39 protein-coding genes (2 of these 39 running past the window's edge) are annotated in these 57,671 nt (G+C 72.0%); 13 read left to right on the top strand and 26 right to left on the bottom strand.

Annotated features, from left to right (window positions below):
• Both ADL03_RS41105 and ADL03_RS41100 read left to right on the top strand, forming a co-directional pair.
• A protein-coding gene (locus tag ADL03_RS41105; RefSeq protein ID WP_197289104.1) for a hypothetical protein crosses the window boundary here: on the top strand, positions 1-170 show its final stretch. The gene continues 880 nt to the left of window position 1, outside the view; 170 of the gene's 1,050 nt are visible here — the last part of the coding sequence; the start codon falls outside the window, past its left edge; the stop codon is at positions 168-170.
• Positions 171-560: 390 nt separating this feature from the next.
• On the top strand, positions 561-1,259 hold the full coding sequence (locus ADL03_RS41100) for a glycoside hydrolase family 11 protein (protein ID WP_053739065.1): 699 nt from the start codon (positions 561-563) through the stop codon (positions 1,257-1,259).
• Between the two features lie 101 nt (positions 1,260-1,360).
• On the opposite strand, the gene ADL03_RS41095 is transcribed toward ADL03_RS41100, so the two are convergent.
• Together ADL03_RS41095 and ADL03_RS41090 are read right to left on the bottom strand one after the other, a co-directional pair.
• Positions 1,361-2,875 (bottom strand): FAD-dependent monooxygenase, encoded by a 1,515-nt coding sequence (locus tag ADL03_RS41095; protein WP_053739064.1) that lies wholly within the window; start codon positions 2,873-2,875, stop codon positions 1,361-1,363.
• Positions 2,876-2,888: 13 nt separating this feature from the next.
• Entirely contained in the window at positions 2,889-4,034 is a 1,146-nt protein-coding gene (locus ADL03_RS41090) for an SGNH/GDSL hydrolase family protein (protein ID WP_053739063.1), read from the bottom strand.
• A gap of 281 nt (positions 4,035-4,315) precedes the next feature.
• Between ADL03_RS41090 and ADL03_RS41085 the strand changes: the two genes are divergently transcribed.
• Positions 4,316-4,606, top strand: a complete 291-nt coding sequence (locus ADL03_RS41085) for a DUF4342 domain-containing protein (RefSeq protein WP_053739062.1) — start codon at positions 4,316-4,318, stop codon at positions 4,604-4,606.
• Here ADL03_RS41085 and ADL03_RS41080 read toward each other — a convergent pair whose 3' ends face one another.
• Positions 4,607-6,814, bottom strand: coding sequence for a hypothetical protein (locus ADL03_RS41080; RefSeq protein ID WP_157529710.1), 2,208 nt, complete (start codon positions 6,812-6,814; stop codon positions 4,607-4,609).
• A 544-nt stretch (positions 6,815-7,358) separates the two neighbouring features.
• Here ADL03_RS41080 and lexA point away from each other — a divergent pair.
• Positions 7,359-8,033: a transcriptional repressor LexA gene (gene lexA / locus ADL03_RS41075; RefSeq protein WP_053739091.1), complete on the top strand. Its 675-nt coding sequence runs from the start codon at positions 7,359-7,361 to the stop codon at positions 8,031-8,033.
• Between the two features lie 13 nt (positions 8,034-8,046).
• On the opposite strand, the gene ADL03_RS41070 is transcribed toward lexA, so the two are convergent.
• Positions 8,047-9,717, bottom strand: coding sequence for a hypothetical protein (locus ADL03_RS41070; RefSeq protein ID WP_053739060.1), 1,671 nt, complete (start codon positions 9,715-9,717; stop codon positions 8,047-8,049).
• An 83-nt stretch (positions 9,718-9,800) separates the two neighbouring features.
• Entirely contained in the window at positions 9,801-10,958 is a 1,158-nt protein-coding gene (locus ADL03_RS41065) for a mandelate racemase/muconate lactonizing enzyme family protein (RefSeq protein ID WP_053739059.1), read from the bottom strand.
• Between the two features lie 70 nt (positions 10,959-11,028).
• Between ADL03_RS41065 and ADL03_RS41060 the strand changes: the two genes are divergently transcribed.
• From ADL03_RS41060 to ADL03_RS41045, 4 genes are all read left to right on the top strand, one after another.
• On the top strand, positions 11,029-11,772 hold the full coding sequence (locus ADL03_RS41060; RefSeq protein WP_231642825.1) for a FadR/GntR family transcriptional regulator: 744 nt from the start codon (positions 11,029-11,031) through the stop codon (positions 11,770-11,772).
• A 179-nt stretch (positions 11,773-11,951) separates the two neighbouring features.
• The gene (locus tag ADL03_RS41055) at positions 11,952-13,373 is read left to right on the top strand and encodes an ABC transporter substrate-binding protein (RefSeq protein WP_053739057.1); all 1,422 of its coding nucleotides are present in this window, start codon (positions 11,952-11,954) and stop codon (positions 13,371-13,373) included.
• Positions 13,370-15,379 carry an ABC transporter permease subunit gene (locus ADL03_RS41050; RefSeq protein ID WP_053739056.1) on the top strand — a complete coding sequence of 670 codons (2,010 nt, stop codon included), beginning with the start codon at positions 13,370-13,372 and terminating at the stop codon, positions 15,377-15,379. The genes ADL03_RS41055 and ADL03_RS41050 overlap by 4 nt, the downstream gene beginning before the upstream one ends.
• The gene (locus ADL03_RS41045; RefSeq protein ID WP_053739055.1) at positions 15,376-16,662 is read left to right on the top strand and encodes a mandelate racemase/muconate lactonizing enzyme family protein; all 1,287 of its coding nucleotides are present in this window, start codon (positions 15,376-15,378) and stop codon (positions 16,660-16,662) included. Before ADL03_RS41050 ends, ADL03_RS41045 begins: the two co-directional genes overlap by 4 nt.
• Position 16,663: 1 nt before the next feature.
• Here the strand turns inward: ADL03_RS41045 and ADL03_RS41040 are convergent, their stop codons facing one another.
• Positions 16,664-17,404 (bottom strand): ribonuclease activity regulator RraA, encoded by a 741-nt coding sequence (locus ADL03_RS41040; RefSeq protein WP_053739054.1) that lies wholly within the window; start codon positions 17,402-17,404, stop codon positions 16,664-16,666.
• Positions 17,405-17,580: 176 nt separating this feature from the next.
• Here ADL03_RS41040 and ADL03_RS41035 point away from each other — a divergent pair, with 176 nt between their 5' ends.
• On the top strand, positions 17,581-18,054 hold the full coding sequence (locus ADL03_RS41035) for a hypothetical protein (RefSeq protein WP_053739053.1): 474 nt from the start codon (positions 17,581-17,583) through the stop codon (positions 18,052-18,054).
• A gap of 4 nt (positions 18,055-18,058) precedes the next feature.
• Here ADL03_RS41035 and ADL03_RS41030 read toward each other — a convergent pair whose 3' ends face one another.
• Positions 18,059-20,005 carry an ABC transporter ATP-binding protein gene (locus tag ADL03_RS41030; protein ID WP_053739052.1) on the bottom strand — a complete coding sequence of 649 codons (1,947 nt, stop codon included), beginning with the start codon at positions 20,003-20,005 and terminating at the stop codon, positions 18,059-18,061.
• Between the two features lie 20 nt (positions 20,006-20,025).
• Positions 20,026-20,616 (bottom strand): TetR/AcrR family transcriptional regulator, encoded by a 591-nt coding sequence (locus ADL03_RS41025; protein ID WP_053739051.1) that lies wholly within the window; start codon positions 20,614-20,616, stop codon positions 20,026-20,028.
• A 195-nt stretch (positions 20,617-20,811) separates the two neighbouring features.
• Between ADL03_RS41025 and ADL03_RS41020 the strand changes: the two genes are divergently transcribed.
• Positions 20,812-21,879: a spore photoproduct lyase family protein gene (locus tag ADL03_RS41020; protein WP_053739050.1), complete on the top strand. Its 1,068-nt coding sequence runs from the start codon at positions 20,812-20,814 to the stop codon at positions 21,877-21,879.
• Positions 21,880-21,892: 13 nt separating this feature from the next.
• Here the strand turns inward: ADL03_RS41020 and ADL03_RS41015 are convergent, their stop codons facing one another.
• The gene (locus tag ADL03_RS41015) at positions 21,893-23,104 is read right to left on the bottom strand and encodes an MFS transporter (protein WP_063798883.1); all 1,212 of its coding nucleotides are present in this window, start codon (positions 23,102-23,104) and stop codon (positions 21,893-21,895) included.
• 134 nt (positions 23,105-23,238) lie between these two features.
• Between ADL03_RS41015 and ADL03_RS41010 the strand changes: the two genes are divergently transcribed.
• Together ADL03_RS41010 and ADL03_RS41005 are read left to right on the top strand one after the other, a co-directional pair.
• Positions 23,239-24,129 carry an oxidoreductase gene (locus ADL03_RS41010; RefSeq protein ID WP_053739090.1) on the top strand — a complete coding sequence of 297 codons (891 nt, stop codon included), beginning with the start codon at positions 23,239-23,241 and terminating at the stop codon, positions 24,127-24,129.
• Between the two features lie 34 nt (positions 24,130-24,163).
• Positions 24,164-24,958, top strand: a complete 795-nt coding sequence (locus tag ADL03_RS41005) for an alpha/beta fold hydrolase (RefSeq protein ID WP_053739049.1) — start codon at positions 24,164-24,166, stop codon at positions 24,956-24,958.
• Between the two features lie 20 nt (positions 24,959-24,978).
• On the opposite strand, the gene ADL03_RS41000 is transcribed toward ADL03_RS41005, so the two are convergent.
• The 7 genes from ADL03_RS41000 to ADL03_RS40970 form a co-directional block, all read right to left on the bottom strand.
• Positions 24,979-26,388 (bottom strand): DHA2 family efflux MFS transporter permease subunit, encoded by a 1,410-nt coding sequence (locus tag ADL03_RS41000; protein ID WP_053739089.1) that lies wholly within the window; start codon positions 26,386-26,388, stop codon positions 24,979-24,981.
• An 88-nt stretch (positions 26,389-26,476) separates the two neighbouring features.
• Positions 26,477-27,316 carry an LLM class flavin-dependent oxidoreductase gene (locus tag ADL03_RS40995; protein ID WP_053739048.1) on the bottom strand — a complete coding sequence of 280 codons (840 nt, stop codon included), beginning with the start codon at positions 27,314-27,316 and terminating at the stop codon, positions 26,477-26,479.
• On the bottom strand, positions 27,313-28,047 hold the full coding sequence (locus ADL03_RS40990; RefSeq protein ID WP_063798885.1) for a class I SAM-dependent methyltransferase: 735 nt from the start codon (positions 28,045-28,047) through the stop codon (positions 27,313-27,315). The genes ADL03_RS40995 and ADL03_RS40990 overlap by 4 nt, the downstream gene beginning before the upstream one ends.
• On the bottom strand, positions 28,047-28,898 hold the full coding sequence (locus ADL03_RS40985; protein ID WP_053739046.1) for a class I SAM-dependent methyltransferase: 852 nt from the start codon (positions 28,896-28,898) through the stop codon (positions 28,047-28,049). Before ADL03_RS40985 ends, ADL03_RS40990 begins: the two co-directional genes overlap by 1 nt.
• Positions 28,899-28,931: 33 nt before the next feature.
• Positions 28,932-30,599 (bottom strand): hypothetical protein, encoded by a 1,668-nt coding sequence (locus ADL03_RS40980; protein WP_053739045.1) that lies wholly within the window; start codon positions 30,597-30,599, stop codon positions 28,932-28,934.
• Entirely contained in the window at positions 30,596-31,024 is a 429-nt protein-coding gene (locus ADL03_RS40975) for a hypothetical protein (protein WP_053739044.1), read from the bottom strand. The genes ADL03_RS40980 and ADL03_RS40975 overlap by 4 nt, the downstream gene beginning before the upstream one ends.
• Positions 31,021-32,580 (bottom strand): hypothetical protein, encoded by a 1,560-nt coding sequence (locus tag ADL03_RS40970; protein WP_231642824.1) that lies wholly within the window; start codon positions 32,578-32,580, stop codon positions 31,021-31,023. Before ADL03_RS40970 ends, ADL03_RS40975 begins: the two co-directional genes overlap by 4 nt.
• Positions 32,581-32,695: 115 nt before the next feature.
• Between ADL03_RS40970 and ADL03_RS40965 the strand changes: the two genes are divergently transcribed.
• Entirely contained in the window at positions 32,696-33,499 is an 804-nt protein-coding gene (locus tag ADL03_RS40965; protein WP_197289103.1) for a serine/threonine-protein kinase, read from the top strand.
• A 355-nt stretch (positions 33,500-33,854) separates the two neighbouring features.
• On the opposite strand, the gene ADL03_RS40960 is transcribed toward ADL03_RS40965, so the two are convergent.
• From ADL03_RS40960 to ADL03_RS40915, 10 genes are all read right to left on the bottom strand, one after another.
• A complete protein-coding gene (locus ADL03_RS40960) occupies positions 33,855-35,165 on the bottom strand; it encodes an MFS transporter (protein WP_063798882.1) in 1,311 nt (436 codons plus the stop codon).
• A gap of 85 nt (positions 35,166-35,250) precedes the next feature.
• On the bottom strand, positions 35,251-35,448 hold the full coding sequence (locus ADL03_RS40955) for an MbtH family NRPS accessory protein (protein WP_053739042.1): 198 nt from the start codon (positions 35,446-35,448) through the stop codon (positions 35,251-35,253).
• The gene (locus ADL03_RS40950) at positions 35,448-36,596 is read right to left on the bottom strand and encodes a VCBS repeat-containing protein (RefSeq protein ID WP_053739041.1); all 1,149 of its coding nucleotides are present in this window, start codon (positions 36,594-36,596) and stop codon (positions 35,448-35,450) included. The genes ADL03_RS40955 and ADL03_RS40950 overlap by 1 nt, the downstream gene beginning before the upstream one ends.
• A complete protein-coding gene (locus tag ADL03_RS40945) occupies positions 36,593-37,246 on the bottom strand; it encodes a DUF6875 domain-containing protein (protein WP_157529709.1) in 654 nt (217 codons plus the stop codon). Before ADL03_RS40945 ends, ADL03_RS40950 begins: the two co-directional genes overlap by 4 nt.
• Positions 37,247-37,264: 18 nt before the next feature.
• Positions 37,265-38,497 (bottom strand): cytochrome P450, encoded by a 1,233-nt coding sequence (locus ADL03_RS40940; RefSeq protein ID WP_053739039.1) that lies wholly within the window; start codon positions 38,495-38,497, stop codon positions 37,265-37,267.
• Positions 38,494-39,507 carry a methyltransferase gene (locus ADL03_RS40935; protein WP_053739038.1) on the bottom strand — a complete coding sequence of 338 codons (1,014 nt, stop codon included), beginning with the start codon at positions 39,505-39,507 and terminating at the stop codon, positions 38,494-38,496. The genes ADL03_RS40940 and ADL03_RS40935 overlap by 4 nt, the downstream gene beginning before the upstream one ends.
• A gap of 32 nt (positions 39,508-39,539) precedes the next feature.
• Positions 39,540-46,283 carry a hybrid non-ribosomal peptide synthetase/type I polyketide synthase gene (locus ADL03_RS40930; RefSeq protein WP_053739037.1) on the bottom strand — a complete coding sequence of 2,248 codons (6,744 nt, stop codon included), beginning with the start codon at positions 46,281-46,283 and terminating at the stop codon, positions 39,540-39,542.
• Between the two features lie 67 nt (positions 46,284-46,350).
• Positions 46,351-55,251, bottom strand: a complete 8,901-nt coding sequence (locus tag ADL03_RS40925; protein WP_053739036.1) for a non-ribosomal peptide synthetase — start codon at positions 55,249-55,251, stop codon at positions 46,351-46,353.
• The gene (locus tag ADL03_RS40920; RefSeq protein ID WP_369809080.1) at positions 55,248-56,813 is read right to left on the bottom strand and encodes a fatty acyl-AMP ligase; all 1,566 of its coding nucleotides are present in this window, start codon (positions 56,811-56,813) and stop codon (positions 55,248-55,250) included. Before ADL03_RS40920 ends, ADL03_RS40925 begins: the two co-directional genes overlap by 4 nt.
• 38 nt (positions 56,814-56,851) lie before the next feature.
• A protein-coding gene (locus tag ADL03_RS40915; RefSeq protein WP_082373936.1) for a phytanoyl-CoA dioxygenase family protein crosses the window boundary here: on the bottom strand, positions 56,852-57,671 show its 3' portion. It continues 404 nt past the right edge of the window; the window shows 820 of its 1,224 coding nt (coding positions 405-1,224); its start codon lies off the right edge, out of view; it ends in the stop codon at positions 56,852-56,854.

Raw genomic sequence — 57,671 nt, 5'->3', positions numbered from 1 at the left:
TCCTGGGCGGCGGCGGTTCCCAGGTGCTCACGATCGACGCCGGCAACGGCCTGCCGATCCGGTCCGAGGTCGTCCCGGCCGCCGGCTCGCCGGACCCGTCCACGCCCTCGGTGGTGCAGTACCGGTCGTCGCGGGTGCACCTCGCCGACGTGGTGGCGGGCAAGATCTGATCGTTCGAAGCGCTGGGAGGGCCGGGACCGTGCCGGCCCTCCCAGCGGCATTTCCGCCGTCGGATGCGCAGGGCCACCGGCCCGTTCGAACGCTAAACTTTAGCCGACCGAAATCGTGAAGCGTGCGTTGTGGCGTGAAGTTTCGAAACATTGTCGAAACGTCTCGGCGACCTTACGTGGTCGACCCGGCACTGCTAGTGTCGATAACGGTTCGGCCACGGTCGACCTGGGTGCCGCCGAATCCGGGCCGACCGGTCGCAACCACCTCGCCGGCCGACTTCCGAGTGGGCCGGCGCCGACGGCGGCCATCACCACGATCACCATTACCCGCACGGGTCGTATCGCGCTGCCTGGCTGTCGTGCCAACCTCAACGTCGAGGAGTACAGCATATGGCTGAGGCTTTTCTCCGATCGTCGACCCGCAAACGCGGCCGTGCCGCACTGCTGTTCCGCAGTGCCTGCGTCGCGCTGGTCGTGGCGCTGACGCCCGGTGTCGCCGGGGCCGACGTCGGCATCGCCGCCACGTGCTCGAGCCAGACGGGCAACAGCGGCGGTTACTACTACTCGTTCTGGACCGACGGCGGCGGCCGGGTCTGCATGGAGCTCGGATCCGGCGGCAACTACAGCACCTCGTGGAGCAACGTCGGCAACTTCGTCGGCGGCAAGGGCTGGAGCAACGGTTCACGGTGGACCGTGAACTACTCCGGCAGCTTCAACCCCTCCGGTAACGCGTACCTGACCCTGTACGGCTGGACGTCGAACCCGCTCGTCGAGTACTACATCGTCGACAACTGGGGCAGCTGGCGGCCCACCGGCACCTACAAGGGCACGGTGACCACCGACGGCGGCACGTACGACATCTACCAGACCATGCGGTACAACGCGCCGTCGGTGGAAGGGAACAACAAAACGTTCCCGCAGTTCTGGAGCGTCCGGCAGCAGCGGCGGACCGGTGGCTCCATCACCACCGGCAACCACTTCGACGCGTGGAGCCGGGCCAACATGCGGCTGGGCAGTTTCAACTACTACATGATCCTCGCGACCGAGGGATATCAGAGCAGCGGCAACTCGAACATCACGGTGGGCTGAGCCTTTCAGGCTGCGTCACGCCGAAGCGTGGCGCAGCCTGAATTGGTCTGCATCTGCACGTCAAAATTGGAAACGCTTGAGAAACGCGGCAATTTCGCGTGTCAATTGCGCTCTAACGTGCGTGATACGTCGCGTGCGGCCCGGAGCTCCTCCGTTCCAAGCGGAACACCGAACCAGCGACCGGCGGCCCGTTCGAACCCGTCGCCCCGCTCGCCCTCCGCGGCCCACGCCACGACGCCGTCCGGCCGGACCAGCACGGCGTCGAGCCCGAGGTCGTCCTGGGCCCGTCCGGCCACGTGCCGGATCCGGCCCTGCCAGCCCCGCGCGGCACCGGCCAGCCCACCGCGGAAGTCGAGCAGGACGCCGTGCCCGTCCGCGAGCAGCTCTCCCAGGCGGGTGCCGTCCGCCAGGCGGAAGTCCGGGGCGTTGCGACCGGCCAGCGGGTGCTCGCCGCCCACGTCGTACCGGTTCGCCAGGCCCGAGGTCTGCTCGAACACGTGCGTCGTCCCGTCCCTGGTGTCGAGCAGGGCGCGGACCAGTCCCTGCAGTGCCGCGGCGTTCTCGCCCGGCCGCATGACCGCCACCTGGGCGCGTGACCAGTCGAGCACCCGTGCGCCGACGGGGTGGCGTTCGCCGGTGTAGGTGTCGAGGAGGTCTTCGGGGGCGTGGCCGTGCACGGTCGCGGCGAGCTTCCAGCCCAGGTTGAGCGCGTCGCCGAGGCCGAGGTTCAGCCCCTGGCCGCCGAGCGGGGAGTGGATGTGCGCGGCGTCGCCCGCGAGCAGCACCCGGCCCCGCCGGTAGGTCGTCGTCTGCATCGCGCGGTCGGTGAAGCTGGAGGCCAGGTGGACCTCGCTGAGCGTCACGCCGGTGCCGGAGATCCGGCGCAGCACCTCCTGGAGGTGTTCGCGCGTCGGTGGCTGCGAGCGGTCGAACCCGCCGCCGTCGAAGTCCATGAGGCCGAGGTGCCCCTCGATCGGCGTCCGCAGGTACATGCCGTGCGGGGTGAGGGTGAAGCCGCCGTTCAGCTGCTCAGGATCGGCGATCGTGGTGAGGGCGGTGTAGCCGGTCAGCTGCGGCTCGGTGCCGACGAAGTCGAAGCCCGCCAGACCGCGCACCGTGCTGCGGCCGCCGTCGCAGCCGATGAGCCAGCGGGCCGGGAACACCCGCTCGCCCGCTCTCGCCTCCACGCCCTCGTCGTCCTGCGCAATGGCGTCGACCGCCACGCCGCGCTCGATCCGCACGCCGAGCTCGGCCGCCCTCCCGGCCAGGACCGCCTCGACCGCTTCGAGGCTCGTCATCACCCCCTCCAGGGCCGGGCTGGGCAACGTCGCCACGGCGGCCTTCGCCGGATCGAGCGACATCCCGGCGAAGTGGCTCAGCGTGCGGGGAGCGGTGTGCGGGTCGTCGGGGACACCCAGGGCGGCCAGCAGGCCCCGCCGGTAGAACGCCTCGACGGACCCGGCGTTCAGGCCGCGCATCCCGAGGGGGAGTGCCTTCCAGGCGGTGCGCGGCTCCGGTTCCCGTTCGAGCACGAGCACCGCGCAGCCGGCGAGACCGAGCTCGCAGGCCAGGAACAGGCCCACCGGGCCGCCGCCGACGATCACGACGTCATGCATTGTCAGAGGCTCCTCAGCGGAAAAGCGACAGGTCGATGGAGTCGGCCAGGGCCTGGTACCCGGCGTCGTTGCCGTGCAGGTGGTCACCGGAGTGCAGGTCGTCCCGGATCCGCGACGGTCGTGCCGGGTCGCGCCAGACGGCGTCGAAGTCGAGCACCGCGTCGTGGGCGCCGCTGGTGCGGATCCAGTCGTTGACCGCCTGACGGGCGGCGTCACCCTCCGGGCTGAAGATGTCGTCGCCCTCGTACGGCGCCATCGTGGCGGCGTAGACCTTCACCCCGCGGTCGCGCGCTCGGGCGATCAGCTGCCGGTGTCCCGCGATGACGTCGTCGACCGTCACCGGGTCGCCGGGGAACATCGCGAGGAACTCGGCGAGCGGTCCGCCGTGCCGCGGGGCGAAGGTGATCGCGAGGTCGTTGCCGCCGATGGACACCACCACGTGCTCCAGGCCCGGTGTGGCCAGCACGTCCCGGTCGAAGCGGGCCAGGCCGGACGGCCCCAGCCCGTCGTTGAGCATCCGGTTGCCGCTGATGCCCTGGTTGGAGACGAAGAAACCGCGTTCCGCCAGCCGGTCCGGCCAGCTGCGGCTCGCTCCCACCGTCGAGCCGGCACCGTCCACACGGGAGTCGCCGAACGCCACGACGACCCCGGCCGGGCCGCCGGGCACCACGTCGACCGCCGAGATCAGGGCCCGCGCCGCCATCGGCTCGGCGTTCGCGGGCAGGGCGGTGGCGGCCACGGCGTTGCCCGGGATGGCCCAGCCCACGTCGAGCGGCAGGTCGTGGCCGGTGCAGGCCTCGACCCGGCCCGGCAGGTGCAGGCTGATGGACAACCGGGTGAGGGCGTCGAGCGACAGGTCCACCGGGTCGGTGAGCACCGGCGCACCCGCCGGGACGGTGGTGGCCGTCCGGCCGCCGAAGGTCAGCACCCGGTCGCTGCCGGGCACCACACCACCCCCGGGGGCCGCGAGACCCAGCCGGGCCGCACCGATGGTGAGAGGGGTGGTCCCGTGCTCGTTGGTGAAGCGGACCCGCACCCGCTGCCCACCCCCGCTGATGCGCACCTCTTGGCGCAGCGTCACGTCAGCGAACACGGCGTCGGTCGGCTGGGGCGACGTGCCCCAGGTCCGCACCCAGCCGGCGTCTTCGTTCTCAGTCATGGGGCAAGACTGCGCAGCGCCGCTTGCACGGGGCGCACACGGCGCTGGCATCGCGCGCACAGGCGCTGCCAGCGCCTCCCGCTACCGCTCTCGGACGGACTGCGACCGTCCCTCGCCGGTCCGAGTGGATCGTCCACTCGGGAACGTGGTCCGTCGTGGCGAGGGTGCCGCGATCTGAGGGTCAAATCAGGCTCGGGTCAGGGGTAAACCCTGATGGCAGGACGCCGGACCGCGGGCAGGCTGGAGCTTGTCACAAGACGTCCGCAGCTTCGAGGAGAGTCATGAACCAAGCCAAGCCCGAGTCCACCCGTGCCGCCGTCGACTCGGTGGTCGACGCCGTTCGCGGGCTGGTCAGCGAGGGTTTCAACCGCCGCGTGGTCGTGCGCGACAGCAACGCCGACGTGGTGCTGGAGATGCCGGTGGCCCTGGGGCTGGTCGCGGCGTTCGCGGCACCGGTGGCCACGACGATCGGCGCCGGTGTCGCGCTGGTGGGCAACTGCGAGATCAAGCTCGAGAACCGTCAGCAGCCCGGCAGCCAGCCCGCGACGACGGCCGAGACCGACCAGGTGTAGTCAGCCGCCCAGGACCTGGCCGATCCTGTCGCGCGTGTGCTGGGAGACACGCCGGCTCCCGGCCAGGTCCCGCAGCAACCGCTTTCCACGCCCCTTGTCGATCTCCCACGCCCGGACGGCCGCCGCGAGGAGCACGTCCTCGTCGTCCTGGTCGTTGACGATGTGGCGCAACGCGTCGAGCGCCTGCCTGTCGGGGAGCAGGCAGGCCGCTCTGATCCGGATCTCACCACCCCGGCGGGTCCTGACGACCTTGTCGATCACGTCGGCGGCGAGCCTCCGGTCGACGTCGAGGAGTGCGGCGGCGACCTCGACCCGCAGTTCAAGCGACGGTGTGTGCAACCCCAGCTGGTGCAACACCGTCTTCCCGTGCGCGCCCGCCTCCCGTGCCAGGCTCAGCTGGAAGGCCGGGTCGGCGGTGAACTTCTTCGCCAGCCGCGCCATCAGCTGTTCGCCGATGTCCTGGCGCATGCCGAGGACCTTGCGTGCTGCCGTGCGTGCGTCGTCCTTGTCCCGTGCGGTGGTTGCGATGTGTTCGTAGAGCTCGACGGTCTTGTTCCTGTCGAAGATGCCGAGCTCGACGGCGCGGACGCGGAACGACGCCGGCCGTCGCTCGACCCGCACGATCGCTTCGAGTGCCTTCGCGGCGGCGGCGGGTGCGAGCGCGTGGGCGTCCCGCAGCAGCTTCAGCTGGTCGGGATCGGTCGGCTTGTAGCTCTCCGCGATGTCGACGAGCAGCCGGCCACCGCTTCTCGGGTCGACCTTCCCGACCCCTCTGGCCGCCAGGAGCCGGCGCTCGCGGCTCTTCTTCGGGTTCGCGGCGAAGTCGCGCAGCGCCGTGACGGGCCCGCCCTGCTCGACGATGTCGGACGCGGCGTCGAACTGCGTCTTCTCGTCGGGCACCTCGCGTGAGAGCCGTTCGAGGTCGGTGAACCGGCGGGCGGGTACGAGCTCGCCGATCAGGTGCACGGCCATCCGCCGCACCGGGCCGTCGACCTCCCGCCGCACCGGCCACGCAACCCCGTCCGCTATCCGCAGCGCGACCTCCGGGTCCCACATCCTGACCGCTGTGGCGACCCCCACCGGCGTTGTGCCGGCACTCGCGGTCTCCGCGAACCGCTCGGCGGCCGCACTGGCCAGCGCCTGGTCGGCGTCAGCCAGCTCCGCCAGCAATCCCAGCCGTGCCGAGTCGGAGATGCCACGCCCGTCGCCGACCAGCTCCGCCCACAGCGCGAGGTCACCGGTGAGCTTGGCCGCGTCCACCCGCAGATCGCCCATGTCCCCGGTGTTCGCGAGAAGGCGGGCAGCGCGGTCGCCCAGCTCGGTGTCGCGCTGCCGGATCATGCCCGCCACCTCCAGCCGCTCGTGCCGGTCACCGGTCAGCGTCTCCGCCAGCAGCCGGAGGCCCCGCTCGCCACGTGCCGGATCGCGCTCGGCCAACGCCTCGACGGCGTCGAACCGGCGGAGTGAGGACGCCCTGCGGCCCGGCGCCTGGACCAGTCGCTCCAGCGCGTCGGCGGTCCGGCTGGGTTCGAGCAGTTCCAGCGCGGCCAGCGTCGCCCGCCACGCCCCGGCCGTCCTGCCGTCGTCGCCGAGGTGCCCGAGCAGGATCTCGACGGTCTGCTCGCGCAGGTCGTCCGCGGTCACCAGGCCGCGGTGCAGCAGCGTGGCGACGAAGTGCACGTTGGGATCGCGGTGCCGGGGGCTCAGCAGGACGCGGAGCCGTTTGCGCATCGCGGTCTCCGCCGTGGTCCACCACAACGCCACCTGGAAGAGCGCGGTCTCGCTGTCCGGCCACGGCCACGTGGAGCGGGGACGCAGGAACCTGCGGTGCGGGTGCAGCAGGTTCGGCCCGCGCGGGTGGCGGCGGACGACGTGGCACGCGGCCAGGTAGTCCGTGAGACCGCCGGGGACGAAGCCGAGTTCGCCGCCGTGCTCGGCGATCACCCCGCTGTCGGCCAGCAACCGGAGGAGGTCGTCGCTCTGCCCCGGGGCGTCGAGCCGGTGGGCGCCTGCCGCTCTCGCGAGTGCGGCGGTGAACGGGCGGTCGAGGCAGCGGAAGGCGACCTCTTCGAGGAACGGACGGGCTTTGCCGTTGACGAGAGGAGCTGCCGCGACCGCTGTCACGTGCGCCGTTGCGGCTGCTTCCAGGGACGCGATCTGCCCGGCCGGACCGTGCTCGTTCCGAGGTGGCTCATCGGCTGCCGTCACACAGCCACATGCTAAATGCATCCGCCGGTCCGTTACGGGACAATAAGATGACAGTTTCCGCATGTGGCTCATGGTCCACAGTGGACGGATTCGTGTGTTCCGACCGGAGTCCCGGACCTGCGGCCGCCTGGGGCGTACCATTCGCGTGCTGATTCGTTGGGGAACGGTTCCACGAGGTCTGGGTCATGTCGTCAATGAGTCGCCACGCAGGCGGACCGCCGGTCTCCACCTCATGGCCGCCCTGGCGGAGTCGGAACTCGCGCGATGCACGTGAAGACGAGGGGAAGACGGCATGAGCGAGCCGGTGCGCCCCACCGCCGAGCAGGTCGCCGCGGCCCGGCTCCGGCTCGTGCTGGACCGCCGGGTCGGCAGGCGATCGCTGCCCGTTGTCGAAGAACTGGCACGGGCCGAGGTCGACCCCGTTGCGGCGGACCGGACCGCGGACGAGCAAGACCGGTCGCCCGGGACGGAGCTCCCGCCGCACCGCCCCGTGGCCGACCAGGCCGAGGACTACCTGGCGAGCCTCTGGGACGGGCCGCGCACGTTGGCGGCCGGCCGGCTGACGTCGGCGCTGCCGGTGCAGGTCACGCAGCCACCGGACGATCAGAGCCTCTCGGTGCGCCAGCGCAGGGTCCTGGAGGTCGTCCGCGAGTGGGTGGACCGCTTCGGCTACCCGCCCAGCGTGCGTGAGATCGGTGAGGCGGTGGGGCTGACCTCGACCTCGTCGGTCGCCTACCAGTTGCGCGCGCTGGAACGGAAGGGCTTCCTGCGCAGGGACCCGAGCCGGCCGCGTGCGGTCGGCATGGTGCCGGTGGAGAGCGGTTCCGGTCGCGCCGACGTGCCCCAGCCCGTCTACGTGCCGGTGCTGGGCCGCATCGCCGCCGGTGGACCGGTCCTGGCGGAGGAGTCGGTCGAGGAGGTGTTCCCGCTGCCGCGCGAGATCGTCGGCACGGGCCGGCTGTTCGTGCTGCGGGTCGTCGGTGACTCGATGGCCGGCGCGGCCATCGCCGACGGTGACTGGGTGGTGGTCCAGGTGCAGCCGACCGCCGCGGACGGGGAGGTCGTGGCCGCGATGATCGACGGCGAGGCGACGGTCAAGACCTACAAGCTCAGGGACGGGCACGTGTGGTTGTTGTCGCACAACGACTCGTACGAGCCGATCAACGGTGACGATGCGACGATCCTCGGCAGGGTGGTCACGGTCGTGCGGCGGCTTTGACCGGGCCGGTCCTTCACTCGTCCTCCGACCATTCCGCCAGACTGGCGGCGCGGATGTCCGCCGGCAGCACCTCCGCCAGTTCACGCAGCAGCGGCAACGGCACCTCGGAGTACTCCGGGTACTGGTGGTAAGGCTTGATCATCGGGTGGAAGCGCTCCGGCAGCCCGCCCGACCGGGCCAGTGCGACCAGCGCCGTGCCGATGCGTTGAGCGGGAACGGCGAACGCCAGGTCGTAGCCGTCCAATTCGGACACCCGCGGCAGCCACCCGTCGAGGAACGCCTCCGCCTGCGCGCGGTGGCCGGCGAGTGCGTCGGCGAAGGTCGAGCACAGAGCGAGTGTCGCGGTCTCCTCGCGGTCGTCGCCGAAGAGGTCGTGCAGGGTCAGGCTGATCGGCTCGGCGGTGCCGTCCGGCTGCACGGCGGCGAAGACCTCGCCGAGTGCGGACCACGCGTCGACCTCGGCCAGGGCGGCGAGCGCGGTTTCCCGGTCGTCCTTGGCGAGCAGGTCGTCCTCCAGCACGAACCACAGCGGGCCCCGGGACGTGCGGCGGCTCAGCTCGCCGGTCGCGGTGCCGAGCAGGCGCTGTGCCGCGGCGACCGTTCCCGGGACGTCGACCCCCAGGTACGTGGCGTCCGCGCTGGTGATCGTCTGCGGCGCGGACCGCAGCGCGGTCTCCAGGGTGGTGCGCTGGGCCGCCGTCAGCTCCTCCGGTGCCAGCGGGCGGTAGACCGCGCCGCTGGGGCGGAACTGCCGCGCCATCCGTTCGAGCAGCCGGGTGTGCAGGGTCGGCCGGGTGTCCTCGGCCGCGGCCAGCAGGCCGTCGTCGGTCGTGCCGAAGGTCCACGCCGCGGCGGCCAGGTCGGCGAGGTCCGCCGTCCACGCGTCATGCACCGGGTACTCGCCCTGCGCCAGGTGGTGGAGCAGCGCCAGCGAGTCGGCGTCCGCGAAGCCGGAGTAGACCAGGCACGCCGCGGCGGCGCCGCGCACGTGCAGCGACGGGCTGGTCGTCAGCAGATCCCGTGCAGTGGCAACGTGGTCCACGCGCGCGTCGGTGCGCCTCGCCGCGCCGGGGGTGACGCCGTTGTCCCGCGCGGCGAGGAAACCGTGGGCCAGGCACAGGTCCGCGGTCGCGTCCGGCGTGAGGGCGGGCAACGCCTCGGGCTTCCGGCCCAGCAGCACCAGCAGCCGCAACGCGTTGTCGTCGCCGGTGCGCTCCCACATCGCCTCGACGTCGGCGGCGAACTCCGCGACCGCTCCGGCGTACTCGGTCGTGGCCCTGCCGACGTCGTCGGGGCGCGTCACGAAGTGCGTCTCGCCGACCGCGATCCTGGCCAGGAACAGCAACGCCGTCCCGTTGTCGCGGCGGACCAGCTCGGCCAGGAACGGGATGGCGGCCTCCGACGCCGAGTAGACCGAACCCTGGTGCGTGGTGGCCGAGTACAGGCCGTACACGCCGAAGTTCTGGTCGCCTTCGTCGTCGCTCGTGAGCGCCTCGATGAACAACGGCGTCTGGTCGGCCGTGCCGTACGCGTCGTCGAGGGCCGCCCAGTCCACGTCGTGCAGCCCGGCGGGCGGCGCCGTCGTGCCACGCAACGGCGGCCGCTCCACGTCGTGCTCCTCACCCTCGTGCTCCTCGTCGAATTCAGGCGGTTCGAAGGCAGGCAGGTGATCAGCGTCAAACACGGGTCCGTCCAGCCAGGTCGGGGGGAAGTGGCGTGGAGGCTAGCAGGACCCGCCGGCTGGTTCCGGCACCCGCGGGGTGATCGTCACTCGAACACCCCGTAGCCCGCGACCGCGTGTGCCCGGACGCCGTCCATGTCGAGCTCCACGCCGATGCCGGGGGTGTCGGGAAGCGTGATGTAGCCGTCCTTCACGATCGAGCCGCTCCCGTCGGGCGCGTGGACGTAGCTGTCCCACACCGCGCGCTCGTCGAGGGCGTGCCACTCCTGGACGAAGAAGTTGGGGATCGCCGCGCACTGGTGCGAGGTGGCCATCGTGCCCAGCGGCGTCGACACCAGGTGCGGTGCGAAGGGGATGTAGTGGAGCTCCGCGAGGTTGGCGATCTTCTTGGCCTCGGCGAGCCCGCCGCACTTGGGCACGTCCGGCTCGATGACGTCCACGGCGCCGCGTTCGAGCAGCTCGCGGAAACCCCAGCGCAGGTAGAGGTTCTCGCCCGCGCAGATCGGCGTGCGGGTCTGCGCGCGCACCCGCACGAGCGCGTCGACGTTCTCCGCCGGCAGCGGCTCCTCCAGCCACATCAGGTCGAACTGCTCCAGCGCCCACGAGATCCGGCACGCGCTCGGCACGTCGTAGCGGGCGTGCAGGTCGATGGCGAGGTCGACGTCCGGTCCGATGGCCTCGCGGACGGCCGCCACACGTTCGACCATCGAGCGCAGCTCCGCGGCGTTGACCGTGTGGTTGAAGTCGTCGAACTTGGCCGGGTGGTACAGGTTGTCGACGTCGAACTTGATGGCGGTGAAGCCTTCCTCGACCATCCGCTGGGCCCGGTCGACGCACCCGGAGATCGAACCCGCCGGGTCGTCGCCGTCGCCGCAGTCGGCGTAGAGGCGGATCCGGTCGCGGAACTTCCCGCCGAGCATCCGGTGGACCGGCTGGCCCGCCGCCTTGCCCGCGAGGTCCCACAGCGCGAGCTCGATCCCGGACAGGGCGATCACGAACACGCCGCCCTGCGGGCCCGCGAAGACCCTGCTGCGGCGCAGTTTCTCCCAGCACCGCTCGACGTTGCGCGGGTCCTCGCCGATCAGGAGCGGCGTCAGGTAGTTGATCATTCCGACGACGGCACCCGCGCCGGCGTCGGGGTTGGCCTCGCCGAACCCGCTGAGGCCCTCGTCGGTGTCGATCCGGACCAGGGTGGCCTCCCCGTGGTAGGCCACCACCGCCGTCGTGACTTTCACGATCCGCATTGCTCTCCCGCCGTCGGGTCGCGCATGAACGGACTGTCGCGATGTTCAACCTGTCCTATAAGCTGATGACATGCAAAGGGGACAAGAGTCTCTGGACGCTGTCAAGGTCCGGACGCTCCCGGTGCAGGTGGCAGCCCACCTGACCCGGCGCATCGTCAGCGGTGACATCGCGGACGGCCGCGCCCCGTCGGAGCTCGACATCTCCCGGGAGTTCGGGGTGTCGCGCGTGGTGGCGCGGGAGACGCTCAAGATCCTCGCCTCGCTCGACATCGTCGACGTCGCGCAGGGCCGCCGAGTGGTCGTGCGTCCCCCCGCCGAGTGGGACTACCTGAGCCCGTTGCTGATCGAGTGGCTGCCGTCGGAGACCGTCGGCGAGCTGCTGCAGGAGCTGCACCAGATGCGCGTGCTGCTCGAACCCGAGCTCGCCGCGATGGCCGCGGCCAGCGTCACCGACGAGACGCTGGACCGGCTCAGGGGCGAGATCGACCGCATGGCGGCACTGGAGGCCGACCCCAACGCCTACCTCGAGGTCGACCACGAGTTCCACATGGAGATCTGCCGGGCGGCGGACAACCGCATTCTCGACCGGATCATGTACTCCGCCCGCTGGCTCGGCACGGCCAGCCGGCGCATCACCAACGAGGCACCGGCCGCGCTGCACCGGGCCACCACCGACCACACCGAGATCTACGAGGCACTCGTCGCGCGCGACCCGGCAGCCGCCCGCGCGGCGATGCGCAAGCACCTGAGCAACAACTCCGCTCTCCTCGCGGAGAAGGAACAGCAGACCAGGCGGGCCACCCGCCGCCGTTAGCGCACCGCACGACCGATGACACCGCCGGATCCACGCCGGGGCGCCATCGGCAACCGCTCCGCTTCGCCGTCTTTCGCCGCATGAACGACCCGGCAGCGCGGCCCTCGCCCGCTGTCCCGCCGGTTGCAACGTCGCCCCGTCGGTACGCGTCCGCTCGACCGGACGCGAGAGGAGTGCTCATGGAAGAGAAAACGGACTTATCGAGGCGCACCTTCCTCGGGATGAGCGCGCTGGGCGTGCTCGGTCTGGCCGGGTGCGGTGGCAGCCCCACCGCGCCGCAGGTCGACGTCCAGGTGCCCCAGGCGTTGCTCGACCAGGCGGCCCCGCTGCGCGGCGGGTCGGTGGGGATGCTCTCGCAGAAGCTGTACTCGGAGGCCGCCAACAAGGCGCTGGACAAGTCGTTGCAGGCCTTCGCTCAGGCCACCGGCACGACGGTCCGCAACGACCTGGTCTCCGGCGACGCCGGTGACATGGTCGCGAAGATGGACGCCGAGGTGAAGGCGGGCACCAGCCGCGACCTGGCGTTCATGAGCGACCTGCGGTTCGTCGGCCAGCTCCACAACCTCGGCAACCTCACCGACGTCACCGACGTGGTCGAGGAGATGCGCGAGCTCTACGGGGAGCCCGCGACGGAGGCGACCAACTACTGCAGGTTCGACGGGCGCTGGTTCGCGATCCCGTACCACTTCATCGGCACCGGCATGTACCTGCGCAAGGACTGGTACCAGGAGAAGGGACTCCCGCTCAAGCCGCACTACACGTGGGAGGAGCTGCGCGACAACGCGTTGGCGGTCTCCGACCCGGCGAAGCGGCGCTTCGGCTGGGGCCTCACGGTCAACCGCTCCGGCGACGCCAACGGTTTCATCGGCAACGTCATCAACTGCTACGGCGGCGCGATCGCGGACAACACCGGCACGAAGGTGGTGTTCAACTCGCCGGAGACCGTCGCCGCGGTCACGTTCATCGGCGACATCTACACGAACCCCAAGTACGCGCCGATGCTGCCGCCCGGGATCGGCAGCTGGACCGACTCGAGCAACAACGAGAACTGGCTGGCCCAGATCCTCGGGCTCACGCTCAACCAGTTCAGCGTCTACGCCGACTCGAAGACCAAGAACAACCCGGTCTACGCCAACACGCACCCGTTCAACGGCGCCACCGGGCCGGCGATCGACAAGCCGCTCGCGTACGGCCAGTCCAACTCGTTCGTCGTGTTCAAGGGAGCGAAGAACCCCGACCTCGCCAAGCTGGTGGCGAAGTTCATGGTCGGCGGGAGTGCTCTGCTCGGTGTCGCGAAGGGAGCGCCGTGCCTGGTCAACCCCGCGTGGGACAAGGTGTGGGACTCCGACCCGTACTACACCAGCGGTGACCCGGCCTTCGCCGCGCTGCGCGAGCAGACCCGCGCGCCGTTGCCGTTGACCACCAAGACCGGCTACTCCTTCCCGCAGACCCCGAGCCCCGGCGAGCAGGCCGCCACCGCCGCCTACCTGCTGACCGACATGATGCAGTCGGTCATCCAGGGCACCAGGCCGGCCGACGCCGTCGCCTCGACGCACGCCCGGATCGTCCAGGTCTTCGAGCAGCAGGGCTACCGGCAGTGACGATCCTGCGCACGCGGCCGGCGCCGGCCCGTCCGGCGCCGAGCGGGTCGTCCTCGCTCACCCCATCGCAGCGGTTGCTCGGGCGCGACTGGCGCCTGGCGGCGGTGTTCATCGGCCCGACGTTGGTGCTGGTCGCGGGCCTGATCCTGTTCCCGATCGTCAGCTCGGTCTTCACCAGCGCCACGGAACGCCACGGTGCCGAGACGGTCTTCGTGGGGCTGGACAACTACACCGCCCTCGTCCACGACGCCCTGTTCCACAAAGGACTGCTGAACTCGTTCGTCTTCACCGCGTACGCCGAGATCTTCAAGGTGACCCTCGGTCTCATCGCGGCGCTGATGCTGCACCACATGCGGCGCGGCCGGGCGGTCGTCGCCGGGGTGGTCCTGTTGCCGTGGGTGGTGCCGACGGTCGTCACGGCCTTCACGTGGCGGTCGTTGTTCGACCCGATCTTCGGCAGCGTCAACGTGCTGCTCACCGACTCCGGCATCGGGCCGGCCCTCGCTGCCGTCGGACTGGTCGACTCCTGGCCCGCGGAGTGGCTGTCCGATCCGGCACTCGCGATGCCCGCGGTCATCCTCGTCAACGTCTGGAAGGGCGTCCCGTTCTTCGCGGTGACGTTCCTCGCCGGGCTCAAGGCCATCGACAGCGGCCTGTACGAGGCGGCGACGGTGGACGGCGCCTCGCCGTGGCAGCGGTTCGTGCACATCACGTTGCCGGGCCTGCGCAACATCATGATCGTGACGGTGCTGCTGTCGTCGATCTGGACGTTCAACAACTTCGACCTGATCTGGCTGATGACGCAGGGCGGGCCGGGCGACGCCACCGCGCCGTACGTGATGGTGGCCTATTCCAAGGCCATCCAGCAGCTGCAGGTGGGCGCGGGCGCCGCCGTCACGCTGGTGATGCTGCCGATCATCGGTGTCCTCGTGGTGGTCCTGGTGCGGATGATGCGGCGCAGCGACCAGCCGGGCGCGGGCGACCTGGGGCACCGGCGCCTGACCCCCGCACAACGCAGGGCGCTGCCGTGGGTGGTCGTCGCGGGCTCGGTGCTCGTGCTGGTCTGGGCGTCACCGCACATCGTGTGGAAAGCCGCCTTGGTGCTGGGCGTGCTCGTTGCGCTCGCGGCCGCCGTGGGACGGGTCGTCTCCGCGCTCGCCGCACGGGGCAACCGGCTGGCCGCACGACTGGTCAGCGGTACCGGCACCGGGATCGCACTGGTGGGTCTGCTGGGCTTCGTGCTCGCGCCGCTCTACTGGATGACGGTCACGGCCTTCAAGTCCGACGCCCAGATCGTCTCGCGCACGGACGACCTGTGGCCGACGCCGTGGAGCACCGAGCAGTTCGCGAACCTGTTCACGGGCAGGGCGTTCGGCACCTGGTACGTCAACACGGTCCTGGTGTCGCTGGCCTCCACCGCGATCGCCCTGGTCTGCGCGGCGCTGGCCGGCTACGCCCTGGCACGGTTGAGGTTCCGGGGTTCGGAGAGCTTCACGGTGACGATCCTGCTCACCTACGTGATGCCCGGCGCGCTGCTGTTCATCCCGCTGTACCAGATGATGAGCGGGATCGGGCTCAACGACTCGTTGTGGTCGCTCGTGCTGGCCTACCCCACGTTCACCCTGCCGTTCGCGACGTGGCTGCTGGTCGGGTACTTCAGGTCGATCCCGGCCGACCTGGAGGAGGCCGCGCTGGTCGACGGCTGCACGCGGTTCGGCGCGTTCCTGCGGATCGTGCTGCCGCTGGCCAAACCGGGCCTGCTCGCGGTCGCGCTGTTCACGCTCACCAACGCCTGGAACGAGTTCCTGTTCGCGTTCGTGTTCATCACCAAGGACGACTACAAGACGCTGCCCGTCGGCATGCAGTCGATGATCTTCGGTGACGTCGTGCCGCAGGGACAGCTGGCCGCGGCGTCCCTGCTGATCAGCATCCCGGTCGTGGCCATGTACGGGTTCGGGCAGCGGTTCCTGACCGAGGGCCTCACCGCGGGCGCGGTGAAGGGATGAGCGCGCACGGCGAACACCCGGTGATCACGGAGGAGCACGTCGCGACGGCGTCGCGGCCGAGCGACCTGCGCATCACCGACCTGCGGGTCGCCAACGTCGCCGGCGTGCCGTTCCGCTCGTCGATCATCAGGATCGACACGAACCAGGGCCTGGCCGGGTACGGCGAGGTGCGCGACCAGGCCAGCGCCACCTACGCGCTCATCCTCAAGAGCCGGCTCGTCGGCGAGAACCCCTGCAACGTCGACAAGATCTTCCGCAAGATCAGGCAGTTCGGGTTCCACGGCCGCCAGGGCGGCGGGGTCTCCGGCGTCGAGATGGCGCTGATGGACCTCGCCGGCAAGGCCTACGGGGTGCCCGCGCACGCGCTGATCGGCGGCCGGTTCCGCGACGAGGTCCGCTGCTACGCCGACACGACGTCCCTGCCGGACCCGCACGCGATGGGCGCGCGGCTGCTGGAACGCAAGCGGCGCGGGTTCACGATGCTGAAGATGGACGTGGGCATCGACCTGCTCTGGGACGTGCCGGGGGCGCTGATCGCGCCCGCGGGCGCCCGCGAGGACCTGACGACGATGCACCCGTTCACCGGCATCCAGGTCACCGCGAAGGGCATCGAGCACCTGGCGTCCTATGTGGACACCGTCCGGTCGGTGGTCGGCTACGACGTGGCGCTCGCCGCCGACCACTTCGGCCACATCGCGCTGGACTCGTGCATCCGGGTCGGCCGTGCGCTGGAACCGTTCACGCTGGCGTGGCTCGAGGACCTGGTCCCGTGGCAGCTGACCGACCAGTGGCGCCAGCTCACCACCGCCGTCGCCGTGCCGACGTGCACGGGGGAGGACATCTACCTGCTCGACGGCTTCCGGCCGTTGCTCGACGCCGGCGCGATCCGCGTCGTGCACCCCGACCCGGCGACGGCGGGCGGGATCGCGGAGACCAAGCGTCTCGGCGACTACGCCCAGGAACGCGGGATCGCGATGGCGTTGCACCTGGCGGCGTCACCGATCGCGACGATGGCGTGCGTGCACCTGGCCGCCGCCACGGAGAACTTCCTCGCGCTCGAACACCACGCGGCCGACGTGGAGTTCTGGAGCGACCTCGTCACCGACCTGCCCCGGCCGCTGATCCAGAACGGCCACATCGCCGTGCCGGACACGCCAGGGCTGGGGTTCGGCGCCATCGACGAGGAGCTGCTCCAACGCCACCTCGACCCGCGCGCCCCGGTGTTCTTCGCCGAGACGACGCACTGGGACGCGGAGTCGAGCCACGACCGGCTGTGGAGCTGAGTCAGGCCTTGCCCTGTTCGGCGCGCCACCGCTCGTACTCCGGCCGCGCCTCGTCCGAGAGCGGGTAGTACCGCCGCAGGTCACCGCCCTCGGACAGCCGGATGCGGGAGAACTCCTCCCATTCCGCGTGGTCCTGGGCGACGGCCAGCACGGCGGCCGCGAGCTTGACCGGCACCACGACCGCCCCGTCGTCGTCGGCCACGACGATGTCACCCGGCTCGACCAGCGTGCCGCCGCACGCCACCGGCACGTTGACAGCGGTCGGCACGATGTCGGTCTGCGCGTGGTAGTTCGGTGTGGCGCCGCGGATCCACAGGCCCAGCCCGAGCTCCTTGGCCTCGCCGATGTCGCGCAGGCACCCGTCGACCACGACACCGGCGCCGCCGCGGCCCTTGAAATAGGTCAGCATCATCTCGCCGAACACACCGCTGCCCATGTCACCGCGCGCGTCCACGACGATCATGTCACCGGGCTGGGCGTGGTACATGACGTGCCGGTGCAGCTGCTTCTCCGGCTCCTCGTACTCGTCGACGGGGTAGAGGTCCTCCCGCTTCGGCATGAACTGCAACGTCAACGCCGGCCCGGCCACCCGCAGACCGGGCGTCACCGAGACCGGGCCGCGGATGAACGCGCTGCGGATGCCCATCCGGCTGAGCTCGGCGCTGGCCGTCGCACTGCCGATGGCCGCGAGGCCCGCGCTGAGCTCGGCTGGCGGGCGAACGATGTCGTGCGTCTCGACCACGTCGGTGGCTCCCTCGGATCCGCGCTGACCGCAACTGCTCGGCGAGTGCCGGCCTCCTGTCGAGCCTAGTGCGGCGAACCCCGGTGGTGGCGCTGAAAAATCGCCGGTTCGCAGCCCTGGTCACCCACTGCGGTCCGTGCGACCGTCGTGAGGTGGCCAGCGGGGGAGGACCGGCGATGTACTCGGACCCGACGATGGCCCGCATCGGCGAAGCCGTGGAGCTGCACCACCACCGGGGTCAGCGGGACGCCGCACGTGCGCTGTTCGCGCGGATCTGGGACGACATCGGCGGCGACCAGGGCGACCCGCTGCACGTGTGCGTCCTGGCGCATTCCATGGCCGACGTGCAGGACGACGTGCACGAGGAACTGGCCTGGGACCTGCGGGCGCTGACCGCGGCCGGCCTGGTGACCGACGAGCGGGCGGCACAGGCCGGCGTGACCCTGTCCGTGGCCGGCCTGTACCCGTCGCTGCACCTCAACGTCGCCGACTGCTACCGCAGGCTGGGCGATCCCGACCGGGCCCGCGACCACCTCCGGCGGGCGCAGGCCACGGTCGGCGCGCTCGGCGACGACGGGTACGGGCGGCTCATCCGGGGCGGTCTGGACCGGCTGGCGCAGCGCCTGTCCGCCGAGCCGCCGCAGCCGTGACGGTTCAGCTGGGCACCTCGTCCAGATAGGCCTGCGCCTGCAACGTGAACAGCTCGGCATACCCGGCCTTGGCCGCCATCAATTCCTCGTGCGTTCCGTACTCGGCCACCCTTCCGTGCTCCAGCAATAGGATCCGCTCGGCCTGCCGCACGGTGGAGAACCGGTGCGAGATGTACAGCGTCGTCCGGCCCTCCGACAGCTCCCGCAACCGCGAGAACAGGTCGTGCTCGGCCCGCGCGTCCAGCGCCGACGTCGGCTCGTCGAGCACCAGGATCGGTGCCTCGCGCTGGAACGCCCTGGCCAGCGCGATCTTCTGCCACTCGCCGCCCGACAGGCTGACCCCCTGGTCGAACCAGCGGCCGAGCGGGCTGTCGTAGCCCTGGGGCAGCCGCTCGATCCGTTCGTCCGCACCGGCGCGGCGGGCCGAGTCCTCGATGTGCGGCCGGTCTTCGAGCCGTGCCAGGTCGCCGAGGCCGATGTTCTCCGCGGCCGTGCCCTGGTACGTCACGTAGTCCTGGAACATCGCGCTGATCCGCGTGCGCAGCTCCACGGGGTCGTACTCGCGGATGTCGACGCCGTCGAGCAGGATGCGGCCGCCGGTCGGGTCGTAGAGCCGGCAGAGCAGCTTGAACAACGTCGACTTGCCCGCGCCGTTGCGGCCCACCACCGCCACGGTCTCGCCGGGCCGGATCTCGAAGCTCACGTCGTCCAGCGCGGGCTCCTCGGCGCCGGGGTAGCTGAAGGTCACCGAGTCGAACTCGATGTGCCCCTCCACCGTGGACGGCATCGGCCGTGGCGACGGCGGCGCCGTGATCTCCGGTTTCGTGTCCAGGAACCGGTACAGCGTGTCGAGGTAGAGGTTGTTCTCGTACATCCCCGAGAACGCCGTGAACAGCCCGGACACCGACGCCTGCACCGACGCCGCCGCTGCCGTGTACAGGGCCAGGTCGCCCAGCGTGAGCCGACCGCCGACCGCTTCCAGCGCGATGTACAGCGTGATCGCCGAGCCCGCGAGCGTGCTGAGCAGCCCCCACGACGTCGAGCTGATGTTGCGGTTGATCGTCAGTTTCCGCTGCCGCTCGTAGGAGACGGTGCCGAGCTTGCGGAACCGGTCGACGAAGTACGGGCCGAGCCCGAACAGCTTCGTCTCCTTGGCATAGGTGTCCGTGGTGACCAAAGAGGACAGGTAGTCCATCCGGCGCTTGATCGGCGACATCATGAAGGTCAGCCAGAACGCGCGCGAGCCGTACCTGGACTGCGAGATGAACGCCGGGATCGGTGCCAGCAGCGCGACCAGGGCCAGCAGCGGGCTGATCGAGACGAGCAACGCGATCATGCTGGCGAACGTGATCAGCGTCCGCACCAGCCCCAGCGCGGAGTTCATCATCGACAACGGCCGCGTCGGCGCCTCCTGCGCGGCCTGGCGCAGCATGTCGTACGACGTCGAGCCCTCGAAGTAGGCGAGGTGCAGGTCGCTCGCGTGCGCCATCACCCGGTGGCGGATGGTCAGCGTCATGCGTTCCTGCAGCAGCGTCTGCGCGATCGACGTCAGCGCGCTGCTGACCGCGGTCGCGGCGAGCACGCCGAACTGGAACAACGCGACGTTCGCGATGTCACGGGTGGTGCCGCGGTGCTGGATCGCCGCCACGACGGAGTCGAGCAGCAGCTTCGCGATGTACGCGGTCACGGTCGGCAGGAGCCCGGACAGCAGCGTGATCAGCGCCAGCACGACCGTGAGCGCCGGGCTGGCCTGCCACGTCAGCTTCGCGACCTTCGGCAGGCCGCGGACGGTGCCCACCACGGACGTCCGCGCGCGCTGCAACCGGGAGCGCAGGTCCTTCGGCTCGTCGTCCTGCTTCGGTTCGGGGATGTCGACCGGCCCGGTGAGACCGCTCTCCTGCACCGTCGAGGCACGCCGCCGCCGTGCGCGCCGGCCCAGCATGAACTCCATGCCGCCCCCGCCACCCGGTATCACTCGGCCTCCACGGCGCCGTGCAGGAAGAAGTCGACCACCTGGCGCGTGGTGGGCGCCTCGACGTCCGCCGCCAGCCGGCGGCCGCCGAACAACAGGGTCAGGAACAGGGCGGCGAGCTGCTCGGGTGGCAGCCGCAGCCGGTGCTCCTCCGGCCTGAACAGCTCGACCATCGCCCCTCGGATGGCGGTCATCGACTCGCGCCGCCCGCCCTTCCCCGTGCCGCTCCGGTCCTTGAGGCGCTGCTCGGGGTCGCGGTGCTTGATCCGGCCGGACGCGTGCAGCGCGCTCATCAGCGCACCCATCCGTTCGAGGTGCGCGCCGAGCGCCTCGGCGGCCTCGACGAGCCGGTCCTCCAGGGGCTGGTCGGTGGGGATCTCGGCGATCGCGTCGAGCACGTGGTCGGGCCGCAGCGCCTCGGCGGTGCAGGCGTCGAACAGCTCGTCCTTGTCCTTGAACGCACGGAAGATGGTGCCCTCTCCGATGCCGGCGGCACGGGCGATCTGGCTGCTCGTCACGTTCGCGCCGTGCTCCACCAGGAGCGGCAGCACGGCGTGCACGATCATGGCGCGCCGGTCCTCGGCGCTCATGCTCGGCGCTCTTCGCCGGGTTTCGGATGTCGGTGTCATGCACCCATGGTGCGGAGTGAGCGCTCACTCCGTCAAATGGTTTCGGCCGGATCCGGCCGGTCCGGACGTGATGTGGAACACCATCGCGGCCACCGCTACGCCTGCGCCCTCCCGGGACCGGCCGTTTTTGTCGGTGTCGTCCGGACACTGCGAAGGGTGGACACCTCGACACCCCTGCTGAGCCCGACCCGGATCTACGTGGAGCCCGCCGCGGCGCTGCTGCCACGCGGCCGTGCGGTGCTCGACCGGTTCCCCGACGCGGAGCGGGTCGAGGTCGACAGCCACTGGCGCATCCCCGAGCTGCACGGCGACGAGGCCAACGCGCGGCGGTGGGTGCGGATCAAACGCGAGGCGCTGGTGCTCGGGGTGAAGAAGTCCCTGAGCGCTCGCCCCAACGGCCGTTCGGCGCACTTCATCGCCCCGTCCACGGCCAACGGGTGCGCGATGGCCTGCGCCTACTGCTACGTGCCACGCCGTAAGGGTTACTCGAACCCGATCACGGTGTTCGCGAACATCGAGCAGATCACCGGCTACCTGGCCCGCCACGTCGGCAGGCAGGGCCCGATGACCGAGCCCGGCCAGATCGACGACCGGGCGTGGGTCTACGACATCGGCGAGAACTCCGACTGCTCGGTGGACGCACTGGTCAGCGACAACGTGCGGGACCTGGTGCGGCTGTTCCGCGACCTGCCCACCGCCAAGGCGTCCTTCGCGACCAAGTACGTCAACCGCGACCTGCTGGGGTGGGACCCGCGGCGCCGAACCCGCGTCCGGTTCTCGCTGATGCCCGAGCGCGCCGCGAAGCTGCTCGACATCCGCACCTCGCCGATCGCCGAGCGCCTCGCCGCTCTCGACGACTTCCACGCCGCCGGCTACGAGGTGCACGTGAACCTCAGCCCGGTGGTCGTGTACGACGGCTGGCTGGAGGACTGGCGGCACCTGTTCGAGTCGCTCGGGGACGCGACCGCACCCGCCACCCGCGACCAGCTCGCCGCCGAGGTCATCATGCTCACCCACAACCAGCCGCTGCACGAGGTCAACCTGCGCTGGCACCCGCGGGCCGAGGACCTCCTGTGGCGGCCGGAGCTGCAGGAGGTCAAACGCAGCGAGGGAGGCGGGGTGAACGTCCGCTACCGGCGTGGGCTCAAGCGGGAGCTCCTCGACTCCTTCCTCGCGCTCGCCGAGGCCCACGCCCCGTACCTGCGCGTCCGGTACGCCTTCTGAACCGGGCCGGTGGTCAGCCGGCGCTCGCCAGGGCGCGGTTGGTCAGCGCGGGGGAGAAGGCCAGCGCCACCAGGACGAGGAAGATCCCACCGGCGACGTACGGCACCTGAACGGTGAACGCACCGGCGAGAACGCCACCGAGCGCCGCACCCACCGGCCCGCCGATCATCACCACCAGCCGGCTCGACGACAGCACCCGCCCCAGGACCGCACGGGGCACGATCTGCTGGCGCAGCGTGCTCACCACGACCTTCTCCGCGGCCATCAGCGCACCGGTCAGCACCATCATCGCCGCCGCGACCCACGGGTCGGCGACCAGGCCCAGCACCGCCACGGCCACACCCACGCCCGCCTTGGCGGTGAGCAGCACGGTGCCGGGACCGCACCGCCTGCTGACGGCCCCGGCGGCCAGTCCACCGGCCGTCGCGCCGACCGCCGTGGCCGTGAGCAACAGACCGAACCCGAGGTCCGGCAGGCCGAGGACCTCCTTGGCCAGCAGCGCGAGCATTGCGAACTGGGCGGTGACCACGACGTTGCCGAGGCAGGACACCGCGGCCAGCGCCCGCAGCGTCCGGTTGCCGAACAACCACCGGACACCCTCGGCGATCTCGCTGCGCACGCTCCGGCGCGGGGCAGCGGACGCCTCCTCCGCCCGGGTGTCCGGCCGGATCGAGAGGATCAGCAGGCCGCTGGCGGCGAACGAGAGGGCGTTGCCGGCGAACGGCAGGAAGTTCCACACCCCGAACAGCGCCGAGCCGAGCGGGGGTCCCGCGAAGTCCTCACCGTTGCTCTCCGCCGCGGCGATCCGCCCGTTCGCCGTCGCCAGGTGCCGCGGCTCCCGCACCACGAGGTCGGGGACGGCCGACTGGGCGGCGAGGTCGAAGAAGACCTGGCCGACGCCCAGCAGAAACGCCGCGAGCACCAGCTGCACCAGGTCCACCCGCGCGGCCAGGACCAGCACCGCGAGAACGACCATGACGGCGAACCGGCCCAGATCGGCCCACACCATCACCCGCCGCCGGTCCAGCCGGTCCACCACGACACCGGCGTGCAGCGAGAACAGCACCCACGGGGCCTCGGCGGCCACGACGACGAGGCTCAGCGCCAGCGGGCCGCCGTTGCTCTGCAGGGCCAGCAGGGGCAACGCCGCGGCGTGCATGCCGGTACCGGTGGCCGACACGAGCGTGGCGCCGAAGAGCCGGTGGAAGCGCCCTCCCAACCGCACCGCGTCGTCAGTTCCCTTTGCCGGCACTTCGAAAGTTCCTCCGCTCGGTCCCCGAACAGACGACGCTAGCGTTGATCACCGAAACCGTGCTCACAGTTGCCGACGACCGGTCCACGGCGCCTAAGCTGGCGATCATGACGAAGTGGACCGCCGCCGACCTGCCCGACCTGACCGGTCGCACCGTCGTGGTGACCGGTGCCGCCAGCGGGGTGGGCCGCGGCACGGCGACCGCGCTCGCCGCCGCAGGCGCCCGCACGGTGCTCGCGGTGCGCGACGTCGCCGCCGGCGAGCGGGCGGCGGCCGCCATGCCCGGCACCACCGAGGTCCGCGAGCTGGACCTGGCGAACCTGGCGTCGGTGCGCGCGTTCGCCGAGGGCTGGCACGGCGGGCTCGACGTCCTGGTCAACAACGCCGGGGTGGCGATGACCCCGTTCGGCCGCACGGCGGACGGCTTCGAGCTGCAGTTCGGCACCAACCACCTCGGCCACTTCGCGCTGACCAACCTGCTGCTGCCCTCGATCACCGGCCGCGTGGTGACCGTGGCCTCGGGTGCGCACAGGGCAGGCGCGCTCGACCTCGACGACCTCGACCTCGCCCGCTCCGGCTACAGCCCGGTGAAGGCCTACGGCCGTTCGAAGCTGGCAAACCTGCTGTTCACCCTGGAGCTGGACCGCCGCTGCCGCGAGGCCGGGTCGTCCGTGCGCGCGCTGGCCGCCCACCCCGGCTACACGGCCAGCAACCTGGGCACCAAGGGCCGCAACCGGCACCTGGTCAAGGTCGTGCACCTGGCCGGCCGCTACCTCGCGCAGACCGAGACCCAGGGCGCGCTGCCGTCGTTGTACGCCGCCACCCAGGACCTGCCGGGCGCCAGCTACGTCGGCCCGGACGGCCGCTTCGAACTGCACGGCCACCCCGCGCTGGTCGGCCGGTCGGCGGCGGCCAGCGACCCGGTGCTGGCACGGCGGCTGTGGGAGGCGTCGGAGCGGCTCACCGGCGTGACGTTCCCGTTGACCGCGAAGCCCTGACCCGGCGCTCGGGACACGTCCTGGGAGGCCCGCGATGACCGACCCGAAGGCCCTGACGGCCACGGCCGTGGTCGAAGACGGCACGGAGATCGCCTACCACCGGTGGGAACCCGCGCCGCAGGTCGAGGCGCACCCCGTTCCGGTCGTGCTGCAGCACGGGTTCACCGCCAACACGATGGTGGACTGGGCCCGTCGTGGCACGGTCGCGGCCCTGACCGCGGCCGGGCGCACCGTCGTCGGCGTCGACGCCCGTGGCCACGGCCGGTCGCAGAAGTCGCCTGACCCCGGCCGGTACGGCGAACACCGCATGGCCCGCGATCTGCGCGCCGTCATCGCACTCCTCGATGTGCCCGCGGTGGACCTCGTCGGCTACTCGATGGGCTCGATCGTCGCGCTGCTCGTCGCCGCCGAGGAACCGGAGGTGCGCCGACTGGTCGTGGGAGGGGTCGGCGCTGGGGTCCTGGAGGTCGGTGGTGTCGACACGCGCGTGCTGCCCAGCGACGTGCTCGCGGAGGCGTTGCTCGCCGACGACCCGAGCACCCTGCCACCGGAGGTGGCGGGCATGCGCGCGTTCGCGGCGGCGGTGGGCGCGGACCTCCCGTCGTTGGCGGCGCAAGCCCGGTCGGTGCACACCGGGGGAGTCGACCTCGCCCGCATCACCGCGCACACCCTGGTCATCGCGGGTGACCGCGATCCGCTCGCCGCCCGGCCCGAGGTGCTCGCCGCCGCGATTCCGCACGCACGGGTCGTGCTCGTCGCCGCTGACCACGGCACCGCTCACAGCACGCCGGACTTCCGTGCCGCAGTCGTGGAGTTCCTCCGGGACTGAGCACGCCGAGCCGTTCGCCGCTACGCCTTCTTCTCCGGTCCCGGCAACAGGAACCCGGCCACGACGACCAGCGTGGCCGCCGCGAACAGGCACCAGAACGTGCCGCCGTACGCCACGGCGGGCGTGTTCGAGGCGAGCTGGCGTTGCAACACGAGTGCGACGATCGCGATGCCGAACGCCGCGCCGAGCTGGTTGAGCACCATCGTGGCGCTGGTCGCGCGCGGCACCATCGGGCCGTCGACCGTGCGGTAGAGGGAACCCATCGTGGGCGCGCCGATGCAGCCGACGCCGAAGCCGGCGGCGAACGTCCAGAACACCAGCCACGCCACCGGGGTCGTGGTGTCGGCGTGCACGAACACGAGCGCGGTCAGGGCGTTGAGCAGGCCGCCGATCGGGGCCATCACGCGCGCGCCGAAGCGGGCGCCGAGCTTGCCCGCCACCGGGTTGCCGATCAGCGCACCGGCGCCGAGCGGGGCGAGCAGCAGGCCGACCGAGAGCAGGCCGAGGTCGCGCACCTCCTGGTAGTACAGGGGAATCAGGAAGAGCAGGGAGAACAGGATCACGCCGAGCACGGTCATGCCCAGCGCGCTGGCGGTGTAGGCCCAGCGGCTGAACAGCCGCGGGTCGATCAGGGGCGTGCCGGTCGTGCGCAGCGCGTGCACGAGGTAACCGGCCAGCAGCGCCACGCCGACACCGATGGCCGCCAGCACCGGGACGGCACCGAAACCGCGCTCACCGGCCTGCGACAGGCCGTACATCAGTGCGGCACTACCGGGGCACAGCAGCGCGATGCCGCGCACGTCGACGCGTTGCATGCCCTCGTGCGCGGGCTCGTCGGCGGGCAGGTAGAGCCACGCCAGCACGATCGCGCCGACGCCCAGCGGGACGTTGATCAGGAACAGCCAGTGCCAGTCCAGGTTGGCGAGGATGACGCCACCGAGCAGCGGGCCGAGCACCGGGCCGACGGTCACCGCGCCCAGCACGCCCATCAGCTTGCCGATGCGCGGGGGACCAGCCGCGCGCACCAGCAGCGCCAGCATGATCGGCTCCAGCAGGCCGCCGCCGAAGCCCTGCAGCACCCGGAACACGATCAGCGACGTGGCGGACCAGGCGAGGCTGCACAGCACCGAGCCGATCACGAACGCGACCAGGCCGATCAGCCACATCCGCTTGCCGCCGAACCGGTCGATCGCCCAGCCGGTCACCGGGGTGACGGCGGCGACCGCCAGCAGGTAGCCGGTGGCCACCCACTGGACGGTCTCCAGGCCGGTGCCGAACTCACCGCGCAGGGTGTCCACGCCGACGTTGACGATGGTGGCGTCGAGGAACGCCATCATGCCGCCCAGCACCATCACCAGGATGAGACGGACGAACGGCCAGTCGAAGTCCGTCTTCGCGTCGCCGACGGTCCGGACATCGCTGTCTGACATGAACACCTCTTGCGTCGATCTGCACAGTTGCGTGCGCGAGAGGTCACTGAACGTGCTCCCCACGGCACCAAACGAACATATCGGTAAGTCAGCGGAAAACGCCAACCACCTCCTGATGCAACCGGGTGATCTCCTCACGGAGATCGTGCGGAGGCCGCGCCGGCACCAGGATGACGTGCACCGCGCCGCCGTCGCGGAACTCGCCGATCCGGTCGACGACCGCCTGGTAGCCGCCGAACGCGTAGATGTCCGACGTGGCGAAACCCGGCTTGTGCCTGCGGACCTCGTCGTCCAGCTGGGGCATCAGCCAGTCCGCCCCGTCCAGTGACGGCGGCACGTAGACCACCTGCACGGCGTGCGTCACCGGCTTGCGGCCACCGCGTGCCGCCACCAGGTCGTCGATCATCGCCCGCTTGGCCGCGAACTCGCTGGGCGCGATGAACGACGGCACCCAGCCGTCGGCGAGCGCGGCCACCCGGCGGGCGGCGCGGTTCGAGTGGCCGCCCAGCCACACCGGCGGCCGTGGCAGCGATTCGTCGGCGTCGAAGTGCGCGGCCAGCTCGACCAGCAGGTCCTCCATCGCGGCGGCGGCCTGCCTGCGGTCCTGGATGATCGCCTCACGGGGGCCACCGAGCCCGAGCTGCGCCACGAACCGGCCGCGTGACAGCCGGGCGAGCTCGGAGAAGCGCTCGGCGAGCGGCCGGGCGGGCAGGCCCGCCGCCACGAGGACGTGCGGGCCCACCTCCAGTGCGGTGGTGCGCTCGGCGGCTCCCTCGACCAGGTCCAGCACCGGTGGCAGCGAGCCGTTGGTGTTGTAGAACCACGCCGAGTCGAAGCCGACTTCCTCCACAGTGGACAGGAGGTCCCACAGCCGCTGCGGGCCGGGGTCGGCCCGCAGCGTCGTGCCGAAGCAGAACCCGAACTTCATCGGTTCTCCTCGATCGGCCGGTAGAGCGAGATGTGGGACCGGTCGCTCGCGAAGAACGGCCTCGTGCGCGCCCAGTCGCCCCACCGCCCGGCCAGCCGCATCCCCGCGAGCTCGGCCATCAGGTCGAGCTCGCAGGTGGACGTCAGCCGCAACGCCATCGGGTGCATGCGGGTGCCGTCCTCGCGCATCACCACGTGCTGCGCGAAGTAGTGCTGGTGCACCGGGTCGTACTGGGCGGCGAGCAGGTGCAGCTCGTCGGAGGTCATCCGCAGCACCTGCAGGCCGGCCCCGGTGAACGCCGCCGGGTTCGCCTCCTCGACGACCAGCACGCCGTCCGGCGCCAGGTGGCGGCGGATGTTGCGCAGGCACAGCTGCTGGGTGTCCGCGCCCGCCAGCTGCAGCAGGGAGTTCACCACCAGCACGACCTTGAACTCACCGGAGACCGGGCAGTCCACGAAGTCGCCGAGCACCGTCTCGACCTGTCCGTCGGGATCCTTCTCCCGCAACCGGTCCAGCATCTTCTCCGAGACGTCGACGCCGGTGACCTTGAGCCCGCGCGCCGCGAGCGGCAGCGCGACCCGGCCGGTGCCGACGCCGAGCTCCAGCACCGGGCCGCCGTCGGCGAGCTCGGCCACCGTGTCCACCGTGGACGTCGGTTCCCACGCGTGGTGCACGCGGTCGTAGACGTCCGCCATCCGGTCGCCGTAGGTCGCCTGACCGTAGCCCTGCATCACTCGCCCTTGCGGCGAGCGGCGACGATCATGTGCGTGCCCGCGTCGATCGCACCGGACGCGCGGCACGCCTCCATCTCCCAGCGGGTGAACGCGTCGAGCACCTCGGGGTCGGTGAGCAGCGACTCGTCCAGCAGCGGGGTGTCGGCGGACAGGAAGTTGGTCGCGGACGCCGTGACGACCTCGCAGTCGCGCGACTCCAGGTGCTCGCGCAGCTCGTCCCACGTGAAGAAGTGCGTGGTGAGCAGCTCGACGTCGGCCTGCACGCCGGTGATGTCGCCGGTGGCGACGGCGTGGTCGATCGCGCCCAGCTGACCGCCGGTGGCGGCCATCGGCAGGATCAGGCCCAGACCCGCACGCAGGTAGCCGAAGCGGGAGGTGACGCTGACGACGACGGTGCCGCCGGGGCGCACCAGGCGCACCAGCTCGTCGAACGCCTCCGGGATGCGGTCGAGCACGCAGCTCAGCACGCTGCCCACGCACACCACGACGTCGAAGCTGCCCGAGGCGAACCGGCTGAGGTCGACGACGTCGGCCTGGTGCCAGCCGGTGACGTTGCCGTCCAGGCCGGCCTCGCGCACCTTCTGCTCGTTGATCTGCAGCTGCACGTCGGACAGGTCGCAGACGGTGACCTCGGCGCCGGCGCGGGTCATCTCCAGCGTGAAGCGGCCCGGTCCGGCGCCCACCTCCAGCACGCGGTCACCCGGCTTGACGGCCTCGCCCAGGATCGTCCGGTGGATCCGGTAGTTGATCTTGTTCTCGAACGAGCTCTCCAACCTGTCCCACTCGCGCGCGCCCCAGTTGTTGTAGAAGGAGCGCGTGGTGTCGGGGCGGTAGCTGGCAGAGGTCATCGGTCTTCTCCTCAGGTGGTGTGGTGCGGAGGGTCAGTGGACGTTGGCGGCGTGGAAGGTGAGCTCCCTGGTGCCGAGCCGCACGCGGCTGCCGGACACCAGTGGGAACGCCTGGCCGGGGGCGAGCTTGATCCAGGTGGCGCTGTCCGGTTCGCACACCTGGGTGCCCTGGGGCAGCCCGCGGTCGACGACGGTGACGTCCCAGCCGTCGAGCACGACGTCGGCGTGCGCGTCGCCGAGCAGGCCGGTGCCGTCGTCGAGCGCGAGCGGGCGGGCCCGGCCGTCGCGCACCTTCTGGTCGACCTGCGGGGAACGGCCCAGCACGAGGTCGTGGTCGAGCACGCTGGACACCCCGTCGTCACCGATGAGGTAGCCCAGCTGCGGGCGCGGGCCCTGTCGTGGTTCGTGCGTGAGTCCGTGCATCGCGGCACCGCACGTGGCGCAGTAACGGGCGTCCGGACGGTTGAAATGTCCCTGGCGGCAATGGATTCCCCACACCAGCGGCGCGGAGACGGCGGCGGACTGGACCGCCTCGCCGGGCAGGTCGGCGGTGCGCCGGTCACCCGCCTGCGGCGTCGAGGCGGTGGCCTTGGTGCCGCGGTGCAGCAGCCTGCGGGTGCCGGGAATGGCGTCCAGCGCCAGCACGCCGGCCCCGATCAGCAACGCCACCACGCCCGCGTCGATGAGCAGCGGAACCTCGCCGACCAGCAGCTCCTCCGGCAGCAGCACCGACTGGACACCGAACACCAGCGCGGCCTCGGGCACCGCCTGCGCGAGGAACAGCCACTTCGGCCAGTCCCCGGCGGACCTGCGGCGCTGGAGCAGCTGGTAGATCGGGTCCCACAGCACGACGCCGAGCACGGTGAGCAGGCCGAGCGCGACGAACGTCATCAGGTACGTCTCGGTGAACGTTGCGAAGCCGACCGGCAGCACGAGCGACAGCAACGCGGTGGCCGCGCCGCCGACGACGACACTGCTGATCAACCGGGCGGCGACCCTCGTGCCGTACGACGGGTTCGGAGCGTCGCTCGTCTTCGTGGCCGCAGGGGTCGCCGGCTGCTGCCACGCGGGCGGCGGCACGGGACGCGGCGCCGGGGTGGCCGCGTGCGGGAAGGACGGCACCGGCCGGCTCGCCGCGGCCGGAGGCGGGGTCATCGTGGCCGGGGACGGTGCCATCGCGGCCTTCTGCACCATCGGAAGTGGTTGTGCCGGAAGGGTGTTCGACGCCGGGGCGACCGCCGCGACCGCCACGGCCATCTGCTTGAGCACCAGTCCCGAGCCCGACACCAGACCGGACCGCACCGCGACGCCACCGTCACGGGACTGCTCACCGGCCGGGTGCAGCGCCAGCTCGCCGACGTCGTCCGGCGCGTCGTAGCGCTGCAGCTTGCCGACTTCCGGGCCGCGGGCGTGGAACGACGCGGACGGCCCGTCCGCCGCCACCTCCAGCGGGCCGTGCAGGTAGACGGCCATGCCGTCACCGCAGTTCACCACCGCGGCGAACGGCGAGAGCTCCGCCGGTTCGTCGGTGCCGAACAACGCCTCCAGCCGCGGTGCGACATCGCCGCCCTCGGTGAAGACACCGATCAGGCGGTCCTGGGCGGGACCCGCGTCCTCGGGCAGCAGCAGCACACCGGACGGGAACCGCCCGACGAGCCCCTCACCCGGCTGAACGGACAGTGTGTAGTCGTCGAGTTTCACAGCAGTCTCCCCCCACGGAAGCGCCAGCGGACGGACATGACGCGCAGCGGCCCGTGCAGGCACAGGAACACCACGAGCCAGGTCGTGCCGAAGTGGATCAGGAACGGGGTGGCGCGGACGTCGACGTCCAGCGCGCCGAGCAGGAAGAACACCAGCAGGCCCTCGGGCACCCCTTCGAGCAGGGTGAAGATGGCCGGCCAGTCCTTCTCCCAGCGGAACTGCTGCAGGAACTGGTACAGCGGCTCCCAGAGCACGACACCGGTGACGGCGACGAGGCCGAGCGCGGTGAGCGTGGTGCGGTAGGTCTCGGCGGTGGTGGCGAAACCCACCGGCAGCAACGGGGTGACGAGCAGTGTCCACAGCAGACCGGCGGTGCACAGCACGAACAGCCGTGACTGCAGCCTGCCCAGCAATGTCGGGGTCACGGCGCCACGTTCCTCATCCACCTGAACCACTGCGAGATCGACCGGCCGGTGCCGATGCGTTCGCAGAAACCCAGGTCCGCCAGCTGGTCGGCCGCGCGCAGGGCCGCGTACTGCAGGCCCAGCAACGAGTCCGCCGGCGCGTAGTAGGCACCCTCGGTCGCGGCACCCGCGGCGAAGAGCCGTCCCTCGCCGCTGCGGCACGACTGCACCTCGAAGCCGGGGGTCACGTCCAGGCGGCCCCACAGGTTCCGCGCCGCGCCACCGACCTCGACCAGGTCGTTGAGCAACCGGTGGTCCTTGAGCTCGCCGACCAGCCCGGTCGCGTCGATCAGGTAGTCGGCGTCCAGCCGGCGCACCGAGCCGGTGTCGTTGTCGCGGTAGAGCACACCGAGGCCCTCGCCCGCCGGTTCGACCCGCTCGACGGTGCCGCCCACGGCCCGGTAGCTGCCGTCGGCACGGGCGCGGGCGAGCTGACGCTGCCAGCCCTTGCGCCACGGCGTGGTGGACCCCTTCATCAGGTCCCACATCTCCCGGCGCTGCTCGCCCTCCAGCTTCTCCAGCCGGACCTTGAGCTGCCCTCCCCACGCCGCCTTGGGCCAGTTGAAGCCCTGGTGCGCGAAACCGTGCCCGCCACGGCGGCGTTTGAACGGCGAAGACCCCTGTGGACCGTCCACATAGGTCCGCAGCAGGTGGATGATCCGCGTCTGCGTGCCGTACTTCTCCTGGTCGTTGAGCAACCGGTGCAACACGGCCGACGCGGCGATGCCACCACCGCGCACCACGACCGTGCCGCCACCGCGGCGCACCACGTCCAGGTAGGCCTGCTCGTGCGGCTCGTAGGCGTTCACGAACCGGCCGGTGTTGCCGTAGCGCTGGCGGAACTCCTGCATCTCCGGCAGGAACCGGATGCTCGGGTAGCCGACGGCCAGGTGCACGTGCTGGCTGCGGTAGAGGATCCGCTGCTTGTGCGCGCCCTGCGTGGTCAGCAGCGTGAAGTACCCGCCGCCGGCACGCCTGCGCACGAGCCGGGCCTGCCCCTTCGCCACCGAGTCCCAGTAGCCGACCCGGTCGGCCTCGCGCTGCAGACCGGCGAAGACCTCGCCCGCGAGCGGCGTCCAGTAATCGGTGAGCACGTTTTCGGTGAGCACGTTCCACAGCGGTGCGATGAATTCTTTGACGTTTCGCGCCCGGAATGCGCGCAACGTCGCGTAGCTGGGAAATCCCCACAGGTTGTCCGGCATCGACGACGCGTCGGAGCGGATGCGGAAATGCGGCGGCAACTGCGAGACGCCGGTCAGGTAAGCGTAGTTCTCCCACGGTTTGCTGAGCACCGTCAGCACCTTCACCCGATCGGCGGGCACGCCGGCGATGCGCAGGACGTCGATCATCGCGAACGATCCCATGCCGCCGCCGACGGTCACGAAAGGCACGTCCACCAGCGGAATCCCGCTCGCCGCCACCATCTCGTCGGTCCACACCGGACTGGCGAGGAGGGTGGCCGGCAACTCGGCCGCCGCGCTGGTCAACGCAGGCGGAGCCTGGTCTGTTCTGGGCACGATCACACCTCGGCGAAGTGGATTTTGTGGTTCGATGGACTGAGCTAACCACGGTGAATCAACGGCCGTACAGCGGTGATTTCCCGATGTAGGGTAGGGATAGGGGGCGGTCATTGTGGACGTACCACGGATCCCCGGTTTCCGGGTGCACGGCGAAATCGGTGGCTCGGGCATCAGCGCGGTCTTCCTCGCGGACGACGAGCTGCTGGGGCGACGGGTCGCGCTCAAGGTGCTGCGGCCGTCGGTGGCGGCGGACCCGCACTTCCGCGCGCGGTTCCTGCGCGAGGCGCGGACGCTCGCGGCGCTGGACCACCCGCACATCACGACGGTGCACGGCGCGGGCGAGGTGGCCGGCTCACCGTACGTGGTGCTGGCCTACGTCCACGGAGCGGACCTGCAGGACGTGCTGGACGAGCACGGCCCGCTCGCACCACACCGCACCGCGGAGGTGGTCCGGCAGATCTCGTCCGCGCTCGACCACGTGCACTCGCACTGCCTGGTGCACCGGGACGTCAAGCCGCACAACGTTCTCGTGGCCCGCCGCGCGGGGGACCGGTGCTACCTCGCGGACTTCGGCATCGCCGCACCCGCACGGCAACCGGGTTCGTCGGCACTGGGCCGGCCCGAGCGCTCGGCGGGGTCGCCGGGCTACGGCGCGCCCGAACAGCTGGCCGGGCTGCCCGCCGACCACCGCGCGGACGTGTTCTCACTCGGCGCGCTCACGCTGGCGTGCCTGACGGGCATGCAACCGTGGCGGCTGGCCGACGGGTCGGTGCGCTGGGACCAGGTGCGCGTGGTGCTGCCGTCGGCCGCGGTCGACATCATCCAGACCGCGATGGCGGCCGAGCCGGACGACCGGTACCCGACCTGCGCGGCGTTCTCGCGTGAGGTGGACGCCTGGGCGGCCCGGACCCGATGACGACTGGTGCGCGCGAACGGCCCGTTCGCGCGCACCAGCAGCGGTGCCCGCGAGGGTTGCGCACGGGGAGCAGCGGCCGCGAAGGTCGCGCATCACCGTGGCGACCACGCAGGTCACGCACGGCTGGCGCGCTTTCAGGCCTCTCGCGCACCTCGGCGGCGTCCGGCCAGGTCACGCCAGCCAGCCCGCCTGCGAAGCGCTCGCACACGACCGGAGGCCCCGCAAAGGTCAAGCAACCCCGTTGGTGTTTACGCAGCCCACGCACGGCCAGCGCAGCTCACGCATCACCAGCGGCGCCCGTGCAGCGCACGCACGCCCAGCGGCGCCCGCGAAAGCCGCGGGCGCCGCTGGGGAGTCACTTGCGGTCGGCCGGCGCACCCTCGGGGTGGTCCGTGAGGGCGTCCTTCGCCACGTCCTCGGGGTCCGGGTCCTGCTCGGGTGCCGGGTGTGCCCTCAGCGCCCTCGGCAGGAAGACCGCGACCAGCACCGTGCACGCCATGCCGCCGGCACCGGCGACGATCAGCGTGGTGGGCGCCGACGTGGCGTCCAGCAGCAGACCGCCGCCCACGTACGAGATCGCCGCGGCGAACCCGATGGTGCCGTACATGTTGCCGAACACCCGGCCCAGCATGGCCGGGGGCACCAGGCGCTGCAGCAGCGTGCTGGAGCCGACGTCCATGCCCGCGATGCCCAGGCCGCGGATCGCCTGCACGGTGAACGCCGCCGTGACCGCCCACGCGAAGCCGGTCAGGAAGTTGCCCGCGCTGCTCACCAGGAAGCCGCCGATGAGCAACGTGACCATCGACGCCTTCGAGGCGTAGCGGGTCAGCAGCGCGTACCCGATCAGCAGCCCGATGCCGACCGCGCCGAGCAGCAGGCCGACCGACGAGTCGCCGGACCGCAGCGTGTCCTTGGCCAGCAGCACGAGTGCCACGTCGTCCACGCCGTTGAACGCCACCACCGCGCAGAAGCCGATGGTGATGATGCGGATGGCCCTGGTGCGGACGATGTAGCCCAGCCCGGACTTCGCCTGCTCCAGCAGGGTGGCGTTGTCGCGGTCCGGGTCCGGCACCGGCGGCATCGAGCGCACCGTCGTGAGCACCAGCGCGGACAGGAAGAACGACGCCGCGTCGGCGATCAGCACGCCCTGCACGCCCAGGAACGGCAGCATGGCGGCCGCGATCAGCGGGCCGACCGCCTCCGCGGTGTTCGCGCCGAAGCCGATCACCGAGTTCGCGGTCTCCAGGTGCGCGCCGCGCACCATCGCGGGCACCGCGGACCGCGAGGCGGGCATGAAGACCTGGCCCGCGATCGCCCGCACCGCCACCAGCGCCAGCAGCAGCGGCAACGGCGGCAGCGACAACGCGATCAGCAGCACCAGGGCGCCCTGCGCCACGTCACAGCTGATCATCACCTTCTTCAGGTCGAACCGGTCGGCGATCGCGCCGGTGAGCGGCGCGATCAGCGACGGCACGAAGTCGCCCGCGAGCAGCAGCAACGCCACGGCGACGGCCTGACCTGTCGAGTTGGCCACGTGCAGCATCAACGCGACCATGCTCAGCGAGTCGCCGGCGTACGACACGGTCCGCGCGGTGAACAACGCGCGGAGCGGGCCGTTCGTCCGCAGCATGCGCCATGCGCCCATGCTGGTCTCGGCGGTCGACATCTGTCTCACATCCCCCGTGGTTCTGATTTCCGCAGCGCACAGAACGTGATGACGCCGCTGCGGTGAGTAGGATAACGCGCGGGGCTCACGGCGTTTCCGCCATGGCCCTGCGCAGGCTGAGCGGCCGCAGGTCGGTCCACTCCCGTTCGATCCAGTCGAGGCACTCGTCCTCGCTGCCGGTCACCCCGACCGTGCGCCAGCCCGACGGGGGCTCGCGGTCGGCCGGCCAGATCGAGTACTGCTCCTCGTGGTTGACGACCACGCTCATGTCCTGGCCGGTCATCACTTCACCGCCGCGTTCTTCCTGGGCTTGCCGCCGCTGGCCTGGTTGAGCAGGATCGACAGGTCGCTGGAGTTGTGGTTCACCGCGACGAGGTCCGCGCTGCCGTTGCCGTCGGCGTCCACGGCCGCGATGCCGCCGCGCGGGTCGTCACCGGCGTTGAACGTCTCGCCCTCGCTGAACCGGCCGGTGCCGTCACCGCGCAGGATGCTGAGGTCGTCGGTCGCCGAGTTGTTCGTCGCCAGGTCGAGCAGCCCGTCGCCGTTGAAGTCGGCGGCCACGACACCGGCCGGGCTGCCGCCGTTGACCGGGTAGCGGCGTGCTTCGGCGAACGAGCCGCCGCCCTTGCCGCGGAACACGGACACGTCGTTGGAACCGTAGTTCGCCACGACGAGGTCCACGTGGTCGTCGTCGTCCAGGTCGGTCACGAGCAGACCGGCCGGGTCGTCGGCGGTGGTGAGCAGCTCCGGCGCCCGGAACGCGCCCTTGCCCGTGCCGTACAGGATCGAGACGTCGTGCGAGCCGAAGTGGCCCAGCACCAGGTCGGTGACGTCGTCCTCGTTCACGTCCGCGGCGAGGATGCGGATCGGGGTGGCGGGCACCGGTGTCTTCACCGGTTCGGCGAACATGCCCTTGCCGTCGCCGAACAGCACCGAGATGTCACTGCCCTTGTAGTTGAGCGAGGTGAGGTCGGTGATGTTGTCGCCGTTGAGGTCGGCGGCCAGGATGCGCGCCGGGTCCTCGCCGCCGCCGAAGATCTTGCGGTCGGTGAACGAGCCCTTGCCGTCGCCGTAGACGACGGAGATCTTGCCGTCGAAGAAGTTCGTCACGGCGACGTCGACCTTGCCATCACCGTTGAAGTCCCCGTAGCCGATGTCGGACGGGTTCATGCCGACCACCGACTGGATCGGGGCGGCGTACCCGCCCTTGCCGTCGCCCAGCAGCGCGGAGACGGTGTTGGACAGGAAGTCGCCGGTGACGACGTCGACGATGCTGTCACCGTTGACGTCCACGGTGACCAGCGAGGCGGGGCCGCCACCGATCTTCACGGTCTTGGCACCGGCGAGCTCCGGCACCTCCGGCACCGAGCAGGCGGACAGCGCGAGGCCCGCGGCGGCGGTGGCGGCGAGCAGGCGGACGGTCTTGGTCATGACTTCTCCAGTTGGGTCTCGGCCTGCTGGAAGAGGCGGACGAGCAGCGGGTCGTGGATCTTGCCCGCGCGGTACTCGCCGGCGAACCGGCGGTGGTACTCGGCGAACCAGTCCGGGCGGTCGTGCAGGAACAGCACGTCGTGCGGGGCCATGTGCCGGATGACGAAGCACGGCACCGGCCCGGTGGAGACCAGGAACTCCGGGTTGCGCACCGCGGTCTCCTGGCAGGACTCGTAGAACTGGCCGAGCATCGCCCCGTTGCGCACCAGGTCCGACTTCGCGCTCTCGTGGACCTCGGCGAGGATGTGCTCGCGTTCCGCGGTGATCGCCGGGAAGGCGATGACGAGGCTGCGCTGCCTGCGCAGGTTCGCCGACGCGGGCGTGGTGGCGGTGAACTCGGCCAGGTAGGCGAGCAGCAGCGCGCGGACGGCATCGGGGTCGGTGCCGTCGATCTCGTCGTGCAGCACGATGCGCACCTGGTCGGACCGCAGCGACAACGGCACGAACGGGCACACCGGCCCGCTGCGGCCGATTTCCGGGTGCGGCAGGGAGATGTAGTCCTTGAGCCAGTCGAGCAACGCCACGGCGTGCCGGACGTCCGCGATGGACAGCTGGGTCTTCAGTGGTAGCGGTGGAGATTCCGCTTTCATCGTTCCCCCGGTTCTGGGTCAGGCGGGTAGCAGCAGGGGCTGCGGTGCCGGTACGGGCGTCAGTGCGATCGCGGGCTTGGTGCCGGTGAGCGGGCGTTCTGGTGGGCCGAGCTGGAAGCGCCGGGCGATCTCGGTGAGCACGAGCTCGCCCTCCAGCAGCGCGAAGGCGTTGCCCACGCACTGGTGGGCGCCCGCGCCGAACGGGAAGTACGAGAACCGCGGCCGGTTCGCCGGTTCGAGCCAGCGGTCGAGGCGGAACTGGCCGGGGTGGTCCCAGATGTCCGGGTGCCGGTGAGTGACGTAGGAGGAGACGATCACCCGCGCGCCGGCGGGCACCTCGTGGCCGCCGATCTCCAGCGGTTCGTCGAGCACCCGCCGCAACGCCCACGCGGGCGGGTAGAGGCGCACGGCCTCCGAGACCGCCGCCCTGGCCCACTCGGCGCTGGTGCCGCGCTGCTCCGGGTGCTGGCTCAGCAGGTGCAGCGCCCAGGTGAGCGCGGTGCCGGTGGTCTCGGTGCCGGCGATGAAGATCGACAGCACCTCGTCGACGAGCTCCTCGTCGGTGAAGCCACCGCCGGAGGCACGCGTGTCCAGCAGGCCGTTGAGGAACGTGGGCTCGTCGCCGGGCCTGCGCATCGCGTCCTCGATGACCCGGCGCAGCACCGCGATGTCCCGCCGGTAGCGCCGGTTGTCCCTGGTGGGCAACGATCTCGGCACCGTCGGGAACCGGAACAGCTGCTCGTCGACGTAGCCGAGCAGGAAGCTCAGCGCCTCGCGGGCCGCGGCCTTGTCCACACCGGGCGCACCGCCGAACGTGGCGTCGATCATCATCGCCACGGTCAGGCGCTTCATCTCGGCGGCGAGGTCGACCCTGCTGCCCGCCCGCCACCGGGTGTCGAGCGCCTCCACGATCGGCCTGCGCAGCAACGGAATCGCCTCGGCGAGGCGGTCGGGGTGGAACAGCGGCTGCATGAGCCGCCGCCGGCGCATCCAGTCGTCGCCGCTGGGCGTGGTGAACAGGCCCTTGCCGAGCAGCTCGCGCAGCAGGCCGCGGTGGGTGCGCCGGCCGCGTTGCAGCACCTGCCGCACGCCGTCCGGGTGGAACGCCGCGTGCAGCGTGCCCGCGACGCCGAGGTCGAGCTCCACGAGGTCGCCGTGGTCGCGGCGGGCCTGCTCGAACATGCCCAGCGGGTCGCGCAGGAACCTGAGGTTGAGCCCGAGCAGCGGCGGGCCGGTGAAGCGCGGGATCACGCGAGGCTCGCTTCCAGCAACGTCCACTGCGAGTTGGGCAGCTGCTGCACGCGGTCGAGCTTCAGCCCGGCGCTGCCGAGCAACGCGGTGAACTCGGCCCTGGTGCGGACCGCGCCGCCGAGGTGCGCCAGGGCGTTCATGTCTCCGTCGACGACCCGCATGCCCTCGGTGACCTGGTCGGGCATCATCATCTCGAACACCAGCAGCCGCCCACCCGGCCGCAGCGCGTCGCGGCAGTTGCCCAGGATGCGTTCGCACATCGGGTCGGCCCAGTTCGCGAGCACGCGGGACAGGACGTACACGTCGCCACCGGCCGGCACGTGCTCGCGGAAGTCGCCGGCGACGAACTCGCAGCGGTCACCGCCGGGTGCGGTGGCGAGCGTGGCGAGCGCGGACGGTTCGGTCAGCGGCAGCTCCAGCAGCACGCCGCGCGCCTGCGGGGCGAGGGTGAGGATCTCGGCGAGCAACGAGCCGTTGCCGCCGCCGACGTCCACGATCTGCCGCGCGGTGGTGAAGTCGAACAGCGTGCCGATCACGGTGGCGGCACCGGCCGGGAGCGCGATCATCCGGTGGTAGTGCTCGGCCATGGCGGGTTCGCGGTCGAGGTAGCTGTAGTACGGCATGCCGAAGACGTGGTCGAACGCGATGCCACCCTCGCGCAGGCTCTCGACGAGCCCGCTGTAGGAGAGGTAGCTGGGGCCGCCGAAGTAGACGGCCTGGCCGTGCAACGACATCGGGTGCCGCGGGTCGAGGAACGCTCCGGCGGGGGTCAGCGTCAGCGCGCCGTCGTCCTCGGCCAGCACGCCGAGGCCGCACAGGGCCCGCAGCACCTGGCCCAGCGTCCGCGGGTTCGTCCTGGTCTCCTGCGCCAGCTCCGCCGCGGTGCGGGGCCGTTCGGCGAGCAGGGTGGCGATGCCGAGCTCGGCGGCGACGTGCACCAGCGCGCTGGCGCGGTAGCCCTCGATCATGGTGCTGAGCCGGTGGCGCGCGGCGAGGTCGAGCACTGACATCGGCTCACTTCCGGGTCGGGTGGTGTGCGTGGTCATCGGGAGATCTCCTCGGTCAGTGCGGCCAGTCGGGTCCGGACGAGGTCCGCGGTGGTGGCGACGTCCTCGCCGAGATGGGGGTCGAAGAGCAGCACCAGCTCCAGCGCGTCGCCGAGCGGGTGGGCCTGCAGCGCGAGACCGAAGTCGGTCCACGGCTCGGCCGGGTGCTCCGCGGTGACGCCCGGCCCGAACGCGGGGGTCGCGTCCGACAGGTCCGCCATCAGCGGGAACACCGGTCCCGCCGCCTGCTCCAGCGCGGTGAACGGCAGGTGCTTCTGCACGCGGTACGCCCGCACCGCGCGGCTGTGCGTGGCCGCGAGCCGGTCGGCGAACTCCCCGGTCAACCGGGCCGGCGGCAGCACCGCGAGGTTCACGAACCGGCCCACGGTGCGGCTGAGCTCCGGTTCGGTGCGCGCGGTCACCGGCACCGCGAGCGGGAACACGCCGACGGTCTCCTGCACCGCTTCGGCGAACGCCGTCAGCAGCAGCGAACGCAGGCTGACGCCGTGCCGCCGGGCGTACTCGGCGAGCGGTCCCGGCGCGCAGCGGAACTTCTCGACCTTGCGCGTACCGGAGTGCTCGACCTCGGTCAGCGGGCCGGCCTCCGCCAGCCACGTGCGGGCCGCGGCACCGGCGACCTCGGCGGTGAGCCAGCCGCGTTCCCACGCCGCGAAGTCGGGCTGGTGCAGGCCGACGGGCGGCAGCTCCTGGTTCGCGTACAGCGCCGCGAGGTCGGTGGCGAGCTGGTGGGCGCTCGCGCCGTCGATCGCGATCCGGTGCACCCGCAGGCGCACCCGGTGGCCCTCGCTGATCGGCGTGACGTCGGCGGCGAGCAGCCTGCCGTCCCGCAGTGACAACGGTTCGGCGTTGCCCAGCACCTGATAGGGCTCGGCCGGTGTCTGGGTGTCGCCCTCGACCCGGACGCGCAGTGCCTCGTGCCGGGCGACCAGGGCGTCCAGCGCGCGGCCCAGCGCGGTCTCGTCGAGCTCGCGCACCCGGACGGCGAGCTCCAGCTCCGTGTCGCGCTGCCCGGTCTGGGCCGCGATGCGGTGCTGCGACCAGGACAGGGGAGCGGTGGCACCGGTGCGCCGGGTGAGCGCCGTGGCCGCCGGACGGGTGTCCGCGATCAGCTCCGCCAGGTGCGCAACCGTCGGTGCGGCGAGGAAGTCGCCGACCGCGAGCGACACGCCGAACCGTTCCCGCAGCGCCGCGACCAGCCGCACGGCGAGCAACGAGTCGCCGCCGAGCTGGAAGAAGTCGACGTCCGCGAGGACCTCACCCGCGCCCAGCTGGGTGGCCCACACCTGCGCGATCTCGGTTTCAAGCCCCGGTGCCGGTGCGCGGCCGGTCAGTTCGACGCTGGGTAGCCGCGTGGCGTCGACCTTGCCGTTGACCGTCAGCGGCAGCTCGTCCAGCACCACGTAGTGCGCGGGCAGGAACGCGGGCGGCAGCTGGGTGGCGAGGAACGGCCTCAGCGCGCTGACGTCCACAGTGGACGGGGTGACGGCGGCGACGAGCCTGCCCTCCCGCAGCAGCACGGCGGCCTCGGCCACGTCCGGGTGCCGGCGCAGCGCCTGCTCGATCTCGGCGGGCTCGACGCGCACGCCGTTGACCTTCAGCTGCCCGTCCACCCGGCCCGCGAACTCCAGCGCGCCGTCCGGGCGCCTGCGGGCCAGGTCACCGCTGCGGTACATGCGGGCGCCCGGTGCACCGAACGGGTCGGGCCGGAAGCTCAGCGCCGTCTGCCCGGCCCGGCCGGTGTACCCGTGCGCGAGCCCGGTGCCGCCGATCCACAGCTCACCCGTCGCGGGCGTGGGAACGGGCTCGCCGTGCTCGTCCAGCAGGTGCACGTGCTTGCCCGCCACCGGCAGGCCGATCGGCACGACGCCGGTGCCGGGAGCACACCGGTGCGAGGTGGTGTCGATGGTGGCCTCGGTCGGCCCGTACTGGTTGTGCAGCACCGCGTCCGTGCGCTGGTGGAAGCGGTGCACCAGGTCGGCGGTGAGGCGTTCGCCGCCGCAGAACACGTGCCGCAGCGAGGAGAGCCGTGCGCCGGTGTCGAGCAGCCGGGCCAGCTGGGTGGGCACGAAGTCGGCGATCGTGACGTCGTGCTCGTCGATCAGCGCCGCGATCTCGCCGGGGTCGGTGGCCGCGGTGATCAGAACGGCGGCGCCACAGGTCAGCGGCCCGAACAGCTGCCACACCGACGGGTCGAACGCCACCGAGACGGTGTGCAGCAGCCGGTCGCCGGGGCCGAGGCCGGCGACCTCGTGGCGCCAGCGCAGGTCGGCCGCGACACCCGCGTGCGGCACCGCCACGCCCTTGGGCTCCCCGGTCGATCCGGAGGTGAACATGACGTACATCAGGTCGTCCGCGGTGACCTCGGGCAGCGTGCTCTCCGCCAGGGCGGCCCCGGACGGGGCTTCGGGAACCCGGTCCAGCACGAGCCGGGCGCCCGCTGCCCGCACCACCCGGTCGCGCCGGTCGGCGGGGTGCGCCGGGTCGAGCGGCAGGTACGCCGCCCCGGCCGTGAGCACGGCGAGCAGCGTCACCGCGAGGTCGGTCGACCGCGGCAGGCAGACACCGACGACGTCACCGCGCCGCACGCCCGCGGCCACGAGACCGGCCGCGGCGGCGCGCGCTCGTTCCCACAACCGCGCGTAGGTGAGGCCGTCGACCGCGAGCGCGTCCGGGGTGAGCGACGCCTGACGGGCCACCATCACGTGCACCGGCTCGTAGGTGCCGTGGTCGGATGCGGGGGAGGGCCGTTCGGCGAGCGGCAATCGGGCGCAGGGAACGTCCGGCTGTTCGGGCAGCAGCCGCAGCAACGTGGCGTAGGCGCTCAGCAGAGCGTCGACCGTGGTGCGGTCGAAACGGGCGGCGTCGTAGTCGACGAGCAGGTCGAGCTCGTCGCCCGTGCGCGTGGCGGACACGGTGAGCGCGCACTGGGCGGTGCCGTTGCCGAGCTCCAGCGGTTCGACGGACAGCCCGTCGAGCCCCACCTCCGGGTCCGGGGTGTCCTGCAGGGCGAACAGCACGTCGTACGCGGGTTCCGGCGGCGCGACCGCACCGAACGCGGCCGTGCTCGTGGTACGGACGCGGTCGAGCAGGTCGCCGAACGCGGGCCGGCCGGCCAGGTCCGCGACGATCGGCACGGTGGCGAACAGCGGGCCGACCACCCCGGCGAGCTCCGGGCGGTGCCTGCCGGTGAACGGCACCCCCACGACGAACCGCTCACCCGCGCCGTACCGGCTCAGCAGCACCTGGAACGCGGCGAGCAGCCCGACGAACGGCGCGGCACCGCGCGACGCGCAGTACTCGTCGAACTCCGGCGGCACCGGGATCGAGGTCAGCACGCGAGCCGACCGCACGACCGGACCGGCGGGACGGTCCAGCGGCAGCGCCACCGCCCCGGTGAGGCCGTCCAGCGCACCGGTCCAGAACTCGTCGTCGCGGTCCTGGTCGCGCAGCCAGCGCGCGTAGTCGGCGAACTGCAGCTCGGGCTCGGGCAGCGCGGCGCCGTGGTAGAGGGCGGCGAGCTCGTGCAGGAGAACGGTGTTGGAGGTCGCGTCGGTCGCGATGTGGTGCAGCGTCAGCAACAGCGCGTGGTCCCGCGCGCCCAGCTCGGCCAGCACCGCGCGCACCGGCGGTTGCGCGGCGAGGTCGAACGGCTGGGCCAGCTCGGTCTCGGCGAGCTCGGGCAACGCGTGCTCGGTGGTGACGACGTGCCGCACCGGCAGGCCCGGTGCGCCGAGGACCTGCCGCGGCGCACCGGCGACCTCCACGAACCGCGCGCGCAGCACGGCGTGCCTGCGGGTCAGCTCGTCGCACGCCCGCCGCAGCGCCGCGGTGTCGAGCTCGCCGCGCAGCCGCACGGCCAGGAACACGTTGGCCGCCACGTCACCGGGGTGGATGCGCTGGCGCAGCCAGAACCGTTCCTGCATCGGGGAAAGCGGCGCGTCGGTGGGGTCGCCGCGGCGGATGGCGGACCGGTCGCCCGCCCGTGCCTCGTCGATCGCCGCCGCCAGCCCGGCGACCGTCGGGTGCTCGTAGAGCGCGGCCACGGGCAGCCGGACGCCGAACTTGGCGGCCAGCTCGTCCAGCACCTGCATGCCGATCAGCGAGTGCCCGCCGAGCGCGAAGAAGGAGCTGTCGCGGTCGACGCCGGTCACGCCGAGCACGCGTTCCCACGCCATCGCGACGATCTGCTCGGTCGACGAGAGGTCTTCCTCCTCGTCCACCCGCACGGCGGGGGTGGCGCGCAACGGCCCGCTCTCCCCGCGCACGGTGAAGACCTGGCGCTGGAACGCGTAACCCGGCAGCGAGACGCGTTGCCGCCGTTGGCCGTGGTGCAGGCCCTCCCACCGGATCGGCACACCCTCGCGCCACAACCCGGCCGCGCAGTCGAGCATGGCCGCGAGGTGGTCGCCGTCGGCACCGGACAGGCTGGCCCTGGCGCCGGGAGCGAGCTCACCCAGCGTCCGGCCGGGACCGATCTCCACGAACGGCCCGCCGGCCGCGGCCACGCCGTCCGCGAACCGGACCGGCTCGCGCAGCTGACGACCCCAGTACTCCGCGTCCACAGTGGACAGCGCGGCGCCGGTGACGTTGGAGATCAGCGTGATCGCGGGCGGGCTGAAGGTGATGGCGGACGCGGCCTGGACGACCTCGCCCACCGCCGGGTCCATCATCGCCGAGTGGAACGCGTGCGAGGTGCGCAGCCCGCGGACCCGCACCCCGCGTGCGGCCCACGCCTCGGCCAGCGCGTCGATCGCGTCGGCCGGACCGGTGAGCACGGTCTGGGTGGCGGAGTTGCGCGCGGCGACCTCGACACCGGGCGGCAGGTCGCGCACATCGTCCGTGGCCACCGCGAGCATCGCGCCGGTCGGGCAGGCTCCCATCGCACGGCCGCGGGCGAGCACCAGGCGCATCGCGTCGTCACGACTCATCACACCGGCCACGCACGCCGCGGTCAGCTCGCCGATGCTGTGCCCGAGCACGGCGGTGGGCCGGACACCCCACGACTCCCACAGCTTCGCCAGCGCGTACTCGACGGCGAACAGCGCGGGCTGGGTGTACCTGGTCTGGCGCAGCAGCTCGTCGTCGTCCAGCACGTCCCACAGCCCGCCGAGGTCGGCGAGCGCGTCGAACTCGGCGCGGAACACCGGCTCCACCTCGCGCAGCCGCGCCATGCCCGCGTACTGCGCGCCCTGGCCGGAGAAGAGGAACGTGACGCCGTCCGGCGTGTGCGCGCTCGACGGCTTGGCCTTGCGCAGCTCGGCCGCCGCCTCGGCACCGCTGCGCGCCACGACCGCGATCCGGTGCTCGAACTCCTGCCGTCCGGTCTGCAACGTGAACGCCGCGTCGGCGAACTCCGGGCCGCTCAACGGTTCCAGCGCGGTCGCGACCTGGTGGGCCGCTTCTGCGAGGGCCTCGGGCGTCCGGGCGCTGAGCGGCACGAGCTGCCACTCGCGTGCGGCACCGGAGGGCTGTGCCGGCGGCTGGTCGAGCACGACGTGCGCGTTGGTGCCGCCGATGCCGAACGAGCTGACCCCGGCGCGCCTCACCTCGGACTCCCACGGCTGGGTGCGGTCCGCGACCCGCAGCCGCGTGTTCTCCAGCCCCAGCCCGGGGTTGGGCGTGCGGAAGTGCACGGTGGCAGGCACGATCCCGTTGCGCACCACCTCGACCGCCTTGATCAGCGAGGCCACGCCCGCCGCCGCGTCGAGGTGCCCGATGTTGGTCTTCACCGATCCGAGCAGGCACTCGGTGCCGTTGCCGAGCACGTCGGTGAGCGCGGCGACCTCGATCGGGTCACCGAGCCTGGTGCCGGTGCCGTGCGCCTCGACGTACCCGACCGTCGCCGGGTCGGTGCCACCCACGGCGTGCGCCGCCCGGATCACCTCGGCCTGCCCGGACACCGACGGCGCGGTGTACCCGGCCTTGGCCGACCCGTCGTTGTTGATCGCCGACCCGCGGATCACCGCGCTGATCCGGTCACCCGCGGCGAGCGCGTCGTCCAGCCGCCGCAGGACGACCGCGCCGACGCCGTCACCGGGCACCATGCCGGTGGCGTCCGCGTCGAACGCCCGGCACCGCCCGTCCGGCGACACCATCCCGTCCGTCCGCTCGGCGGCCCGCGCGCCCCCGTCGCCCCTGGCCGACACACCGCCGGCGACCGCCAGGTCGCACTCACCGGCCAGCAGCGCCTGCACCGCGAGGTGCACCGCCACCAGCGAGGTCGAGCAGGCCGACTGCACCACCACCGCGGGTCCGCGCAGGTCGAGCCGGTGCGCGATGCGCGTGGCCAGGTAGTCCTTGTCGCACCCGATCAGCAGCTGCGACTCGTCCACCCCGGCGTGCCGCGGGCTGGCGAGCACGTCGAGCAGGTAGGTGCTGAGCGACGAGCCCGCGTAGAGCCCGGTGACCGGCCGGCGCACGGGGTCGCCGTGCCCGGCGTCCTCCAGCGCCGCCCACACGCACTCCAGGAACAACCGGTGCTGCGGGTCGGTGCGCTCGGCCTCCGCGGGGCTGAACCCGAAGAACGCCGCGTCGAACTCCTCGGCCCCGGCCAGCAGCCCGCGCGCCTGCCCGCTGGGCGCCGTGACGACGGAGTCGGCACCGCCGAGCAGGTTGGCCCAGAACTCGCTCACGTTCCCGGCACCGGGGAACCGACCGGCCGTGCCGATGACCGCGATCGCGTCGGGCGCGGCGTCGTGGGCGTCGCTGGCGGTGGTCATGACGTCTCCTGGAGCTCGTGGTGGGCAGCCGATCGCCCGGTGCGGAACTGCTGGTCGTGCCAACCCGTCACGGCGTGTCCCCGGCCTCGTGCGCGGCCAGCACCTGCCTGCGCCGCCGCAACCGGTCACGCCCCGCGCCCGCATCCCTGGCAGCGGGCACCTCGGGCCCGGCACCGGCGATGTGCGCGGCCAGCGCGCGGACGGTCGGGTAGCGGAACAGGTCCACCACCCGCAGGTCGGGCTTGAGCGGGCGGAGCAGCTCACACGCCCGCACCAGCAGCAGCGAGTGCGCGCCCAGGTCGAAGAAGCTGTGGTCCACGCCCACGTCCGCGGTGCCCAGCAACGTGGCCAGCACGGAGCTGACCTCGCGCTCGGTGGGCGTGCCGGCTGCGGTCGCCGGGGCGAGCACCGGTGCGGGCAGGCGGGCGGCGTCCAGCTTGCCGTTCGGCGTGCGCGGGAACGCCTCCAGCGGCACCACGTGCGACGGGCACAGCCACGGCGGCAGGTGCTCGGCCAGGTGCCGGGCGAGCACGCCGGGCTCGACCTCGGTGCGGCACACGACGTACGCGACCAACCCGTCACGCACCACCGTGTGCGCCTCCTGCACGGCGGGGTGCCGCAGCAGCGTCGCGGTGACCTCCTCCGGCTCGACCCGGTAGCCGCGGATCTTCACCTGGGCGTCCGTGCGGCCGCGGAAGTGCAGGTCGCCGCGCATGTCGCGGTGGGCGAGGTCGCCGGTGCGGTAACGGCGCGCGCCACCCGGCGCGGGCAGGAACCGCGCCGCGGTGAGCCGGGCGTCGCCCAGGTAGCCGCGGGTGAGCTGCCGGCCGGACAGGTGCAGCTCGCCGACGACACCGTCGGGCACCCGCGCCGACAGCGGGTCGAGCACCTCCGCCGACGTGCCGGGCACCGGCCGGCCAATGGTGACCCCGGTGCCGTCGAGCCGGCTGACCGTGCTCCACACCGTGTTCTCCGTCGGCCCGTACTCGTTGTACAGCGCCACCTCCGGCCGCGTGGCGACGTGCCGTGCGACCAGTGCGTCGGGCATCGGCTCACCCGCCACGACGGCGGTGGTGAGGTGACCGGGGGACCGGTCGAGCAGCAGCGCGTACAGCGACGGCAGGCACACGAGGTGGCTGACGTCCTCACGCCGCACCAGCTCCTCCAGCCAGTCCAGGTCGAGCTCCCGCCCCGGCGACGGCAGGTGCAGCACGGCACCGGCGCACAGGCTCCAGAAGATCGACGCGACCGACGTGTCGAACGCGGGCGACGACAGCAGGGCGAAACCACGCGGCTGTCCGGTGTAGACGGTGAGCCGGGCGGCGGTGGACGCGGCCAGGTTCGCGTGTGTGACCGCGACACCCTTCGGCCGCCCGGTCGAGCCGGACGTGTAGATCACGTACGCGAGCTGGTCCGGGTGCGGCGTGACCGGCGCCGGGTCGGCGGTCGGCAGCGGCGCGGCCAGCTCGTGGGTCACGAAGTCCTGCGGTTCGGTGCCGAGCACCAGCAGGGGTCGTGCGTCGTCGAGGATCTGCCGGATCCGGCCGGCCGGGTACGCCGGGTCGAGCGGCAGGTACGCACCCCCGGCGCGCAGCACCGCCAGCTGTCCCACGATCAGCGCGACGCTGCGCGGCGCGTGCAGCCCGACCAGCACCTCCGGTCCCACGCCGAGCGACTGCAGGTGCGCGGCCAGGTCGCGGGAGCGCCGGTCCAGCTCCCGGTACGTCAGCGAGGTCTGCTCGTCGCGCACCGCCACCGCGTCCGAGAGGGCGTGGGTGGCGAAGGAGTCCAGCACGAACGTGTGCGGCACCGGCTCGGCGGGCGTCATGCCCGCCGCCTCGATGTGGATCAGTGCGTCCGGCGCCAGCAGGGCGAGCTCGCCGATCGGCGTCGCGGGCGCGGCCAGCGCGGCGTCGAGCAGCACGGTGAAGTGCCCAGCGAACCGGGCGATCGTCGCGGCGTCGAACAGCTCGGTCGGGTACTCCCAGGTCAGCCGCAGCGTTCCGGAACGGTGCCTGGCCGCCAGGGTGAGGTCGGCCTTGGCCGCACGGGTGTCCACACCGGACACCTCGAACACGCGCTCACCGCGGCCGTGCTCGGTGTCCGTCGCGAACGTCAGCATCGCCTGGAACAACGGCGTGCGCGTGTGGTCGCGCGGCAGCCGCAGCTCCTCCACGAGCTGTTCGAACGGCAGGTCCTGGTGGTGCTGCGCGGCCAGCACGGTGTCCCGGCACGCTCGCAGCAGCTCGGCGAACGGCAGCGCGGCCGGCGTCGGTGTGCGCAGCGCGAGCGTGTTCGCGACGAAACCGACCACCGTCTGCGCCTCGGCACGGGTCCGGTTCGCCACCGGGGTGCCGACGACGACGTCCTCCTGCCCGCTGAGCCGTGCCAGCAGCACCGTGTACAGGGCGTAGAGCGCGACGAACACCGTGGTGCCGTGCGCGGCGGCGAGTGCCTCCAGCTCCGCCGAGTCGATCACGTCGACGTGCTGCGCACCGCGCACCATCGGCTCGGAAGGCCGCGCGCGGTCGGCGGGCAACGCCAGCGCGGGCGGCGGATCGGCGAGCTGCCGCCGCCAGTACGCCAGCTGACCGGGAGCCACCGCCGCCAGCAGGTCCTGCTGCCACAACGTGTAGTCCGGGTACTGGACGGGTTGTGCGCCGGTTCCGGCCACCAGCTCCTGGAGCAACAGGTCGAGCGACCAGCCGTCACAGATGATGTGGTGCAGCACCAGGACCAGCTCGCCGTCGGACCACCCGGCGCGCAGCAGCGGCCCGGTGGCCAGGTCGAACGGCTGCGCCACGAACGCGTCCCGGTCCGCGACCTGGACGATCTCCACGGGAGCCGACGGCAGCACGAGCTGATGCGGTCCGGCCGCGTCCTCGGGGAACACCGTCCGCAGCCCCTCGTGCCGGGCGACCAGTGCGGACAGCGCACCGGCCAGGTCGGGCAGCGCGGGCGTGATCCGCACCGCCACGGCGACGGTGTACCCGCCGGGCGCCAGGCGTTCGAGGAACCACAACCGGCGCTGGGCGGGTGACAACGGCACCCGCGCGGGCCGGACCCGCGGTAGCGCGGGGGAGTCGGCGACCGCACCGTCCAGCTGCGCGGCCAGCCCGCGCACCGTCGGGTGGTCGAACACCGTGCGCACCGGCACGCCGAGTCGTGCCGCCAGCCGTGAGGCGAGCAGCGAATGCCCGCCCAGCGCGAAGAAGTCGGCCTCCACGGACAGGTCCGACACGTCCGGCACGTCGAGCAGCTCGCCGAACAACGCGGCCAGCGCGCGTTCGGCCTCGGTTTCCGGTGCCACGACGGCACGTGCGGTGGGCGCGGGCAACCGAGCGGTGTCGAGCTTGCCGTTCACGGTCAGCGGCAGCTCGTCCAGCTCGATCAGGTGCGCGGGCCGCATCCACGCCGGCAGGTGCTCCGCGAGGTGCTCGGCGAGTGCCGCCGAGGAGGTGCACACGACGTATGCGACCAGCTCGTCCGCCACCACGGCCGTGTGCGCGGTCACCACGTCGGGGTGCCGGGCGAGCGTCGCCGTGACGTCACCGAGCTCGATCCGGTAGCCGTTCAGCTTGGTCTGCTGGTCGGCGCGCCCGAGGAAGTCGAGCACACCGCCGGACCGTGCCGCGCGGTCACCGGTGTCGTACATCCGGGCGCCGGGAGCACCGTGCGGGTCGGGCCGGAACCGCGCGGCGGTGAGCCGCGGGTTGCCCAGGTAGCCGCGGCTGATCCCGCCACCGGTCAGCCACAACGCCCCCGGCACGCCGTCGGGCACCGGTGCGCCCGCGGGTTCGAGCACGTAGGCGCCCATGCCCGGCAGCGACGTGCCGATCGGCGTCGGCGAGTCCGGTGAGATCGGGTGGGTGGTGGCGTAGACGGTGGCCTCGGTGGGGCCGTACCCGTTGATCAGCCGAGTGTGCGGCAGTCCGGCGAGCTTCTCCCGCAACGCCAGCGTGATCGGCTCACCGCCCAGCAGCAACGTCCGCAGGCCGGTGAGGTCGTGGGAGGCCAGCACCCGTGCCGCGTGCGACGGCGTGGTCTGGAAGTGCGTGACCGGGCCGAAGTCGATCGTCTCGCCGGGCAGCACGACGGTCGCGCCGGTCGTGAGCGTCCAGATCAGCTCGACCACCGAGATGTCGAACGCCGGGCTGGTCAGCGCGAGCCACGTCTGCGGCTCGCCGTCGCCGAGCAGACCGTCCATCGCGGACAGCAGCACCGCGAGGTTGCCGTGGCTGACGGCGACACCCTTGGGCGTGCCGGTGGAACCGGACGTGTACAGCACGTAGGCCAGCGACTGCGGATGCGGCGGGACGACGTCCGCGGTGGCGGCCTCCTGCGTGCCCAGCACGATCACGGGCACGTCGACGGGCAGCGCGGGCAGGTCGGCGTCGGCGAGGATCACCAGCGGAGCGGCGTCCGCCACGATCCGGCGCAGCCGCTGCGGCGGATGGGTCGGGTCCAGCGGCAGGTAGGCCGCCCCGGCGAGCAATACGCCCCACAGCCCGATCACCGTGCCGATGCCGCGCACGCTGTGCAGGCCGACCAGGGTCTCCTGACCGGCTCCCAGCGCGCGCAACCGGCCGGCCAGGGCGTGGGCCTGGGCGGCGAGCTCGCGATAGGTGAGCTGCTGCGAGCCGTGCACCAGCGCGACCCGGTCGGCGAACTCCGCGCAGGCACGGGAGAAGCGCTCGACGGCGGTCACCGCGGGCACCGCGACCGCCGGCACCAGCGCGGCGGCCTGCTGCTCGGGCGTCAGCAACGGCAGCGCGCTGACGCAGGTCTCGGGGTCGAGGTTGGCCACCAGTTCGGCGAAGCAGTCGGCGAACCCGGCGGCGGTCGAGGCGGGGAACACCCCGGTGCGGTACTCCCAGCGCACCGAGTCCGGGCCGGTCAGCTCCAGCGACAGGTCGAACTTCGCCGTCGCGGTGTCCACCTCGAACGGCTGGAACCGCTCGTCGGCGGCGGGCAGCCCCGGCCGCACCGAGAACATCGTCCGCACCGCGGCCTGTCCGGCCACCTGCTCGAACGGCACGTCGGCGTGCGAACGCGCACCGACCACCACCTCGTGGGCGCGGTCCAGCAGCACCCCGAACGTGGGGTCGTCACCGAGGTCGAGCCGCAGCACGACCGTGTTGAGGAACAACCCGATCAACGGTTCCAGCCGCGGGTCCGGCCGGTCGGAGACGGGTGTGCCGATCACGACGTCGCTCTGCCCGGACAGCCGGGACAGCAGCACCGCGTAGGCGGCCAGCAGGACGGTGAACGGCGTGGTTCCGCGGGCGTCGGCGATGGCCTGGACGCGGGAGGGGTCGAACGTGCGCCACAGGCTCGCGCCCCGGCCGTCCGCCTCGCCACGGGAGCCCGGCAGCGTGAGCGAAGGAAGGTCGCGCAGCCGCTCCTGCCAGTACGCGAGCTGGTGCGCGACCGGCCGTTCCCACGTCGCGTAGTCGGCGTAGGTCAGCTCCAGCTCCGGTGCGGCGCCGCGCAGCTCGTCCAGCAACAGCCCGAGCGACCAGCCGTCGCACGCGATGTGGTGCACGGCGATGTGCAGCGACACCCCGTCGGGGTGCTCTTCGGCGCACGCGTGCAGCAACGGCCCGCGCGCGAGGTCGAAGTCGAGCGACAGCGGCCCGAACTCGACCTCGTACGGCGGCAGGACGAGCTGGTACGGCCCGTCCGAGTCGGTCGGGAACACCGTGCGCAACGGCTCGTGCCGCGCCACGATCGCGGTGAGCCGGCGGCGCAGCTCCTCGACATCGACGTCACCGGTGATCCGCAGGCCACCCGCGATCACGTACGGGTCGGTGTCGGTGAGCTGGCTCTGCAGCCACATCCGGTGCTGGGCCGGTGACAGCGGCAACCGGGCCGGTCGCGGCGCCGCGACCAGTGCGGCGGAAGCGGGCGGCGCGTCGTCGAGGCGGGTGGCCAGTGCGGCCAGCGTCGGGTGGTCGAACACCGCCCGCAACGGCACCTGCCTGCCCAGCCGCGTCCTGATCCGCGCCGTCAGCTGGGTGGCCAGCAGCGAATGCCCGCCCAGCGCGAAGAAGTCGTCCGACCGCGCGGGTTCCGCCACGCCGAGCAGCTCGGTCCAGATCTGCGCCAAGGCGCGTTCGCCGGGCGTGGCCGGGGGTTCGTGCGAACGGGCGGCGGAGGTGGGCGCGGGCAGCCGGGACTCGTCCAGCTTCCCGTTGACCGACAGGGGCATCTCGGCGAGCGCGATGAGGTGGGACGGGTGCATCCACGCCGGCAGCGTGCTGCCGAGGTGCTCGCGCAGCCGGGACACCGCGTCCTCCGCGCACACCACGTACCCGACGAGCTCGGTGCCGTTGTGCACCACCGTGTGCGCGGCACGGACCTCGGGATGCGCGGCGAGCGCGGCGGTGACGTCACCGAGCTCGATCCGGTAGCCGTTGATCTTCGCCTGGTGGTCGGTGCGGCCGTGGAAGTGCAGCGCGCCGGACGCGTCGACGTGCGAGGTGTCGCCGGTGCGGTACATGCGCGAACCGGCGGCACCGAACGGGTCCGGCACGAAGCGCGCGGCGGTGAGGCGGGGGTTGCCGAGGTAGCCGCGGGCGACACCGTCGCCACCGAGGTGCAGCGCGCCGCGCACACCGACCGGCACGACCTCGTCGAACCGGTCGAGCGTCAGGGCGGACACCCCGGGCAACGGGCCGCCGATCGGGGTCGGGACGTCCGGCGAGACCGGGTGCGTGGTGGCGTAGACGGTGGCCTCGGTGGGGCCGTACCCGTTGATCACGCGGATCGGCGGCAGCGCGGCGCGCAGGGCGGCGCTGATAGGTTCGCCGCCGAGCATCAGCACGCCCAGGCCGCTGAGGTCGTGCGAGCCGAGCAGCCGCGCGGCGTACGACGGCGTGGTCTGCAGGTGCGTGATGCCGGTGAGGTCGAGCGAGTCGGCGGGCAGCACGACGGTCGCGCCGGTGGTGAGCGTCCAGATCAGCTCGACCACCGAGATGTCGAACGCGGGACTGGTGACGGTGAGCCAGGTCTGCGGATCGTCGGTCCCCAGTAGACAGTCCATTGCGGACAGAAGACTGGCGAGGTTGGCGTGCGTGACCGCGACACCCTTCGGCACACCGGTGGAACCGGACGTGTGCAGCACGTATGCGAGCGACGCGGGGTGCGGTGCGGCCAGGTCGGCCGGGGCAGCGGAGGCGGTGAACGGCCGCACCGGGAACGGCGGCTCGTCGGCCGGGTCGCCGAGGACGAACACCGGCCGCGCGGCGTCGGCGATCTGCCGCAGGCGGCTCGCCGGGTGCGTGGGGTCGAGCGGCAGGTAGGCGGCACCGGACAGCAGCACGGCCCACAGCCCGGCGACCATGTCGATGCCACGGGCGGCGTGCAGGCCGACCAGTCGTTCCGGTCCGGCACCGTCGGCGACGAGCGCGGCCGCCAGCCCGCGCACCCGCGCGGAGAACTCGGTGTAGGTGAGGCTTTCCGCGCCGCACCGCACCGCCACGCGGTCGCCGAACCGCGCGGTGGCGTCGGCGAACCGGTCGGTCACACCGGGAGGGGTGCCGTGGTGCGCACGTCGTCCGCGCGACACGATCGAGGCCCGCTGCTCGGCCGTCATCAGCGCGGCGGTGCCGATCGGGCGACCCGCGCGCAGGTCCGCCAGCAGCACCTCGAAGAGCTGGCCGAACCGGGCGATCGTCGCGGCGTCGAACACGCCCGTGCGGTAGGTCCAGCGGAACCGGGTGCCTTCGGCGGAGGTCTCGACGTCGAGCGCGAGGTCGAACTGGGCCACCCCGGTGGGCACCTCGCGAGCGCGGTCGTCCGCGCGCCGCACGGTGAGGATCGTGCGCACCAGTTCGGCGCCGTGCGTGCGCGGCAACGCGTCGACGACCTCGTCGAACGGCACGTCCTGGTTCTCCTGCGCGCCGAGCAGCTCGTCGCGGCAGGCGGTGACGACGTCCGCGAACGACGGCTCGCCGGACAGGTCGGTGCGCAGCGCGACGGTGTTGACGAAGAACCCGATCAACCGCTCCAGCGCGGGATCGGTGCGACCCGCGACGGGCGTGCCGATCACGACGTCGCTCTGCCCGGTGAGCCGGTGCAGCAGCACGGCGTAGGCGGAGTGCAGCAGCGTGAACGGCGTGACGCCGAGCTGCCGCGCCCACGCGTCGACAGCGGGCCCCGAGTGCTCGTGCACCGCACCCCCGGCACCGGTACCGGTGCCGTCGCACGGCAGCCGCAGCGACTCGGGCATCTCGGCGAACCGCGCCCGCCAGAACGCGAGCTGCGCCGGGCGTTCGGCGGCCAGCAGCGAGTGGTGCCAGCCCACGTAGTCCGCGTACTGCACCGGGAGCTCCGGCGCGGCGCCGTGGAGCTCGTCGACCAGCACGCGCAGCGACCAGCCGTCGCAGATGATGTGGTGGGCGGTCAGCGTCAGGACGTCGCCGGCGAGCGTCGCCCGGAACAGCGGCCCGGTCGTGAGGTCGAACGGCTCGGCCGAGGCGTCGAGCTCGACCCGGAACGGCGGCAGCACCCGCTGGAACGGGCCGTCCTCGTCCTCGCCGAAGACGGTGCGCAGCACCTCGTGGCGCGCGACGATCCGGGTCAGCGCCGCCTCGACGTCGATCGGCGCGGTGAGCCGCACGGACGCGCTCAGCACGTACGCGCCGGGCGTGAGCTGCTCCAGCACCCAGAGCCTGCGCTGCACCCCGGACAGCGGCAGCCGGTCCGGCCGGTCACCGCGCCGCAGCACGGGACGCGACGACTGCGCGGTGGCCTCCAGCGCCAGGGAGCGCAGCGAGGCGCCCGTCTGCACGTCCGCGATCGAGACGTGCAGGTTCAGCTCGGTTTCGACCTCGTGCTGCAGGTTCAGCATCAGCAGCGAGTCGAAACCGAGGTCTAGCAACGGTGTCGTGACGTCGACCGCGGCCGGGTCGCACTCCAGCAGCCGCGCGGTGATCTCCCGCAGCCGGTTCTCGACGTGGGTCACGTGCCGACCTCCACGAACTCACCCGCGAGGAACCGGCGGCGGCACTCACGGCGTTGCAGCTTTCCGTTGGCGGTGCGCGGCAACGTCATCGCCCGCACCGGGGTGACGGTGTGCACGTGCAGCCCGAGCTCCTGCGCCACGGCAGCGCGGATGGCGGCCTTGGCCGCGGCCAGCGCGTCGGGGTCGCGCCGGTGGAACACCTCGGCGACCACCACGAGCCGGTCCTGCTCGGCGAACGCGATCACGCCGTGCGGGCGGACGAGGTCGTGGCTGCGTTCGGCGCACGACTCGACGTCCTGCGGGTAGTGGTTACGGCCGCGGATGATCAGCACGTCCTTGAGCCGGCCGGTCACGTACAGCTCGCCGTCGCGCAGCACGCCGAGGTCGCCGGTGCGCAGGAACGCGCCCTCGCCCGGCAGTGCGACGGTGTCCGCCGGCCGGTCCGGCCAGTAGCCGGGGCTGGTGCTCTCGCCGCCGACCACGATCTCGCCGACCGTGCCGTCGGGCACCGGCACCCCGTCCTCGCCGACCACCCGCACCGGCAGTGCGTCCGACACCGCGCCGCACCCGACGTGACCGTCCTCGTCGACGACGGGTTCGGCCGGAACGGGGCCGCCGGAGACGAACAGCGTCGTCTCGGCCAGCCCGTAGCACGGGAACCACGCGGCGCGGCGGAAACCGCGGTCGGCGAACCGGTCGCCGAAGGTCTCCAGCGTGCTCGGCCGGATCGGCTCGGAGCCGGTGAACGCGACCTGCCACGAGCTCAGGTCGAGGTCGTCGTCGCGGTCCGGCCGGTAGCGGCGCGCGCACAGCTCGAAGGCGAAGTCCGGGCCGCCGCTGACGGTCGCGCGGAACCGGGAGATCAGCCGCAGCCAGCGCATCGGCTGCTGCAGGAACTCCATGGTCGGGGTGAGCACTCCGGGGCAGCCGGAGAACAGCGGTTGGAGCACGCCGCCCACGAGTCCCATGTCGTGGTAGGGCGGCAACCAGCTCAAAATGGTCGATTCGGGCGTTATGCCCATCTGAGCGGCGATCAACGCTTCGTTGTGCACGAGGTTGCGGTGCGTGACCATGACGCCTTTGGGGGCGCTGGTGGAGCCAGATGTGTACTGCAGGAACGCGAGCTCCGCGTCCGCCGGCGCCCAGGCGTCCGAACCGCGTCCGTCGACCAGGTCGGCGGCCTCGATCCTGGTGAGTCCGTCGAACACCGGGTCGTCCGCGGGCAGCAGTGCGAGCGCGCCCGCCTCTGCCACGACCGCGACCGGAGCGGCGTCGATCGTCATCGCACGCAGCCTGGCCAGGTGTTTTGGCGTCGAGGGCGGGTAGGCGGGCACCGCGACGACGCCGCAGTGCAGCGCGGCGAGGAACGCCGTGACGAACCGGCTGCCCGGCGCGGGCATGACCAGCACCCGGTCACCGGGACGGGCGTGGCGGCGCAGCTCCTCCGCCGTGCCGGCGACCGCGCGCGCCAGGGTGCTGTAATCCATCGGCGTGACAACGTCGTTTTGAACGAAATGATAGGCAGTTTGGGCGGGCGCCACGTCCGCCCAATGGGCGAGCACGTCGGAGAACGAGGAAAAAGAACCCTTCCGCACGCGGCTCAGTCCCGGAACCACTGGAGCTGGGCGACGGCGAGTTGGAGCTCGCCCTCGATGCGAAGTTTTCCGGAGCCGAGCGCACTCATCGGATCCATGTTCCCGTTCGCGATGCGGACGTAGTCGCCGAAGTTCGAGATGATCGACACCTGGCCATTTTCGGAGCCGTGGTCGGAAACCACGCACTTCCCGTCCGCGACGACGAGCTGCCAATGGTGGTGGTCTCCGTTGTGACCGGAGATGTGATAGTCGATGACCGCCTCGGTACCGCCCGTCTTGTGCGGCCGGAAAGCGTCCTTCATGTTGTTGAAAAGACCGGCGAGTACCGCGTGCTCGCCTTCACCGACACTCTGCGCGGGCACCGTCACGAACTCCGACGGCGGCACGGCGGCGGCCTCGCCGCCCGTTCGCTGCACAATGCGCACATCCGCCGGAGGAGTGATCCATGAGGCGTTTTCCCAACCCTCGGACAACTCGTCCCAGCCCGGTACGGGGCCGAGCATGTGCGGCTGCAGCGCCTCGGCGGGAATGGGCGTGCGGGCACTCTGCCACCTGTAGTCCGCCGAGAGGCGCAACCTGTCGGTGCGGTTCGGCAGAGCGCCGTGGGCCGTCAGGCAGTGGAAGACCAGGACGTCGCCCGCGCGGTAGGAGGTGCTCGCCCAGCGGTCGTCGTCCGGGTCCACCTGCCCCAGCCTGGGACGCACGCCCTCGTTCTGGGAGCCGGTGAGCACCGCGAGTCCGCCCAGTTCGAGCGGGCAGTCGACGAACGGCACCCAGGACGTGAACATGTCCGGCACGCCCTCGACCACGAAGTCCTGGTGCACG

The organism is Nocardia sp. NRRL S-836, assembly GCF_001279525.1.
Lineage (GTDB): Bacteria > Actinomycetota > Actinomycetes > Mycobacteriales > Pseudonocardiaceae > Lentzea.
Note: the sequence above shows the minus strand (reverse complement) of the source record. Positions and strands in the feature narration are given on the sequence as shown.

Coding starts and splice junctions, on each gene's coding strand:
- ADL03_RS41100 (WP_053739065.1), top strand. CDS start 561: ATGGCTGAGGCTTTTCTCCGATCGTCGACCCGCAAACGCGGCCGTGCC.
- ADL03_RS41095 (WP_053739064.1), bottom strand. CDS start 2,875: ATGCATGACGTCGTGATCGTCGGCGGCGGCCCGGTGGGCCTGTTCCTG.
- ADL03_RS41090 (WP_053739063.1), bottom strand. CDS start 4,034: ATGACTGAGAACGAAGACGCCGGCTGGGTGCGGACCTGGGGCACGTCG.
- ADL03_RS41085 (WP_053739062.1), top strand. CDS start 4,316: ATGAACCAAGCCAAGCCCGAGTCCACCCGTGCCGCCGTCGACTCGGTG.
- ADL03_RS41065 (WP_053739059.1), bottom strand. CDS start 10,958: ATGCGGATCGTGAAAGTCACGACGGCGGTGGTGGCCTACCACGGGGAG.
- ADL03_RS41060 (WP_231642825.1), top strand. CDS start 11,029: ATGCAAAGGGGACAAGAGTCTCTGGACGCTGTCAAGGTCCGGACGCTC.
- ADL03_RS41055 (WP_053739057.1), top strand. CDS start 11,952: ATGGAAGAGAAAACGGACTTATCGAGGCGCACCTTCCTCGGGATGAGC.
- ADL03_RS41045 (WP_053739055.1), top strand. CDS start 15,376: ATGAGCGCGCACGGCGAACACCCGGTGATCACGGAGGAGCACGTCGCG.
- ADL03_RS41035 (WP_053739053.1), top strand. CDS start 17,581: ATGTACTCGGACCCGACGATGGCCCGCATCGGCGAAGCCGTGGAGCTG.
- ADL03_RS41030 (WP_053739052.1), bottom strand. CDS start 20,005: ATGGAGTTCATGCTGGGCCGGCGCGCACGGCGGCGGCGTGCCTCGACG.
- ADL03_RS41025 (WP_053739051.1), bottom strand. CDS start 20,616: ATGAGCGCCGAGGACCGGCGCGCCATGATCGTGCACGCCGTGCTGCCG.
- ADL03_RS41010 (WP_053739090.1), top strand. CDS start 23,239: ATGACGAAGTGGACCGCCGCCGACCTGCCCGACCTGACCGGTCGCACC.
- ADL03_RS41005 (WP_053739049.1), top strand. CDS start 24,164: ATGACCGACCCGAAGGCCCTGACGGCCACGGCCGTGGTCGAAGACGGC.
- ADL03_RS41000 (WP_053739089.1), bottom strand. CDS start 26,388: ATGTCAGACAGCGATGTCCGGACCGTCGGCGACGCGAAGACGGACTTC.
- ADL03_RS40995 (WP_053739048.1), bottom strand. CDS start 27,316: ATGAAGTTCGGGTTCTGCTTCGGCACGACGCTGCGGGCCGACCCCGGC.
- ADL03_RS40990 (WP_063798885.1), bottom strand. CDS start 28,047: ATGCAGGGCTACGGTCAGGCGACCTACGGCGACCGGATGGCGGACGTC.
- ADL03_RS40985 (WP_053739046.1), bottom strand. CDS start 28,898: ATGACCTCTGCCAGCTACCGCCCCGACACCACGCGCTCCTTCTACAAC.
- ADL03_RS40960 (WP_063798882.1), bottom strand. CDS start 35,165: ATGTCGACCGCCGAGACCAGCATGGGCGCATGGCGCATGCTGCGGACG.
- ADL03_RS40955 (WP_053739042.1), bottom strand. CDS start 35,448: ATGACCGGCCAGGACATGAGCGTGGTCGTCAACCACGAGGAGCAGTAC.
- ADL03_RS40950 (WP_053739041.1), bottom strand. CDS start 36,596: ATGACCAAGACCGTCCGCCTGCTCGCCGCCACCGCCGCCGCGGGCCTC.
- ADL03_RS40945 (WP_157529709.1), bottom strand. CDS start 37,246: ATGAAAGCGGAATCTCCACCGCTACCACTGAAGACCCAGCTGTCCATC.
- ADL03_RS40935 (WP_053739038.1), bottom strand. CDS start 39,507: ATGTCAGTGCTCGACCTCGCCGCGCGCCACCGGCTCAGCACCATGATC.
- ADL03_RS40930 (WP_053739037.1), bottom strand. CDS start 46,283: ATGACCACCGCCAGCGACGCCCACGACGCCGCGCCCGACGCGATCGCG.